Raw genomic sequence first — 57,671 nt, 5'->3', positions numbered from 1 at the left:
CCAATTCAACAGGCAATACATTTATATCTCTCGACAAGCCACAGACAACACCTTCTGTAACAACAACTGTCAGCAATACAAGCACTACAACAACTACAACCACTACCACCACAACTGTTACAACAGTGGTAACAACAGTTGTCGCAGCAGATACTGAATGTGTATTTATTGCAATCAGGGATGCAGCAACAGCAATTGCTGATTCATTTGAAATGTTAAACGTAAATAATGTAGCATACTTTGATCAGCAGACAGCTGACTCTGACGGAAATGTTTCATTCTCATATATTCCTGACGAAGAGGAAAAGTGGACATTTATATTTGTTGGTGAAGCTGTTAATAATGTAGTAACAAGGACAGTCGGTATACTTGATGGTATGAAAAAAACAAGGTATTATGACAACGAACCTATAATAAATGGCGATGCAAACGGTGACGGTGAGGTAGATATGTCAGATATCGTACTTATCATGCAGGCACTTGCAAATCCAAACAAATATGGTGTAGATGGAACAGATCCTTCTCATCTTACTAATAAGGGTTCCGTATTTGCAGACGCTGATGAAAATGGTCTGACAGTCAATGATGCACTTCGTATACAGCTTTATCTCTTAAATAAGATCAGCTCATTAGACTAATATTAAAAAACTCCGACCATATGGTCGGAGTTTTGGCATATAACGGCGTATTCTCTCATATAATTCATTGACTAAATATCGCAGAAGCGGAAGGAGAGACTGAAATGAGAAAAGCACACAGAAAGATAGTCAGCAGATCGCTTGTTATGCCTTTGATTTGTATGTTGCACAAACTTTAGGATCACAAGTTGACGATAACAGATATTCGGCAGTTTTTAACGTTTTTGATCAAACGCCCTTGAGGATAAACTCAAGCTAGAAAAGCGCAAGGATAATGCAGACTAATGAATTGAGGCTCTCCGTCACGGAGAGCCTTATTTTTTTATTATGTGATTGCTTCAGCATTTGCTGTTACAATATGCGTTTCTTGATACACGTAACGGAAATCTTAACGGAAATATTGTGTTTTCTGCCGCTTGCAGCATAATGATCTAAAAATAAAGCCTATGTTTTTGGCTAAACATAGGCTTTTTCATTTGGTGGAGCATAGGTAATTCGCCCCCTGCCCCCCACACCGCCGGAATAGAATGATTTGATTTCATTATTTTGCATACAGTTCACAAGTCCCGATATTTAGCCATTTTCAAATATCAACCATTCCATGTTTTGTATCAAATTCATATCTGTTTTTGTGGCAATAACGGAAACGTTTTACACAAACAAAACACCTAAACTCACTTGTTCCTCCTCAGATATTATTTCAGTACATTAAGCCGCCCATAGGGCGGTCATCATTTTTTTGCAGCTTTCAATAATAGTAGAAGTATCGCAAGCAATTCATCAATTAGCATTGAATCACAGAAACTGATATGATATAATATGTACAATCAAAAGAAAGGAAAACCAGATGAAAACAGACGCAATAATATCATTCTGATAATATAGATATCACTTCTCAAAAAAATTTTTTAAAGGGGTGCGACATTCATGATGTTCCGTACGTCTAATTATCAAAGGAAATATTTCCTGTCGAAAGGAGAATAACAATGAGTGACGGTTCAGGTAGCTACAGCCGTTTTCTCTCAGGTGACAGGGACGCAATTGATGAAGTCATAAAAGACTATAAAGATGGCCTTATATATTACATCTACAGTATTATCGGAGATATGGAGCTGTCCGAGGAAGCCGCGATCGATGTGTTCATAAAGCTTTATGTAGATAAACCTGTTTTCAACGGAAATTCCGCATTCAAGACATGGTTATATACTATAGGAAGGAACAAAGCCTTTGACATCCAGCGGAAACGCTCAAGGATACCGGAAATATCTCTCGATGGCGCTTATTCCGTCCCGACCGGGGAAAATATCGAACAGAATTACTTGCAGCAGGAGAAATGTTCAATGCTGAGACTTGCTGTGAGCAAACTGAAGCCCGAATACAGCCAGATTCTTTGTCTTATCTACTTCGAGAATTTCGATAATACCGAAGCAGGCAAGATAATGAAAAAAAGCAGCAAGCAGATACGTGATCTGCTTTACAGAGCGAAAAATGCTCTGAAAAGAGAACTCGAAAAGGAGGATGCTGAATATGATGGACTATAAGGAAATGGCCGCTATCGTCAAGGAAAGAGGCGATGCTATTATCGCTGAAAAAGCTGAACATACACGCCGTATCCGAAAAGTATCAGTCGCTGTTTCAGGTATTGCAGCATCAGCCGCAGCCGCATTCTGTATCTGGCATCTCAAGGATTCAGCCAAATTCATTAACACGTTCCCTGATAACAGTAACATCATCGAAGCTATTACAGAACCTGTTACTTCTCCGACTGCCGAAAAGGCAGCTGCTGTCTTATCAACGACAGCAAGCCATTCATCCGCGGCAGCTTCCGTAACGAAAGCAGGGTCAACAGCTGTTTCTTCAGCAGATGTATCATCATCAAAAACTGAAAAATCATCTGTTAAAGCATCTGCGTCTTCCGCTGCTGTTGACAGGATTATTTCGTCAGCAGCCGTACAGACAGAATTTGTTCCTGTGGAAACTACAGAAACTGTTACAACATATGATCATGAACAACCATTATACGAAGGGAGAATTATTATGAAACGATTTGCCGCACTTTCAACCGCCTTGCTCATGCTTCCGAATGTATCAGCTGCAAATGCTGCAGCTGCAGAGCCGTTAAAGTATACACGTACAGACAAGTATCCTGATTATATCCAGAATTTGATAACCTGCATTGAAGATTATGATCTGGATATTGACATAAACGGCGACGGTAAATTTGACATCTTTGACGCCTATGCAGTTGAACGCAATTGTTCTGACGAACTTCCTGAATATATCGTCAATAATATAAACGCCTGCGAAGAAAAGATAAATGAATTCAAGCAGGCTACAGGCTTGAATGCGAATATCTGTGATATTACGGAATACTATGTACGTACTCAGCCGGTAAAGCTTGAATACTTTGACCCTAATTACTATATTGACAACTGTCCTGATACATATAATGAACCTGTTCCGCTTGAATATATCAGGCATGATGACGGCGATTTCGATATAATTGATTTCTACGATACAATGTTCTACGAAGAGTCGGACGGTAAGTTTAAAAGACTGAAATACCACGGCAGCGATTCCGCAGACAAGTTAATGTCGCCTATACATTATTTTATAGAATATTATCTCAAATCAGCTATGTGCTATACCAATGCATCATATAATGTAATGGCTGAGCTTATGGATAATGGCTTAGTTGATGCTGATATCGATTCAGACGGTGAGATCGGTTTTGATGACATCATGCTGCTGTATAACTTCCGGGACAAATTCTATGATGATTATTATGAGACCTGTTATGGTTACTGGGACGAAAATGATGAATATCACAGTCTGGAACCGGGGCAGGTACATGAAAGAAAGAGAACATATGACGGCTTCCTTGAGGACTATGAAGAATATATTTCTTTCCTGAAGGAAATGCCCCATTATGATGAAAAAACCGAATACACTACCAATCATCCGCTTTCAGAGAGAGAATGGGAAAAGGCAACAAAATTCTATGATACCGCTTCTCAGTATTCGCTCCATTGCTTCGCTGATATTGAGCAGACGCTGTTTATATATTATATAACCAACTATACGAATTTCAGCCCTGAGATCTTTGACAGCAGTTATTATAACAGCGAGGAAAACCATTTCATCAGCTGGGATATATGGGGATATCTCTATAAATACAAGAATATTTACGAAACATACGGCGTAAACGCTGTCAGAAGCCCCGAAGACAAGCCTCTTGATCCGCGGTTCGCAAAATATGACATAGAAAAGATGTTCCCTGAGTATTATGATGCTGTCAAGAAAGGTGAGATCCCTGAGCCTGACATAAACAAGGACGGAAAGACCGACATTCAGGATTATGCATTTTTCAAGGATCTTTTTACTGAGATACCGGCGCCTGAAGCTCCTTCATACTTTATCTATGCGAAAATAGATGCACCGCTGGAAGTACGTGACGCTTTCAACAACGATTACGACTTTAACAATAACGGTGTCAGCTGTGATATCGGAGAACTTGAGTGCATAGAGCTTTACATTGCAAAGGCTGTAGGAGCTTCGGATTATAATGACATACTCGATATGCTTGACAAGTATTATGCAGAAAATCCGTCCCTTGATCCTGTTGCAATAATAAATGAAGAAATTAAAAAAATGAATGATCCGCAGACAGAAGCAGAAAAAAGCCATGAGGTAGAAAGCAAAATAATCAGCTATATGAGCTCCCTTGACCTGTTCAAAACTGTAACAGGTGATTCCAATATCGACGGAAACGTGGATATGTCCGATGTGGTATTAATAATGCAGTCTCTTTCCAATCCTGATAAATACAAACTGACTCCTCAGGGAAGAAAGAATGCCGATCACGATGACAACGGCGTTACCACCGCAGATGCACTTGCTGTACAGAAAGAACTTCTCGGCTTATAAAAACTTTTCCGTGTTCACATATTACAGCTGATCAGTGTAGACAAAGCAAAGATACTGACAAAAGAAGATATACTTGATAGAATCCTAAATGTTGAATTTTCAAGCTTTATTGAGCTGCATTCCGAGACAAGAGGCGACATTATTTATATCCCGGAACTGGAAATGAAAATCAAACCATATGTCTGGGAAGTAAAGGAAAGAATAGTAAACATCAGCTTTGATATGTACAGTGATGTATTGAAAACGCGCTTTTTTGAGTTTAGTACAGGTTTGGGCCTGCTTTTTCTGGCTTGCGCGGAATTGCAGTGTGATCCCTTTGCAGAATTATTTGTCCAACCGCAGGAGAAGTGTAGGAAAAATAAAGTTGAGAATAACTATATCTTTTGTTGGAGCATGAGCCATGATTTTTGTTTTTGTCGGTTATGCTGCATTTTGAATATGATGTGTCCGGAACAACAATGGGAATTTTGGCGAAATGACGTAAAATCAATGGGGCATAAGAGAGTGCTTACATATTCAATGCAGGTGGGAATATAACAAGGTTAATGATTATAAAGGGACGGCGTGAAGCCGTCCCATAAGTTTTTGAAATATTTATTCTTGTAAGAATTTCTCTATAACGGTCATTATTTCCTCAAGGCGCATACCGCCGATACCTTTGATCTTGCTTAGCTCTGCTTCAAGAGCAGAATGATCAATCGTTTTGCCCTGTTCTCCGAGGAGTTCATCCCCGTACTTGAGAATGAACTTTGTAAGCTCCTCACGGTTCATCTTCTTGATCTTCTTATAGAAAGATGTTATCAACAGGCAAAATATACACTTCGCGGAACTTCAGATTTACGTGATATGAGTGTTCGGACGAGGACGATTAACAGAAATGGCTCAGAGCATTTTTCGGCTCTGAGCCATTGTCATATCTGTGAAGTCACAGTTTCATTTATTTCTCCTATCTTAGCGGAACGAGAGGGAGTTCAATAGGTTCATCGCTGCTATTGGAGCGAGTATTGCTCGTTGTGATAACGTCCTCAGTATCAAACTCCACAACCTCTATTCTTGGCGTGATATATTCTTCTTTCATTCGGGGTTCTCCTTATGTCACTATCTCAGGGGTACTAAAGGCAGCTCTATTGGTTTATCGCTGGCGGTTGTGTCGGACGGCGTATCCTGCACCGCCTGTGTGGTTGTCTGCTGAACAGGCTTTGATGTGGCTGCCGCGGACTCAGAGCCGTCCTGCTGTGCCTTTGTAGTTGTTGCAGGCTCGGCAGAGCTGTTTGCTTGGGTTGTGGCGGCTTCATTGCCTTGCTCGTTCACAGCTTTTGTTGTAGTGGCAGATGAATCCGCCGATGTTTCAGTATTCTTCGCAGTTGAAGTGTTTTGTCCCGTAGGGGATTCGTTATCATCGGCACTCTTTACGGTCTGCTTCGAGGAGGAATCGCTCACCGTAGCAGTTGTTGTACTTTCCATAGCAGTGTCCTCCGCTGATGAACTGTCTCCATTGTGGCAGCCTGTCAGCAGAAGCGCCGACAAAAGAAGAATGGGTAATACTCTTTTCATAAATGCTCCTTGTATAGCAACAGGCAGTCGCATGGACTGCCTGTTGTGTTCCGATTACTGCTGTTCAAGCTCATTGCTTGTGGTAATTACGTCCTCGTTATCGAACTCCACGATCTCCATTTCGGGAGCGATGTACTTTTCTTTTTCCATTTATAACACCTCCTGTTTTAGGGTATATCCTTTCAATTCAGAAAGAGCAGGATTTGTAGATTTAAAATTTAAGATTTAAAGCGGGACGGACACCATACTCGAAATCCACATTGTCACCATCCGTAATGACGCCGCCGTACTCATCGACGTACGCCGCATATTTAGATAATTCGCCGGGCGACCGCAGCCACCACCCAGAGCCGCTGTTTCTTATGCTGTCGCCAAGATCATTTGCCTCGGCAATACTGAGCAGGTAAATGTAATCATCGGTTTTATTTCCGCCGCTTGTGTTATAGCCAAGATTGTCAGGATTGCTGTTTTGCGTTGATACGATCTTTGCCTTATCTTCATCACTAAAGTTGTTGTAGAATGTTTCGTTCAAATATGTTCGCAGTGAGCAGGTTGCCCATGTTACGTTTGCATAGCTATCGTTGTACGCTTTGTCCATAAGATTATTTTGCATCAGAAGCGTAACGCCATTATCGCTCTTGCCGATGATATACCAGTCATAGTTTCCGAATGTTACTACGTCACCTAAGCTTTTATCTGCATAGGGGTTGGCGGGTGCAATATAATTCTTCGCCGCCTCATAATAAGCCATGATAGCCTTCGCCATGTTGATATTCTTCTGGCTTGCACTGCCGTTCGTCAGTACACGGCTGCACCATGAGAGTGCGGAGAACTTGTAATCCGTACCGCCGACATTGATAGTCTGCTCGTCAGCAAGGTTCTGCGGGAGCAGTCCCGTAACCTCATGATAGGTCGGATAATCTGCCTTTGTAGAGTTGATCGTGCTTTCTGTTCCTGATTCATCTCCCTTGACATACAGACGAGCCGCCGTCTTTGAATCAAGCACAAGTGAGAGCTTGGCAGCATCGCTGTCAAATGTTGCTGCATAGGCAGAAGTGTCGGGATCATAGCTTTCAAATCCGTCTGAATAGCCTGAACCTGTGCCATAGAAATACTCGGAAGACGCATTGCCGAAGTCTTTTGTTGCAGTGATGAGGGCAGATGTTTTTTCATCAGCTCCGCTTTCTGCTGCTGTCAGATACTGTGAGATCGAGTAATTTTCTAAAGTATCCACTGTATCGTTGCCCTTGCAAAGTGTCGCAGTAATATCCTTGTCGATGTCCTTTGCGTAAACGTGCGTTGTTGCGTAGTATTTGCCCACAGCTGCATTGTATGTGAGTGCCGAGGATTCATCTACACAAGCACCTGTGAAGTTCACTGTGTATTCAGCCGCAGCCGTATCATCTGCGATACCGTCAACGTAGAAATTCAGGGCGAGATCGTCACCGAGAGTAACGCTTGCATTGGAGAATGCAATAGCTTCAAACACTGCATTTACAGTTACAGCGTTGTCAGGCATGTTAAACGAATAAGTACCGTCCAGATTATCTGTAACATCAACATTACCGTCATTTACATTTATGCTTTTGAAATTGTATCCAACAGCAGATGAGGGTGTCAGCGTAACATTCGCTCCTGCAACCATTTTATTAGGCAGTTTTCCGCTGTATATCTCCGAACCGCCACGGCTGGCAGTTGCAGAAACAGTACCGCCGTTTGTCGGCGTGATATTGGTGCTGATGTCATATCTTTGCTCTAAGATATATGGATCGTCTTCAGTTCCAGAACCACCCACTATCATACTTCTCATGGTTGTTTCGTCAAGATAGAACATAGGTCTGATGTAGCGTCCGCCGTATGTTGCGCCGCTGTAGCCTGCGGAAACAGTATTCATACTTGAACGTACAACTCTTGCACTGCCAGAGTCTCTCATAGTTCTTAGCCAATAAATACTTGCTATCGAGCTGGGATTACTGATAACACCAGCTTTTGTGTAATATAAACTTCTTAATCCGTCAAGTCCGTCTAAAGTCGGGATAGTAAATTGATCTGTTCCGTCACCGTATGTAGATGAGCTGTCGATTGTTTTAGCAAGAGCTAATTCACTTGCTGTCAGACCTAGATCAGTAGCAAAAGTACCACCCGAATCAATATCAAGCCAACTATGAATATCGCTTGTGCTATATGTTCCATTAGCTCCGAATCTTGAAGCTTTAAGAACATACTTGCTCATCATCATTGAGCCATTGGTGTTGGTTTTTACGCAAAACCAGTCAACATCATATCCGTTGTATGAACCCATACGGACATAGAAAGTCCATTTTGCATAATAGGTCTTATCGCCTGTATCCTCTGCGGATATTTCGGTTACGGGCAAGCCGGTGAAATTGGCATTCGTAAACCAACCCTCGAACGCATAGCCTTCCTTTGTTACATCAGTCGGAAGAATTGCGCCTGTACCCTCTGAATAACTTGTTATGTTACCGCTATTGATTGTTCCGCCATTGGTATTGAGCGTAACTGTGCTGCTTGCAGCGTGTGCGACAATACCTGTTTGTCCGAAAAATCCTCCTGTCCCAACGTTCGCAGGCGCAATGCCCACTACAAGAACTGTGGCAAGCACGAATGCCGCCGCTTTCTTCCATGTGTGTTTCATTTACTCATTCCTCCTTATTGAAATATGTGGTGATAACACAAAAAGCGCACCCCACAGGAAACACTTATCCCATGTGATACGCTTGTATTACCATATTAATTTGTAAAAGGGCATAGTTAGCCGTTGATGTGCTGTGCTGTGCTGTGCTGTGCTGTGCTGTGCTGTGCTGTGCTGTCGCATTGTAACACGGTATGGCATAACTGTCAACCCTTCCCCCCCTAAAATTCACAGAAAGTTTACATATCGTAATAAACCATCTGTGTATATTATTATTATATCACATCATATAAAAAATGCAAGTGCTTGCTCAAAATTTTTGACCTAATATTGAAAATTGGTGAATATATTGCTGATTATACGAATCGTAAATGCCAAATATAGAAAAGGAGCTGTTCGACTTATCGGGAACAGCTCTGGCTATTACAGCAAATTATTGATATATTGCATTTATCATCGAATTTGGTTCGGCTTGTCATTTTGGGGTTGCTTTGTGGTTATTTGACATTACATAAATAAGCACTGCCCCAATGCGGGGCAGTGGCTGTCATAACTATATCATTTTATTCTGTCTATCAGCTTTTCAATTTCCTTTACGAATTCTTCCGGTTTCTGGTCGGATATGTCATGACTTGCGGGGATATTCACTTCTTCGCAGTTGCCGAGGCTCTTACAGTATTCACTTATTTTTTTCCTGTGTTCTTTATGCTCTTCACTTTGGCTTTCTTCAAAAAGCTCCTGCGCAAGTTCTTCATCGACCTCGCCGTAGAGGAACATCAGGTATTCTCTTGCATCTTCAAGTGTTTCATAATCGTTTGTTATGTACACCTTCGGGATGTCATTTTCCTTTATGGAATCCCACGCTGTTCTCATATTGACGTTGTAGTTCCTTACTTCTCCGTAATTGGGGACAGATGCCTTCTCGAATGCCAGAGCGTCTTTTGAGTATTCGCCGTACTCGTCATATTCTTCTGCAAATAAAGCATTCTTCACTGTCGTCCAGCCCGTATTGTTCGCAAACGTGCCGATTGTAACGGCTGCATCCCGCATGAATTTCGGAAGGCCTTCTTCAGGCATTTCTTCATTAGCAGAGCTGATGCTGTTATTAAATATAACTCCCGATACTTCTTCGGGATATTTGTTCTCCCAGTATGTCACATATGGGCCGCTCATGGAATGAGCCATAAGTATGTACGGTGCTTCGACACCTGCGTTTTTCAATGCGGTACGTGTGCTTTCAACTATATACTCTGTTGTGACATCTTTTTTTGTCTCGCCCGATACGCCGTATCCTGGACGGGTCACAGCAACAATAGATATATCATCATCGAGATACCCGGATAGTTTCTTCATTTCAATAGGTAAGGTGGCATCCCAGCTTCCAGGCATTGAAATGATCTTATACTTCCCGTCACCGAAGATATTTACGTTCATGTCGAAGTCGCCTGCGGAAACAAGATTAACGAAGCCGTCCGCTTTAAGAATATCCATATTCTTTTGACGCAATGACTTTTTCATGAAGGCGAAGATGATCGTTAAAATAACAAAGAGAGTCAGCAGAACAAGGAACATCCGGCCGATCACCTTAAAGACCTTTTTTATTACTTTTTTCATAATAATCTCCTTTTATGAATTATCAAATGATTTCTGAGCCAATGACTCTGTGAAACTAAGAATTATCTGGAATAAACGGAATCAAAGTCTTCGCCTTTGTTCAGTTTATCGAGTAATTCCAGCAAGCCTTTCTGCTGATGCGTATCCATCCAAACGCTTACCTCATGTTTCGCATTCAGATAACGGAAACGCCTGTCCTCTAAAGGATCTGCATAAAATTCAGAACCTGTATCCATATCTTCAAGGGGAACCGTGTTTTTTCCGTTATCAGTCTGTTCAATCCACGCCTTCAGCCCATATTGCTCACGATAATCATTTTGCGTGGCAAGTCCCTCATCAAACCATGTGGGAATACTTTTCAGTGCTTTCACATTAAGACGAGTGTGCAGCTCTGCATGAGTGAGTTCATGTGCTATTATGTCGATATTAAGGTATTCATCTGAAACAGAAATGTAGTTTTTCTTCGTATATGAGGTTTTCGTATCATGATCTCCGTCAAGCTTTGAAAGCAGCTTATCATCATCGCAGAAAATTATAATCGTTGTATCGGTACATTGTAATTCTCCGAAAAATGCTCTGTCCCGTTCCAATGCTTCTTCCGTGAGCTGAATAGCTTCTTTGATATTACCGGAATAATTTTTGTTGACATAAATATTATCTGCTACTTTTTCAAAGGAACTGCGGTACGGAACTGACATTCGATATCCTAACCCCGTAAATTGAAAAATATAGACAGCCGCCAATAACAACAGCAGTATCAAAGAAATGCAACAGCATAATATGATTTTCTTTTTCTTTGATTTTATTTTCATATTTATTTCGTCTCCTTTTGTTTACAGTATCGTCGTGAGTTTTGCAGACTCCGTTTATGTTTTTCAGCTCTGCTACATTCATCAGAACATATTCAGCAGAAAATCCCATATCATGTGCAGAGCCACGGGAATGAGAATATTTCTGCTTTTCAAAAAAGTTATACTGAATATGATACTCAGAATGATGATATAAACAAAACCGAAGTGAAGAAAAGCATCTCCCAGTATGCCTTGCATGGTCCATGTCGGGATATGTATTGCCACGAACATCAGCGAATTCAGCAGTATCGCCTTCCACTGATTCTTTTTGTTCTTGCCGACCATAGCATTTAGCAGCCAGCCGCGGAATACCATTTCTTCTGTGATGCCGACAAATGAAAAATCTATGACCTGTTCTGCACCAAAATCGCTGCTTAGAGATAATGAACCTTTCATACGATACGCACTGACAAGAGGATAGAGCACAAAGAGCAAGAATACGGGCAGATAATGCAGCCATTTCACCTTTGTCGTAAACATCTCTTTGAGCCCGATATAGACATCGTCTTTGTAATGATGTACAAGAAGTGCTGCCGGAAGTATCCATACAAGATTTTTGATAACAACCTCTTTTACGATCTCTGAACTGACTATTCCAGGAATAAGGTCATTTATGACAGGTTTTCCGAAAAATTCATATAGTGCCCATATTGTGTAAAAAGCAATGATATAAATGATGAGTGCTTTGTTTTTTGATATATTTTTTTCAATAGTTCCCATATTGATTTCTTATCCTTCCGGTTTATGCAACTATTATATCACTTGACATAACGTCAATGTCAAGCATGTATTTTTAAAATATAATATTTGGGCTATTTATACAGATGTACTCATGAGGGTTTGTCAAAAATGCTGTATGACGTTACATTGATTGACATTCACGGTATTTCTGTTTCAATTATACAGCAAAAGATATTAAGAAGTACTTAAGAGATATGAGGACTGCTCAAATACCATATTTGACAGTGCTTTTTCAACTATAATGCCAGGATCTCCGTCAGGGCGTATCCATTCCTTGACGTTCTCCTTATCCAGTATAAGTGGCATACGATCATGGATATCTTTTACAGTACCTGCAGATTCTCTGGTGAGAACAGAAAACATAGGCACCTGCATATCACAATGTTCCTCATAACGGTAAAGCCCTGCAATATAAGTGATATCTGAACCTTCTGTCTGAATAGCGAACTTAATCTTTTTTGTATTACGATGATCTATCATGTTGCGGCTATCGTCCTCATATACAGGGTATCCCCACTCATAATACCATGATGCAGGGATAACACACCTTCTCCTGTACCATGAATCTTTCCACAGTACCTTTGTATCAGCAGTCTCTACGCGGCAGTTGGCAAGAGGCTTAGGCGCAGCCTTATACGTAAATCCCCATGCCATAGGAAATATAGCCATTTGCCCATATTTGTTCGGTGCAAGAACTGGTGCTATATCTGACGGATACAAGTCACCAGACATGAATAGGCTCTTTCCAAGCTTTATTGACATTTCCTGAGTCAAAGCCATTTTCCGTACCTTTATGAGTACCTCGGCCATTTCCTTTGGTTCTATTCTCAGAGACATACACATGAAAATCACCTCCAAGCACAAGCAGAATATATGTTCTATTATTAGTATATCACATAAAATGAAATTAGTCAAGATAAAAAGAAAACCGCCCGTGAAGGGCGGTAATCATATTAGGAAATTTCTTAATTCTTTTTAATGAATTCTTCCATTGACATAGGAGTTTCTTTTGTAGTCGATACATATGCGTAGTACGCAAGAATATTCGATGCATCAACGGCATTAATCATTCCGTCATGATTTACATCTGCTGCAAGCATTTGCTCTTCATTATATCCGCCTTCTTGATTGGTCGAAATACGAGCATAGTATGCAAGGACAGAAGAAGCGTCAACTGCATTAATATACTCATCAGAGTTAACGTCTCCAAGCTGAGCTAATGTTTTGAATGTATAGTTATACTTTTGAGCATATTTCTCAGCAGTAGAACCTTTATATCCCTTAATTACTCCACTGAACTTATCGTTTTCATTGGTAAAGGTATTGGCTCTGTCATATATTTTAGCGTCAGGATTTAGGATAAACACCTCAGAAAGAGCAGTACACTTGATAAACGCCTGCATACCGATACTCTCCACGGAGCTTGGTATAGTTACAGATTTCAATTGTTCACACCCATTGAATGCATTATGACCTATCTCAGTAATGGTTTCGGGAATGGTCAGCGAGGTTATCTCTGAACAGCCCCATGCTGCCTGATCGCATATTTTATTCACGGTCGATGGGATAACAACGTCTCCCGAAAGCTTATAGAACACATTAATGAGCAAACCGTTTATTATTACGAACGGAGTATCAATGCTTCTCTGAGCTTCAAACCATGGCGTCCCAGAAAACGCTAGTGCACTTATATTCGTCACGGATGCGGGTATAGTAACATTGCTAAGCTTTTTACAGCTCGAAAAAGCACTCGTACCAATATTGGTTACTCCGTTCGGAATGACTACTGATTCAAGAGATTTGCAGCTCGAAAACGAATATGCGCTAATAGTCTTCAGCGTATCCGGAAGCGATAATGAGGTAAGGTTATTGCAGTTATCAAACATACCCATACCTATACTTGTAACTCCAGTGCCGATAATAACATTCTTTATCTCGTCACTGTATTCCTTCCATGGACACGGATTTGAATCTAAATCTTCATTCATATCTCCTGTACCGCTTACGGTCAGAGTACCGCTGCTGTCAAGCTTCCATGTTAAATTCTTTCCGCAAGTTCCGCTGTTAACTACTGATGCTGCCTCTGCTGATAAGACAGTAGGTGTACCAACCGGACTAATGGCTATTCCCAACGGTATTACAGCACACATCAACGCTACTACTATTCTTTTACAATTCATAATATACCCCCTATTCTACATCCAAGAATTTCTCTATAACGACCATTATCTCCTCAAGGCGCTTACCGCCGATACCTTTGATCTTGCTGAGTTCTGCCTCAAGAGCCGGGAGATCAATGGTCTTGCCTTGTTCTCCGAGTAACTGATCCCCGTACTGGAGAATGAACTTTGTAAGCTCCTCTCGGTTCATTTTCTTGATCTTCTTATAGGTATCTCTGTCAATAATCTCTTGATTTGTCATATATAGCTCCTTTATTTTTTCTCTTATTCCCAATTATAGCACATCGCCGATAATATGTAAACACATAAATCAGAACCGCCCATGAAGGGCGGCTGTCATTATCACAATAGTTTTCTTAACTAATGACCTTCGGGACCACAAGCCTATCTTAGAGGATATTCCGCGGTTTCGCTCATGCTTATAAAGTATCACTTTTCTCCGATTTTACGATGTATTTTAGTTCTGACTCGACGACCACCTTTTGAGAAATTTTTTCAGTACTGTAGGAAAATAATGTTTAGTATGAATTAAATGTTTAGGTTATTGTATATAAAAGAACCGTCTGTTGTTAGCTGTCATTAGCTTTCGTCAGACGGTTCATATTTTATTATATCCTCGACATTGCAATTCAGTATTTTGCAAAGATCGTCAATCAACTGAGTAGTTACACCTTGATTATGTCGCAAACGGTGTATGGTACTGCTGCTGATGTTATATTTATTGATAAGCGTATAGGTAGAGACGCCTTTTTCCTTCATTGTATACCATAATGGCTTATAAGAAATCATAATAATATCACCAATATTATTATAATTTATGCTCGACTACTTGAAAATAGTCGTATTTTAGACTATAATAATATATAGTCATATTTATGATTATAATTGTGTTTTTTACAATAAAACAGCCGTAAATCTAAATAATTTACGGCTTAAGAAATTATATCTTTATATATACGATTTTAACATAATTCGGATGATTATTCAATATATTTCATTTATTATTCACTAGAAAGAAATAATTATTGGCATTATTGACAATCAAAGAACATTTGATTTGGTGCATTTAACAATAATTGTCCGTCAGTAATATGGTCTGGGAGGAATTTTATGGCTAGGAGAGGAGAAAACATCTACAAGAGAAAAGATGGGAGATGGGAAGGAAGGTACAAAGTTGGATATAAAGAATCTGGAAAAGTTAAGTATCGTTCTGTATACGGCCGCTCATATGCTGAAGTAAAAGATACACTTTCAACCTTGAAAGCATCTTTGTATTTCCCGCAGGATAAATGCCATTTCACAGTTAAAGAGCTCTTCATCGAATGGATGTCGGCTGTGAAACTTCGCGTAAAGCCCTCAACTTATTCCAATTATCAAATGAAAATAGATAAGCATATACTTCCAGCGTTTGGTGGTATGCGATACGATATGCTGACGGTGCAAATGCTTAATCTGTATATTCAAGATAAGCTTGATACAGGACTATCTGCAAAATACGTTTCAGATATAATGATCGTATTTAAAACAATGACTAAATATATAGCAAAAATCCATTCTTTCCATAATATAATGACTGATGTAGCTTTGCCGAAGGTACATAAACAAGAGCGCCGATTTCTTACGAAAAATCAGCAGTTATTACTATGCAAATATCTATTGAGTAATCCTAGTCCAACTACACTATGCATTCTGTTAAGCTTGTATACCGGACTTCGTATTGGAGAAGTTTGCGGTTTAATGTGGGAAGATATTGATTTTGATAAAAGTATTATTACCGTCAGACGGACTGTACAAAGAATCCATATAGGGAATCATAATACGAAAATTATAGCTGATACGCCTAAAAGTCGTTCATCACAAAGGTCTATCCCTATACCAGAATTTATTATGAAAATGCTACGGGTATCCCGCAGCAATAATAATTATTATATACTTTCTGAGTCTGATACGATAATAGAGCCGCGTACATTACAGAGAAGATTTAAATCAATATCGAAAAGATCAGGTGTGCCTTCAGTTAATTACCATTGCTTGCGACATATTTTCGCTACGAATTGCCTGCAATTAGGTTTTGATGTGAAAACTCTTTCGGAAATACTAGGCCATGCTAATGTAGAAACTACTTTGAATATGTACGTTCATACGTCCATGGAACGTAAGAGAATGTGCATGTCCATGCTTATAGAACAGGCTATTTCAAGTGGTTTAAAGGTGCTCGGTTTCTCAGATCATTGCCCTTGGGTATATGACAATGATTATGAATCTCCTAAGCATGTTAGCTATACTACTTGTAGCACTGACAAGTTGTCCCATGATAAAACGAGAAGTATATTTGTTTTTATCAGTATATTTACTTCTTATGATAGCTGCTGCCGCTGCAACATTAGGCGCAGCCATAGATGTACCGCTCCAACATGCATACCTATCACCAGGTAGCGTACTGTATATATTCACGCCAGGAGCAGCCAGCTCATATTCGCAGTTTTCTCCAATTATAAAGTCCCAATTTGAAAACTTAGCCAGATTACCACTGTTATCTGCTGCCATTACACCGATAACATAGTTATATCCAGCTGGATAAATATCGATTCCGCCACCGTCTGCTGTAGGTGCACTGTCATTACCAGCCGCAGCAACAAGAACACAATCGTGCGAAGCATCTATAAGTGCTTCCTCAACCAAATAGGATTTACTTATACCACCAAATGACATATTTATTACATCTGCGCCATTATCAGCGGCATATTTAACCGCCTTGGCAATATCAGAAGAAGCAAAAGAACCTGTTGACTGACCTGCCTTGATAGCCATAATCTTCGCACCATAAGCAAGACCGACGCCACCACCATTATTAGGAGACATTCCGATTATTCCTGCAACATGAGTGCCATGGCCATGGTCATTGCCAGCTCCGTACGGAGATGGTTTTCTTATATTTAATGTATTTCTTAAGAAAATGCGTTTAATTATTTAAAAAGCACACGAATAGAGCAGGCTAGAAGCACCACTCCAAATGTTAATATTTTACAAATATTTTCAATATTGCTTGCGCGAAACAGTTTATCATGCTATAATACTCGTAGAGATCATTATCTCTAATAAAACAACGAGGTGTTTTAATATGAATGATTCTATTGAAAGCAAGGCAAATGGCACCATTTCTCCTAAGAAAAACAGCAATAAAAGGAAACTTTATGATCATCAAAGAATGGCTATGAAAAATCTTGATGTTATGAATCGTCAAAGCTCATACAGCACTCTCGTTGTTCTTCCAACAGGTGGTGGCAAGACATATACCGCAGCAGTTTGGCTTCTCAGAAATGCCATTGACAAAAAGCATAAAGTATTATGAATAGCTCATAGACAAACTCTGCTTGATCAGGCAGCCCACACTTTTCAAGAGTATCCTTTTTCTGAGTATATTCCCAATATTTCATCTTTCACATATAGAATTATTTCCGGAGAAACTAAGCACGACAGAACTATAGATATTGAGAAAAAGGATGATATTCTTTTTGTTAGTAAAGATAGCTTGGGGCGTAATCTTTCAGCTTTAGATTTGTGGTTGAAGGGCGAAAAAGAACTGTACTTAATTGTCGATGAAGCCCATCATTCAACAGCTAAGACATATCGTAGAGTAATTGATTATGTCAAGAAGAAAGTCCCAAATGTAAAACTGATTGGTCTTACTGCTACACCATTCCGTACCGCTGAAAGCGAACAGGGATTACTTGAAAAAATATATACTGATGGAATTGAGCATGGAGTATATATTCATAACGGTAAGAGTATTGCCTATGAAATTTCTCTGAAAGAGCTTATTAACAAACAGATTCTTTCTCATCCAACGATTGAAAGCCATAATACCGGTGAAGATTATAGCTCCTTCGTCGGTGCTAAAGATCTTGAAACAATTCAGCATTTTGATATTATCCCTGATGATCTTGCAGATGAAATGGTTAAAAGTAAGGATCGTCGCAAGTTTATTGTCGAAAAATATGTAAAAAACAAGGATAAATACGGTCAAACTATTGTATTCGCTGTAAATCAGCTTCACGCAATTGCTTTAGCCGCAACTTTCAAAGAGTACGGAATTAAAGCGGATTATGTTATTTCGTCTGTACGAGATATGGTTACCGGTGTCACAAGAAGTCAAGAGGACAATGCTTCTGCTATTGAGGCATATAAAAATGGAGAATTACAAGTACTTGTTAATGTTAATATACTAACTGAAGGTGTCGACTTACCAAAAACGCAAACAGTATTTCTCACAAGACCAACCGTTTCAAAAATACTTATGACCCAGATGGTTGGAAGAGCCTTAAGGGGTAAAGAGGCAGACGGCACAGAAGAAGCCTATATTGTTTCTTTTGTTGATAACGGACTTGACAAGATTGCATGGACCACACCAGAAATGATTTTCGAAGGAAACAATGATTTTGCTGATTCCAAAACAGAGTATGAAAAACGTGATATTCGCCTTATTGCTATATCTAAGATAGAAGAATTCGCCAAGATGCTGAATGATTCAGCAGATACCAGAGAACTTGAAAAAGCTCCATTCACACAGCGTATTCCTATCGGTATGTACGCATTCACCTATCTCGAAGATAATGGTGTTGATATTTCTTATCAAGTCATGATTTATGACAGCACAAGAAAAGCATACGAACAGCTAATGGTTAATCTGCCCGCTTTATTTAATGAATATGGTAATGATGAAGAATACCTCTCAGATGAGATACTTGCAGAAATGGCAGAACAATGCCGAGACGCATTTTTCTTAGGTGAAATGGTTCCGCCTTATGATGAGAAAGACATCATTAATATACTGAAGTATTATGCTCAGTATGATTCTGCACCGGCATTCTATTCGTTTGATGAACTTGATAAAAACAAGATTGACGTTTGTGCTATCGCTAAATACATTGTTGAGCAAAAGATTGATCCAGTTACTCAATCCGCATATGTGCAGCAACTCTGGGAGAACGGAGATGATAATGTACTTAGATTGTTCTTCGGAAGGCAAAAATACTTCTATAATCAGCTCAACAGAGAAATTCTACGTATCACCTCGCCTTTTCTATTTGAAGATGATGAAGATAATGTTACTTATGGTAAACGCTATTTTGAAAAAATGACGCTTCATGAAATAGGCAAGATCAATCCAAAATATGAAGATGAACTTCGTTCAAATGCTTTTAAAAAAGCACTACTTCCGAATGGACAATATAAATGTGCAGGATGTCAAAAATCATTTCCAGATCGTGTACTGCTTCATGTTGACCATATTATTCCATTAAATAAAAAAGAAGGTAAGACAGTTCCGGAAAACCTACAAATACTCTGCCGTTCATGCAATGCAAAGAAGAGTGATAAATATGATGAATAGTTATTTGTATTCACCCTATGAATTAGCGCTTATAATCCAATATCATCAAATGGATTGTAAGCAATATATTGAACTTCTGCAAAACATTCATCGCTATGACAATATATTTATCCAGCCAGAATATCGTTCGGATAAGAAAATGTTTATCCTTGCCGTTATGGATAAGCTCAATTATATCAGTGACCCCGAAACATACATTTCCGAGCAGAATGATATAGAAAAGGATCTGAATGACTATGGATTGATTAACAACAGCAAATCAGACGACACTGAGCACACATTTTCGCACTTGATTTTTAAGGAATTAAGGATAAGAATACTATACATAAACAAAAAAGGCTTTTCAAAGATGAAGCTCCGCACATTACTTTCCGAACTGGGATACAAAAGACGTTCGTCAAGCGTTATTGGGTATATTTATGATTGCCTTCTATTCTATCATATTGAAACAACGCTTAAAGGAAACGTGCCTTGCAGAATAGATGAGATTGATATTGATGATATTGTAGTTTTCAGGACATTATAAGATTAATATTGAGCCAAAACTCATCATTCAAATCGATAATTCAACACAAACAAAAAGACAATCTGAGATGCAGCCAATGGGCTGCATCTTCATTTTATGTATAGTTAAAATCTGTTCCGATAATATAATGCTTTGTGAATGACTTCATCTGAAATAACAATAGCTGTTTCAAGTATTGCATTTATAAACAAAATGAGTTATAATATATCTATACAGCAATATACTATAAGGCATTTGTTTTCTTTTGTTTAATTACATACGAGCATATTTTACTTGAATTGCATCTTATGTATTATTTACTAAATAATTATATCGGGTGATAATATGAACTTAATTAAATACCCTTCTGATGAAGCAGTAAATAAAGCTATGGCAGCAGATGAACCGCTTCTTATTCTAATTTCTTTTGATGGAAAAACAGCTATTATGAGTCAGGTAGATGAAGCTGTTGAACATCATATTCTTCTTATGGATGTAGGCTATAAAGATACAGATATTGATAAGTTTTTCCGTATTGTTCTGGATCGAAGCGGAGCTGACTGGACATTTGTTTGTCCTCCTGATTATAAAAATATTCCATTTAAGGATAAGCGAATAGAAGCTTTCTACAAAGACGGATTTTCTGTAATATCAGACTTTTTACATTCTATCGGATATCTTGTTGGTATTAATATTCCTAAACGTTACAGTCGCCATTTGAATACTCTTGGAGATAACAGCGACATCGTCTGACAGATGCTTATAAAAAATATGTTTTCATCATACCGCAGCCATATGGCTGCGGTATATTTATAGATTATATATTGATAGTGCTCAATAATAAGCTTTCTTCAAAGTGCAATAATTGCACTTTGAAACTTTGACATTTGCACTTTGGACTTAATCCATAGAGAAAAATCACTAACAATCCACTTAAACAGCCATTTTTAAGATATAAAAAAGCACCTGTCTGTTTGGACAAGTGCTTAGTTTTTATTAAGTTTTTTGCAATACAATTATTATCTGGGACGGCAGTAATGATAATTGAGCATAAACTCAAACTCATATCCCTGCGGATTGCTTTTAAACTCTTCTCTTTTCTTGAGATCGGTGATAAACTTCTCTGCAATTCCGGCATCTTCATTTCGATTTTCAATATATTCAAGAGACCACAAGAAATCTTTCAGTTCTTCTGCTTTGGCTTGGTTTGTAACCTCGTAACCTTCCCACCACGAACAGCTTCTTTCCTCAGTCAGTTCAGAATCTGGCACACAGCTTCTGCTAAATATATAGGAACATATTTCGCGCAGAGCAACTCTCGGTACAGAGGTATAGGCATTTCCTTCTGCTCCTTCTTCAAGCAGATACTGTTTTCCCATATATTTTCCGCATATTCTGAAAATAGCCGGTGGAAGATCAAGGAACAGACTGCTGGCCCACCAGCAGATTTCTTCATAGCCAGCATAATCACTTGCAGGCGCAGGGATCACTTTCGGACCGGAGATGATGTCACCGGTTCGCTTGTCCTTGATGCGTAGGCTGATATCAAAATCAAAACTCAACTTCAACACCTCCTGTGCTTCCTTTATACCGGAATTATAGCACAACAGGAAGAAAAAGTCAATCAGAAGAAGTACAAGCTTAATCTATCTAACTATTATATTCGTAAATACTCAAACTTCACGGATGAACTTTTTCTTTTATATATAAAGCTTTTTGTGGACACTTGGACACTCTGCTGAATATAGCCGTTTCAGAGGCATAAAAAGCACCTGCTTTTCAACAAGTGCTTACGTTAAACAATATTGCAATATAAGTAAAGAACTATTTTGTCAGTGAATACATACATTCGCCATCATCAGTATGGACTATCACATACTCATATTTTTTTGAAACAACATAAAAATCATCAAGCCAGCCATCGGTCTCCTTTAATACGGCTATAATTTCAGGAATATACCCTTCATAAACCCAGCCCTGACTCAGTATCAGATAGTGCATATTATTGAGATACTCATCCGGTATTAATGATGCTATACTACCGATATATTCATTATAATCCTTTCCCCAGTGAATCAATGGAGATCGTTTCAGATTCTTTTGAAAAATCAGCCATAGATAACTTAACTCTGTGAAATCAGGTTTTCTTTTATCTTCATAATCAATAAAACTGTAATAAAACTTATTGATTATAGACTGATAATTATTTTTTGAGGCTTCATAAAAACGTTTTCTGTCTATGTTTTCTTCTTTGATTATTTCTTCGATTTCATCACGTATCCAGTATCTGAAAGGTTTGCGGAATGCTTTATCCCGCCATTCGGTACTTTTCCAATCATCACTCATAAAATCACCCGATATTTATGATATTGTATATAGATCTCGGTAGCTGTTCAACATCTGAATTATAGCACAGCAGGGAGAAAAAGTCAATCAGAAGAAGTACAAGCTTCTTCAACCTAACCATTATATTCGTAAATACTCAAACTTCACGGATGAACTTTTTCGTTTATATATAAAGCTTTTTGCGGACACTTGGACACTCCGCTAAATACAGCCATTTATAAGGTATAAAAAAGCACCTGCCGCAGCAAGTGCTTCGTGTATATTCAGTTAATTGATTACTATAGTTTTATTCCGCAGCTTTCGTTATCTTCAACATATTGGTTGATGATATATTCCGCTGCTTTTTGTCCGCTTTCAAAATCCCACCTTATAGGAAATCCTTCTCGCTCACGCCGATGTGAGTAGGTCAGATGATAAATTCGCCATAGCTCAGTTCCGTCCTTCCTTACCGACTGAAACAGCATGTCATCATTGGCATCACATTTGTATATCGCATACACCCGACCGTCAAAAAACGGATCGTCCTCACCGAGTTCAAGCTTCAGTTCGGGAACAAAGGGAGCCTCGCGTTTCTCCTTTGGCAGCATCCACCAGTTGAAATCATCTCCGAATTTCTCCTCACAACGCTCCATGATATCTTCCATTGACATATCGTCTGTGATATTGATTTTGTTTTGTTCACGCAGGGAATCCGAAGCTCCTTTGCCGAAATATCGGTCAAAATAATCATCGAACAGCAGTATTCCGGAACGTCGTACAATGACAGGACTGTCGCCGTTAGGCTGATAGAGCAGATCGCAGTTCAGCATTCGCACCAACTGTTTCATCACATATATAAGCTCGTTCGCAGAATTGCAGTCGGAGAAAGAGAAATACTGAAAGGAAAGGCAATGATTCACATTAACACCATAGTCCTCTTTCATCCACTGAATCTCTCTTTCACTAAGCGAATAAACATATACATTGATATGATCGTTGAGGAAACATCTCTCTTCATTAGTTTCATTCGGGCTTGATGGATATAGTTTCTGCATTAGCTCGATCAACTCTGAATGACTATCTGCATAAAGGTCAATATAATTTTCGACTGACATATTAATCCCCCCTGTTATAACTGTTTAATGAATCCATTTTTCACCGAACTGTTTATCATAAAACTGCCGCAGATCATCTATGTCATAATTACGGTTCAGGTATATTATTTCATCTGCAATATGGTTTATAAATTCATCACTTCCGGCAGGAAGTATAACAAGTGCACCGTTCTTTGTAAGTTCTCTTAATGCCTTCATTAAGCAGGACTGGCACATCTTATAGTAAAAGCTGCTTGTTTTATACGGAGCGAAATAGATCCTTTTATTCTGAGCATAGCCAAATGCAGCAGCTGCCCTCCAGCGTTCACCACTTAGATGGATGAATTTCCTATCATATCTTTCAGGTGTCAAAAGAAATTTATCAGCTATCAATGAAAAATCACATTTAGCTGAGCTTTTTAAAAGAGCACTTTCTATTGACTTTTTCACTTGCTTTTTCCCATAGGGTTCACAAGAGGGTTCTAAATTCAATGAAACATCATTAAGGTCATTATGGGAAATCAAGCTGCCATTACAGTAAACCTTAATATTCTCAAACTGGACTCTACCCCCAAGTAAATATGACAGATACTCACAACCCTGACCATATTCACTTACTATACCATATATTTTTCCGCTCTCAAATACTTGATCGCTATAGCACCAAGTATCATTTAAGTTTAAATCACGGCCAGCAATTAATGATTTGCAAGCTGAAGTATCAATTCTTATTGAAAAATCATTATAAAATTCTTTTATTATGTTATTCATAAATATATCCCCTATTTAAAACAGATCTACTGTATTTCTCCTTTTGTTTGAGGTATAGACTGATATTCTTTGCCGTAAGGCTTTGAAAAAATTCCATATCTTTCCTCCTTGTATTTTCCATAATTATACCATAGGACACTGTATTTTTCAAGATATTGCATACATCGAGAAAATATAATAAAATAACAAGAAGCTTCTTCTCCACAAAGACAAATACCCATATAGAATTTGCCCCTGAGTGTTACAAAGTGCTCAGGGGCATTGTGCTTTTTTATTTTGCTAAGATAAATCAGATTTTGCCGTTATTATAAAATGAGATTATTTGCTTTTTATCTCATTATATTCTTGAATTAACATTTCTGAAAAATCAACTGTTTTTTCAATTTTCGTATAGCAAATACAATACACGCTCCGATCAAAACACCGCTTGTATTTAATATCACGTCATCAACATCTGTATGCCTTTCGAGACATAGCAACTGGGATAGTTCAATAAAAAGAATAAAACTAATTCCAGCAATCAAAGTTTTTTTGATATTATCAAGCTTGCGAAAACAGATAGGCCATACTATTCCTACAGGTATAAACATTGCTATATTTCCGATAATATTGATAATCCAGCCATCATATCTGTCAAAGAGAAAATAAAACGGGATAAAGCTTACCATATCGGACATTGTTTCCGAAAAACCAATCTTAAGTGTATCTATTCCCCCATCAACATGATGTAACGGAAAGTATACAAATCTCGCAATAACTACAATGCATATGTATATAAGAAGCATCTGTAGTTCGCGTTTTACAGAAAAAGTCTTGGATCTGATCGCAATTATGAATCGTACAAGTATCCAGATGAGAGTTATAAAAATAAACATCTGCATATAGGAAATCTCAATCATAGTCACTGCCGCCTCCGTCCTTTAGCAGATAGCTTTATAAATTCCAATTTATCATAATTACCTGCTTACTATCCATATTATACACTGCAATATCACCAAAAGTCAAGAATGCATATATGAACGAAGAATTCCCCTCGCGGAGACTTTCTGTATCATTTTTAATTATAGTTTTGGAGCAAATAATCAATAGCATATTCAAGTTCATAGTCATTTTCTGAATCACTAAAAATCATCATAAACTCAGTAAACTTCAAGACTGGAAAAATATTCAAGCAGTCAAAAAAGGATATGAATCGCTTCAAGGTGCACTGCAATCACATACTGCATGACCACAAGATTGATCAGATACAAATGAGCGTTGAGGATATGCTGGATATGACTCCGCATGAGCTCAGCGAGGGCTTCGAGATCTTTGAGATCTTCGATGAAGTCATGGCTGATAATGCAACGGTGTTCGAGGATCTGTTCGATGAAAAAAGTTCATCGGATGATGAATATTACTCTACATATGACCTCACTAATCTGGGCATGACAACATGCCCTTCCACAGTATATACCCCGTATACGCAGGAAGATTATACCACATCAGAGTCAGAAATGACACTTCAGGAGGAAAATACAATGGATTATACAGTTGAAAAAAAGGAAGTCCCTGCGATAAAGACTTCAGACCTCCCGGGCGAGGTTTTAGAAAATACGTGTCTTGTTATAGATGCTAGCAAGAACGTCAATCTTACCGTTCCCAGTAACTGCGATGCAGATAAGCTGAAGGACATAATAAACAGCGTTGAGCCCATACCCGAACAGGACAGAGCGACTAACGCAAAATTAGGCTTAGCATCAATAGCCGAGCTTCAGAAACGCGGCATTGACCTTCCGGTGTATGTTGATACTTCGACAAATATCAACATAGAATTTGAAGATGTGATGTCCTCAAATATATTTGATACAACATTCACCGAAAAATGACTCTTGAGCACCCCCTCGTGGGGTGCTTTTCCTTTACTTATATTATATACCGCTTATCATATACCGTCAAGCAAAAAGCAATTGATTTTTAGATCAGAATAATGTATAATGGGCTCAGAGGGCATATTTCTTCAGAAGTACATATCATAAACCCAAACATATGCTGATACAAGGAGGAAAATATGGAAGACAAGTATCTTCTGATTGAAAAGTATCACTTACAGCACGAAAACAACGCCTGGTACTCAGACAGGGAGAACTCACATAAACACCTTATATTCAAGGACGCTTTCTTTGAACGTACAGACGTTATCGGTCTGCTGTTCAGGATCAATAAACTCTGCATGGCTAAGGTAAAGTATTTCCGTGCTAACATAGATAAGTTTGAACCATTAAAGTATCATTATAAGGACGGATTTATTTCTGTACCTCTTTGGGATGCAGACTTCCTGAGGCACAGAGCTTCAGGTTACATTCTTGATTTTCGTTATCTGCAAACAATAACTGTATATGATGATTTTATTGCACTTTGTCAAGAGTTGGAAGCTTTTGAGAACAACTGAAAATGATAATAAAGAGCAAAAAGGAGTGAGAAAATGAAACCTGAATATGCAGAAGAGTTGATAGTCGGAATAATCAATGAAGGAAGCTTTAACTGGTATATCCTTCATAATGATATTTGTATTATGAATCTTGATATTAATGAATCAGCATATCGAAAAAAAGGCTATAATTTTACTATTGATGAAAAATACAGATTCGGTATAAGGGTTGTCAATGAAAAAACAAAGGACGATTTTCTGGAAAAAATAAAACCATATATGATATCTGCGGATGAACTAAGAGAAATGATGTCCATGGAGAGCGATCCTGATGAGCTCCTATCATATAATCCTTCAATTCTTATTGATTTCGATAAAAAAACTTTGTTATCATACTATCCTGAGTATATGTCTTTTGAGGATTTTGTACCTGAAGGCTGGACAGGAAAATATCAGTTCTTTAAAGATATTATACCGGAACGATACAGGTTCTGGGATAATGCCAAAGGGTGATAAAAAATGAAAGAAAAAGAAATACGAGCTGTTTATGACCAGAATACTATAAGAGTATATCAGGCATATCCGGATATGATCGCAGATGAAGCAATTAAACTCGGAACATTCGGAAGTCATTTCAGCCTGAACAGAATGACCTGGATAAAACCCTCTTTCTTATGGATGATGTATCGCTGCGGATGGGCAGAAAAAGAAAATCAGGAAAGGGTTCTGGCTATAGATATAAAGAGAGAAGCTTTTGATAAGATCGTGAAAAATGCGATCCCCTCCACCTACACGGATGATATGGATACTTCAAAGGAAGAATGGCAGAAGCTTGTGAAAAGTTCTGATGTAAGGATTCAATGGGATCCTGAAAAAGACATTGAAGGAAGAAATTTGTCATATCGATCTATCCAATTAGGAATAAGAAATAATGCCGTAAAGGAATATGTAAATGATTGGATCATGCAAATTGAAGATATAACCCCATATGTCAAAGAACTTAATCTATCAAGAAGAAAGGGAATTGATATAACACCTTTTCTTCCAAATGAACAGGTTTATCCTTTGCTATAACCTTTAAGAAACCGAATACAATCAAAGCCCCACGAAGGGGCTTTTCTTATAGCTATCTATTTTCATAACAACAAACCTTGTTTTTGTTAACCTCGGTTAACAAAATCCGCAATATTCTTCAAAAACTCTAAAAAACACTCAGTGATTCTCAGCGATATTTCGAGGGAAAATAAACGCGTTGCTGCACGGTTGCTGCAATTGGATAAAAAAGGGCATAAAAATAAGCACTTCCGAATGCTCGAAAGTGCCGATATTACGTTGGTTGCGGCGGCTGGATTTGAACCAACGACCTTCGGGTTATGAGGTGACTATCCTATGTTTTACAGAGAATCACCTAGAGGCATACAGCGCGTAAAATAGCCGTTTGTTCAAAAGCTTCAACGAAGCTTCGCAGAGCATTTTTGCTCTGGGTTGATGTACGCGTTGATGTACAACACTGAAAAAAACATTGTCTTGAGAACAAAGGAGCAATATTGTTTGAAAAGCCAAACCTAATTTGTATTATATTGCTCTACAGCAATTCTATTATTCGAAAGCAACATTGTCCTATTCAATAAATTGTAACTTTATTACATCACATTTAACACCTTTTATCTAGACATTAATCGTATTAACTATATCGAATATACTAATTTCCAGCCTCCATGTGAAGGAGGCTTTTTCATTTTCATCAATAGCTTTCATTTGCTTATAAAAAATAATTCTTATTTAATACACAAATAGAGATAATATACATATTACTATCGAAATAACTATACTCCTTCTTTTCTTTATAATCTTTCATAATATAATTAAAATTCTACATTTGACTCAGGTACTAATAATTGAATCGCTTCAATAAAATCAGAACATGATGTATATCGTTTTTCTATATCACTTGAAAGACTCTTATTTATTATTTCATCTAACTCAACAGGTACATTTGGATTAATCTTATGAAGAGTTTCAATAATATCACTACCACAAGGTTCTCTACCACAAAGCATGAAGTACATAATAGCTCCAACCGAATAAATATCTGAACGAATATCCCGCAGCTTTGGATTACTTGTAAGCAGTGGGTCAATACAATGTCCACCGGCAATAGTCTCACCAGTACGTGTCAACTTAGTATATTCCTCTGATTCCATAAATGCACTTATGCCAAAATCTATTATCTTATATCTATACTTTTCACTTAAACTATCATCTTCAATTGGGATGATCATAATATTTGAAGGCTTTAAATCTCTATGAATAATTTTGGCTATGTGTGCACAGTTTAAACCATTTAAAATTTGAATTATAGCTTTCTTTACAAAATTAGTATCTTGGAATCCATTCTCATTAATATAATCTTTCAACGATTCCCCCTTAATAAACTCCATCCTTATAAAAGGTTTTCCATCTGTTCGTCCTGCATCATAGATCCTAACTATATTTTCGTTATTAAGTGAAAATAACATTTTTGCTTCTCTAAAGAAGCGTTTTTCTCCCTCTACCATCTCTTCCTCTGACTTAAATAATGGGCTATAAATCTTTACAGCAAAATCCATATCCAAACATTCATTATGATATCTAAAAACCTCACCAAATCCACCATTTCCAATACTCTCGCATTTTTTGTACTGTTTAATTCCAGAAAAAGGATCTTCCACCGATTCAAATTCAATAAATGCTGAAAGCTTACTCATTTCATCATTTATTATTTTTATCCTTCCTTTATAGGTACCACTTTGACCTTGCATATACCGAAAAAAACTACTTGCATTTCGATTTGAAATAATGAATTGCGGTATATGATCTTTTATTTCAGGAATAGCAATAAGAGCTTCACGCATTGGTTTATAGTCTTTATCTGATTGTCCATATTCATCAGTTGCTTGCGAAATTAATACACTTCTAAAATTATCGATAAGAGATAATACTTCTTCTTTATTCATGCATTCTCACTCCTGTTCAAAACAATACTAATATTTTTTGATAATAATTCTTCATTCTTTTCTTAAGCTCTATTATATCATATCAGTGATACAATGTAAATACATAAAATAGAAAGCTCCTCCGAAAGGAGGAGCTATGGTAATAAGTATTATTCGCTTGAATCAAAGCTGTGATCATACAACATCAATTGTGACTATCCTATGTTTTACAGAGAATCACCTAGAGGCATACAGCGCGTAAAATAGCCGTTTGTTCAAAAGCTTCAACGAAGCTTCGCAGAGCATTTTTGCTTTGGGTTGATGTACGCGTTGATGTACTGTAACAACTTTCAGCTAATAAGGATTTAATAAGCTATATAGTTTTAAAATCTGAAGTCATTTAAAAATCAGTATAACCACTTTAACCATTCTCTATTAATTTTGCTTTCATCAACAAAAACTATACATTTTTTCAATATGTCTTTTAGATCCTCTACTTTATATTTATATCCGTTAAATATGCTATTGTGTCCATTTATGATATTATCCATATCACTTTTTTCTTGAATATAACTCGATAACTGTCGTTTTATTAACGGAATTAAGACATCGTTCATCCAATAAATATCATTCAGAACAATGTCTCCCACTGAATAAAGAATGCATAAATATAACTCTATGAGATTATTTAAATCTGCTTTCTCAGTAGCAATTACATAACAAACCGCCTTTAAGTACTCATTATTTGTTGCTTTAGCATTAGCCAGAATTATTATGTTTTCATCATTTCCATTTTGATTTAATAATTCAAATGCAGTGATAAAATTTTGAATATAGGGATTAGCGGATAATATATCATTATTCTTAAAGCTTATTAAAACGGAATTGATTATTTCGTAATGTTGAAGAAGATGAAATGAACATTTCAAAAGTATATATCTAACTCTATTTTGGTTTTTTCTCACTTCAAGCTCTTCTATTACTTTAGCTAACAAATATGAAGCATAACTATATTCACCTATTTCCCATAATTTATATATATAATATGCTCGATGTATTGCCATAATAGTAATCTGGGAAGTTATCATGGTATAATTATTCTTATCTCTTAAGTATTTAACACAATCATTAGCTTTTACATTGTAACCATAATAATCAAATATCAATGCCAGCAAATATAATAAACTGTTATATCTCAAATCAATATCTGATAAATGAAATTTATTCGAATTGCATACATTCCAAAGCAATCCCATATATGGTGCAGTATACTCTTCATTTTCATTTAATACTTTTGGGGGATCATGCTCTATCAAGTCCTCGGCTATATATACTAAACAATGAAGTGAAATAACAATTAGATGTTCATTATCGTTTATCCCATTATTGATAAAGTAGTGACATATATAATCAATAGAATTAATGGCATCGAACATATCTCCAGAAGTATAATATGCAATAACTCTTTCAAAATGTAGCTTAAATAACAATTCTTCTGTAAAAACATTCTTAGTATAACTATTTGCTTTTTCAAAGGCTTGATCTATAACAATCTTTGCTATATCATATTTCATATTATGAAAATACGTAATTGCACAGTTAACCAAACAAAAAACCTTATCGAAATCACCCAAATACGCTAATGTTGAAGTTGATTTATTATAACACTCTTCAGCGAATATATAATCTTTATTATCTGAAGCGAGTAATCCCATCTTGTAACATAAATGTGCTAATGCAATAGGTTCCGTGTTTTCTTCAAGCTGTTTACTATAAATTTTTTTCGCAGTCTCATAATCATGTCTATTGATTCCATTCAAATGAATTATCTTAATTAGACATCCGATATGCAAACTCTTCCAAGAATGCTCTATTGCAAAATAATCCATTTCATCAATTAATGTTTCCATCAATTCAATTTCTTCACAATTGATCTTGTCTCTAACCATATCAAAAGCATGAATAAAGAAATCCGTATATTCATAATCATCAATTTGAGATAACCATTTGTCATCTACTTGCTTTTTAATCCATTTAAACCACCTATCAATATCCGAAACGCAAGTACATTTGTACATTGACATCACAATTAAGCCCACAAAAAGTTCAGCATCAAAATAAGTTCTAATAGAAACAAAATCAACTGTTTCAAGTAAGCTTAAAGCAATATCAAAAGAATCCATTATAATCATTCCACTAGCCAAAACTATTAATTCTTTTATTTGACTATTCTCTTTAGAAATACTATTTAATTCGTCTATTGCAAAAGTGTTTTTTCTTCCGTTTTGAGCATCATAAAATATTTGATATAGACGTATACCGGCTTTGCTGAAATTGCTCATTTCTTTTGGTAAATGAGTTTCATTCCACATTTTCACAAATAATAACGAATCATTATATTCAATATGATCAGAGCATAAACTTTGCATAGCAATCATATAAACTTGTCCTGCTTCCTCGAAGCGTTCAGCAGTTATTAAATTACCTACTAATCTTATTATGTCTATCTGATTTAGTTCTTTATTTACTAATATTGAATCAGCGATAATACTGCCTATATTCTTTTTCATATCAGTTGATAAGTTTTCATGTGCAGCATTTTTGAGTAGTCCATTCACTAATACAGCATTATCCTCTGTTAACCATACTCCTTTCATTTCGTTTAGGCGTTCCCCAACTAAAGATATCTTAGGCTCAATATTTGCAATCTTATCTATATCCTCTTTTTTAACTTCAAAACCAACATATGCTATCCGATACAATAAATCCCTTGTCTCACTATCTTGAATCGTTTTATGAAGAATATAATCAATTTGATTGTTTAATTCGTCAATATCCAACTTCAATAAACGTGTGAGAACTTCAGATGATAAATTCCAATTATCTGATTTCAAATAATTCAGAATAATAATAATCGCCGCGGGCTTTTTTCCACATAATTCTTTAATAAACCCAGAGGTTTTACTCTGAAGAAGATACGTTGGTGCATCAAACGCAGACATTAGTTTCAAGGTATCATCATCAGAAAAATCCTTTATATGACAACTGAAATAATCTTTGACATTTAGATACGAAATAAAATCGTTATTCTCATAACACCCAAAAGAAACAATCTTTATGCTAAGGTCGATCATCTTATTTATTAAAGTAATCAATCTTTTTGAGTATGAATCGGATATTAACAATTTAGGGAAATTATCAATAATAACTATTTTATTATCTAGCCCATTAATTGCTGGATTAAGCACCTCTTTTTCAAGAATGCTAATAGTATTGAGACTTTTTCCTATGGACAAATCTAACCATACACTATTTGTACATTGCTTTTTTAAAAGTAAAGAAACATAAGTTTTACCCGACCACACACTTCCAACTATATGATACCAACCACAAGAATCAAGTTTTTTAATAATATCTGAAATATAATCGTTCCTATCGCATATGAATTTATCATTCAATTCTGGTGGCGTAAATGCAATATTAGTGATAATAGGAATATATTCCACATTGTGCTTTATATCCTTAAATACAATACTCTCAAATTTATCCTCCAATAAATCTGTTTTTTCTTGTATTGCCGTAATACTGCTTTTTAAATCATCAAATGATACATCCAAATGTTTTTTAATCGAATTAACAGCAGTAACAATTTCCATATCTTCAATTTCAAAGATTTGATGTAATACTGTTTTAACAATAAAATCTAGACAATCGTATATACTCTTTTCATCTACTGAATGCTCTGGATATTCTTTAAAAAAAATATCAAGACGTTTTTGGCAATATGCTCTAATACTTTCATCATTCCAAATTGCATCTGAAGATAAGCAGTTTGATAAAAAATTATTGACAAACCTATTTGTATGAATATAACCATCTAGGTGTAAGAAGTATTTTTCTGATTCGTATTTTTTACATACCGATTCTCTGATATTTTCAGATGTCCTTTTTATCTTCCTTTTTAACTGAAATTTTTTAAAAATACCTATTCCTTTTTCTAAAAATATTGAAAGTAATTCATCATACAGCCATTCCATAAATAAATCTCCTTAAGGGTAATGATATCGCTTAAGCCGCCTTATGGCGGCTTAACATTAAACATCTTGTTATTATGATATCCAATATTTGCTTTATAGCATAATGGACATAGCTTCCTATTTTATGTTTCGCCGAGTATCACTTAGAGTCATACAGTACGTAAAAAAGGAATTTCTTTCTCAGTGTCAACAGAGCTCATAGAAATATTTGGTGATTCGGTTGCTGCACACACCGAAAACAGAATCTTGAATACACAGGATCAATATTATCCAAAGCAATAAGCAGAAGTAGTATTATTATACCACATTTAATATCTTTGTCTTATCTGTTACAATTACGCCAACAGCTACAAAGTGAATTAGAACAAAACAGTCCCAAGTTATAGTAACGACTGGAGATTTATAATGTCAAGGAATACTCCAAACGTGTGATTCAATTATTTTTGCCATTGTCTATTTTTCCCTTAGGGGTGTAGTTTTGATTCTTTTTATGCTTGTTGATGCTGCTTTTTTCTCGGAAAACAAAGTATATCACAAAAACGATGATAAATACAACAATTAAGATTAACATATTCCATCCTCCTCAGATTTATCTTGCTTTGCTTCTTTACGGTTGTTTTCTCTAATGGCAGCATTCATAGCTTTCTTTCTTGTTAAAGCCTCGCGTCCTTTATGTATAATTTCTCCTAAACCTACGGCACCTACTGCGGTGATCAAAAAATTACGCGCTGGCTTGATTAAAGGCTTAACAATATTTTTTAAGTTTTTTTCATTCATTCAGTTGCCACCTCTTTTCCAATCTTATCGTAGTTCCTATTGACATCTTTTCTTGCTTTATAAACAGAATTCATTTCCTGAAAAGTAAGTTTCAAAAAAGCAAGTGATAATATAGGATTCAGCTTTCCACCAGCAGTCATTTTTGGGGTTCCTTTTTTCCCAATGTGGAGTTCTTTGCTTAATGCAATAACTGCCATTTGCATGGATATGCAAGTCCCCATTGCAATCAATTTCATATCTCGTTTTGATGAAACATCCATATTATTAGCTTTACAATAAATTGCCAAAAATGTCTCAATCAGGAAAAAAGCCGCAAAATCACTTGCTTTCATCTTGATGCCCATATTGTCAAGTTTTTGCATAAGCGAGTTTTTATACATTATACCATGTGCATTAAGATTCTCATAGTATTTATACTTTTCAAATAAAGTTGTAAGAGGTAATGGTAAGCCTGCTGGTGTAAGAAGGTCCTTTGCAAAATGAACAATCGTATGTTTTAGACAATTCACAACACCGGAAATTTTGTTGTCATTATTCCCGTAAAACTTCCAAATCAAATCCCACATTGAAACCTTCCCATCTGTTCCAACTCCAAGAAATTCGCCAATTTTAATAACTGATCGTTTACCATCTTCTATTTTAACTTTAATTGGCATATCAGCAGGAATGTTTTTTAATCCAAACAATGCAGGATCATGCCCGAATATTCTGTGACCTAGTCCTTCTTTAACGTCAAATGGATTATTTGTATCATATCCTTTGGGTAGAACTCTATCGATAGCTTTTTCAAGATCCGTTCCATGTTCATCTACTTCTCTTGAAACTGCAAATGCAAGTATCCCGATTAAAACAGCAATTGTCGATTCATTTCCGGTAAGAATATGAAAGTAATCTCCTTGTTCTTGAACATTTTCCTCAAAATCCTGTTTCTCTACCACTTTTAACGCTTCTTCATATAGTTCTTCATAAGAAGATACTTCTTTTCTGTCTTGCTCTGGTACGAGGTCAAAGTACTCTTTGATCGTAGCTTCCTTGTCAAAGAAATTTTTATCAGAACCAAACAGGTTCTGTACTGTTTTAAAGAATCGCATTATAGTCCCCTCCTCCATGAGGCTTTTAATAAATTATCATACCAACTCCGAAAAGCAAAGTGGACAGTCATGTTTTTATGCGCTTATTCTTGAAAATGTCATCGATGACGGGTGGATATGACCGCCACATTATAGTTAATATTCCACACTTGATGACTTTCTCCACAAATTCTCTCAAAACGTTTATCAAAATATAGGACTAATAATCAACCTTAGTCCCACACTTAGAGCAATAATTTGCCTTTTCTGGGAGCTTCATACCGCAATTCATACAGTATTTGAATCCTTTCATTACTCCGTGAGCACTTGAATCAAAAGTCGGTTGCGCTTCTTGCAATACGTTTTCTTTTGGCAGTATTTCGCAATTTGTGTCAATTAATCCTTCAAAAGAATGGCTTTCATCTTTTACACCACTTTTAAATATGGAATCAACATTATACTCCAAACGTAAATTATCTAGCACTGCATCCAGGTTAGCAGAATCAGGATATTGCCATTCTCTTGACCTAAAGTCCATATTATGCTCTCTATATCCATTTACGTGTAAAAGTTCATGAAAAATCAGATATTTAATTACCTCCCTACCTATTCTTGGCGATGAAAGGATCTTGTTTACATGAATCTGGTAGTACTTGTTATCCTTCGTCCATTCTGTCAGAGCAAAGTAGTCTTGAACTACTTCTTTTGTCCATGCAGTCTTGACCAGCTGCTTGGTACTTAACAAAGGATACATTTCCATAACTTCTTTCAGCAATTCATTCAAATGATGATAATTCTCAATTATTTCATAACTTTTAAGTTCTTCTTGAATAGTTTTCAAAACGGGATCTGTCTGCTCTTTCATCGAATCAAACACAGTCTTTTTGAAAGCAAAAAAAGTATGATATATGTTTTGTAGAACATCATGAGAATCAAATAGCTTTTTCAGCCATTCTTCTTTGTCTTCTTCCTTTGTAAATAACTCATTAGCTTTTTCACCAATTTTCTTGGGGTCGAGTGCATCTCTCTGTTCAAAGGCAAAATACATAGGCATACTGTCTGTTTCTTCAATATAATCCAGAATATACTGAAGTTCTTCATCATTGGGGATAGCATCCAAACCGCCAAAATAGATTTCTCGTAAATCATCAACAGTAATTTTACCCTTGATAAGATCAATACTGTTTTCTATATCGTTATAGACCTTTATTTGGCTCTTGAATACAAGAACAGATACATCATTACCATCATTATCCAAAACAGAATACCATCCAACAGGATATTCCAAATTCTTCCTTTCTGAAGTCAAAGAAGCGTGCATCAAGTGATATAACTTCAGATACAATTCGCTTGATGAAATAGAGGAACCATTTGTGATATCGCTCATCTCTTCAGGTTGAGTTATTTCGCCGCTTCCAGGTTGAGTTAAATAGTCAAGATAAGCATAATCCGGCTCAATTGGCTTTTCTTCCTGAATATCTGTTTCTTCTTCCATTACTTCTTCATTTTCTTCTACATCAAAAATACCGATATCGCGTGGATCAAGAAATGTCAAGAATCTATTCCATACATCATGGAAAGAAACAATAAATGCATCTTTGGTTCCGTGAGCTTTTTCACCTCGCAGCCCACGACCAATCATTTGCATTAGTCGAGAGTCACTATTGGTTTGGCAAGTTAAGAATACTGTTTGAACATCGGGCACATCGCTTCCCTCAGTCATCATTAGTACATTGATCAGGACTTTGAATTTATTATCTTTAAAACCACGTATTGTTTCCTGAGCATTAGGTTTTGAAGCTATCACATATTCACATGATATATTTGCTTTTTTAAAATCATCATACAATGTTTTTGCATGGTCTTGATTTACTGCAAATATCAGGGTTTTACCATATTTTTCTTGATTCTTCAAGTATTCATCGAGAATTATCTTGTTACGAACAGCAGAGCGTGCTATATTTGCTTTCAGTTTTTCAGATAGCTCATGATATTCGGCGAAAAAAGCTTCATCTTCTGGAGTCATCTGAAATTCGATCTCACCATTGATATTTGTTTCTACCAACACATAGTGAGGATTAGATAAGAATTTGCTCTTAATGAGTTCAGGGAGCGTAATCTCATAAACATATCCCTTTCTTCCTATTCCGTTTTTAATATTAGTATCAACATTAAACATTCTATCAAGAATACGCTTTTCTGATTCCTGCATTCTGGTTGGTGTTGCAGTCAACCCGAGAAGAATTCGGGATGGATTCAATGCGGTCATTCGCTTTATTACTTTTTGATATCCAGCAGCAGGTGCATGATGAGCTTCATCTATAACTATAATTAATTTACGTTTTCCTGCAGCTCCGACCATTCTTTCAATAAATCTATATCCATACTTATTTGCCACTGATGCAATGCTACACACATAAATATCTGCCTTATATGCATTCACCATTCGTATATGTTGTGATTCGCCTGAAATTGGGTATATTTTAATTTTTTCAATCCCACTTCCTTTCAGAATAGGTGCTTGTCTCCTGAATTCTCGATACGTCTGTTCAACAAGTTCCTGTCTATGAACAAGCCAAATAATACGGTATCCATTCGCAACACCTTGGGACAGAAGCCAATTAACTGCAGTAAAGGTCTTCCCACTTCCTGTAGGCATTACAACAAGACCATTTCTATTTGTTGTGTCGATATTAGTTTGGAAATAGGATGTCATAGCATCAACAGCAGCTTGTTGATGTGGTAAAATCAGACTTCTGGAATCAGCTTTTGATTCTTCTATCAGGATTGGTTCAAAACACTCTTTCAGCATAACTTCTCTCCTTTTTACTTTGAATTTGAATGGCGGAAAGCTATAATAGATCATCAGATATCATAGGTAGCCCCATTATAACATTATTAATCAATTAGCAATCACTGTACTTCTTATTATACTTTCATCTTTTTCTGAGACACACTCCTTTTCAATTAGTATTATTCGCCAGCAATATCAATATATGTATAATTTTATTAACTATTCCGTGTGCATATTATAACATTTATTATGAACAATGTCAATGAATGCAAAATGAACAATATATATTTTATTAAATTTGCGCCAATTCACGCTGTTTATAATTATTACTGTATTATCTGTTTTTAAGAAAAGCCGCCATAAAGGCGGCCTTATTATTCCTATGCTGTAATAAACTCCGTTGGAGATCTATGATACTCAACTGCCTTCTCAAAGACCATATTTGTCAGTGCCATCTCAGTAATACTGAAAGGATCTCCGTCAGGACGTATCCAGTCCTGTAGACTATTCTTATCAAGTATGACAGGCATGCGGTCGTGTATATCCTTTATAATGCCTGCTGCTTCTCTGGTGAGAATAGAAAACATAGGCACTTTCATATCTCCATGATCCTCATAACGGTACAGCCCAGCAATATAAGTGATGTCAGAGCCTTCGGTCTGAATAGCATACTTGATCTTTTTAGTATTTCTATGCTCAAGCATACTGCGACTGTCTTCTTCATATACAGGATATCCCCATTCATAGTACCATGAAGCAGGGAGAATACACCTTCTCCTGTACTATGAATCTTTCCACAGTACCTTTGTATCAGCAGTCTCTCGCAGCAGTTGGCAATGTGCTTATTAGTAGCCTTATGTGTAAATCCCCATACCATTGGGAATATAACCATTTGTCCGTGTTTGTTCGGTGCCAAAACAGGGGCAATATCTGACGGGTACAAGTCACCAGACATGGATAGGCTCTTTCCAAGCTTTATCGACATTTCCAGAGCAAAAGCCATTTTACGTACTTTTATGAGTACCTCGGCCATTTCTCTTAGTTCTATACGCAGTGACATACACATAAAAATCACCTCCCAGTATTTGAACAGAATGTATGTTCTGTTTTATTATACCACCAGAGATACGCTTTGTCAAGCTATAAGAAAAACCGCCCATAATTAATAGGGCGGTAGATTGCTAATTGTATATATCATATTTCATCAGGCTTATATTTATGACGGTTTAGGCCACAACACTGGATATACAATCCATATTGTCCGAGCTTTGCTTCGAGTGAAGTATCACATTTATTACATTTGCATCTTGCAACAAGTACTTTACTACCATCAGGTTTTGGTACATATAGATATTCTTCAACCAAATCTACTGAAAGGAAACTTGTTTGTGTACATGCTGGATAACCTGTACACGACAAAAAGAACTTTCCACTTTTACTTTTCTTCATCTGCATAGGTTTATTGCATATAGGACATTTTTCATGTTTTAAAATGTACTGGGCTAAAGTATTTGGTTCTTCCTCATCTAGTAATTCTACTGATTCATCTGTGGTTTTATTCATTTCAAGTAATCCATATATCTTCCTTGAAGCTTTTCTGCCAGCAAATCTGATTATTGGATGAAATTTAGTTTGAATAGAACCATTTTCCGTTTTAAAAACTGCTTCTGACCATGGCATACCATACCATGTAACAGACTTATCGATTACTGCCACAGGATTCATTGAGAAGCTATGTTCTATTGCAATAGAGCGTATGCTTAAAGGCAGTGAAGAACGTTTTTCCGCACGAATAACTACTTTAACATTGTTTTTCTTTTTCTCGTCTATTATCCGTATCAATTTCTCATAAAAGGCAGTATCGTTCATCGGTTTATCTGGAATATCAATATAAACTAATTTATTTGCTGCCGATATATCATCAAGAAAAGCATCCCCTGCATTAGCCTGTCTGTAAAACTTAAGGCAGGAATCAACATCTGTTTTGAAATATTCAAGTGAATATCCATCAACACCACTTTCAACTCTTGATTTTGATATGAGTTGCCCAAACATCAGATTTGTTTTAACACCTTTATCTATCATATACTTTGCATTTGTAACGGCTACAAATTTACCCCTTGCTCTTGTCATGGCAACATTAAATAGCTTGTTGGCATAATTGTCCTTTGTGCTTGTCAGTAGTATTCCTGGATAAGTCTGCCTGTAGCAATCGGTTGCATCATAAACAATAACGTCCTGCTCTGAGCCCTGAAACTGATGTACTGTTGCACAAGGGATAGTTCTTTTTTCACCAATCTTTTCCGCCATATCAAGTGCCATGCTGTTCAACAATCCTGCCTGAGATGTATATGGAGCAATTATACCGACGTTAAAACCGTTATTATATGCTCTTTCAGCTAAAGCAAAAGAAATAAACGCACTTAATATATTTACTCTCGAATGGTCTTTCATAGGAATACAAGTTGACATCATATAGCTTAAATCAGCTATACCATAAGCCTTCTTCAATTCTGGAACGGCTTCTTGTATTTCATCACGTTTTTCTTTTATTCCACTTGCAGTTTTTAAAAGTCCATGGTACATTGTTACACTAGCAAAATTGGCAATTTCAGGATGCATTCTATATTGAATATCTAGCATACATAGCCATTTATGTCCACAGTTTCGTTCAACAGCATCACTTATACCGCAATATCTAAAAATATCAACAGAGAGACTTTCAGAACGATCTCCTTGAACTATGGGAGGGAGCTGACAATAATCACCCATACAAACGAAATGCTTTTTTGCAAGGCTTGCACCGAAAATGATTTGAGGAATATATGACATACTTGCCTCATCGAATATTACAACATCAAATGGTATCTCGGTGAGCTTTTTATCAACAACAGCTTTGGAAACGGTTGTTGCAACAAATCTAGCTTTTTTTATGGAATCAATTTCTTTTTCAGCAAGCGCCTCTCTTATTTCGCGAATTTTCTTACTTATTTCTTTACGCTTAGGATCCGTCTTACCATACTTTTTACTTTCATTCATTAAATCCTTACGTTTTTTCACAAGTTCCGGGCATAAATAAAGAGCAAAGTTGAAAGATGATTTGAATTGACTTTCATTAATATCATTATCCTTCGGATAACCATATCTCAGGATATCACCGAGATTTGATTGAGGAAATAATTTAAACACTCTTTGTATAGCTGCATCTACAGATACATTGCTGTACGAAAGCATTAGTATTTTATTTCCTTTTTTTATGTGCTGAATTGCAATTTTAGCAAGGGTCTCGGTTTTTCCACTTCCAGGAGGTCCCCAAATGAAAGTAATTGGTTGTTTTAATGTCATATCAACCGCTGTTTCTTGACCGGTAGATAATTTAGCACCATATTCAATTTGATTGAAACCCTGAGTTACTAATGCATCAGCGATATAATTATTCTTATTCCGCAGTAAAACAAGCCTTTCGTTTAGAGTATTTAACAAACGCCAACTCTCAACAGAAAATTCCAAGCTTGATATTTCTGTGTCTTCAGAATGTCCAAGATCAGCGTCTGTTGAAATAATAACTGTAAATTCACTACAATTTTCAAGTATTCCTTTTACTTCCACTTCTCCTTGAACTGAGTCTTTTTTTAATGAGACATATAAAGTTATCTGAGTGCCATCTGGATAGTTTAATTCTGTATCTGTATCGAATTCATAAGAAAAACGAAGACCTTGTCGGCTTAAATATCGTCCATCATAGACTGTTATTCGTTTGCCACCGTTTCGACGTAAAAAGGCAACTTCTGATGCAATCTTTTGAGAATAATGATCACAAAATTCATTATACGATTTAAACCTTATAACAGGTGTATCTTTTACTACGCTTCCTTTTGTTTTTGAACGATTCATTTCACTTATTATACGATTATTTTCTCTTTGAATTCGCTCGTTTTCTTTTTTTATTTTTTCTTGTTCTATTTTGGAAGCCGTATCAAATTTGACCTTTTCAATTGCATTTGAGTTCTCAAGGGTTAAGTATGTTTTAAAGCAATCCGGATAAAGGAATTTCATTTCATTTCCATTCTCTTTAAACTTGACTATGATGATATTGCCTTGATGCCCTGTAATAACTCCGTTTTTAAAAGTTTTATGTACAACTTTCAGACCTATAAGTTCCATATCCCCATGTCCTCTCATAAGTTTTATATAAAGATAATAATGACAAGCTCGCCCTTAATAGGCGAGCTTAAGATTCATTCAATATATTGGCTAATACTTTATTACATTAACATTATATTTTCCAGCATTATATTCTTTATCCCTGCATAAATTACGGAAATGTCTTGGGTTTCCACCCTTGGTCAAACTGTTAATATGTATTAATCTCATTTTCTTTTCTTTAGCTTTATTCAATATTATGGCAACCTGTTCCTTAAAATCATGATTTTTTAATATATAATCTCCCCACGATAAAAGAAGATCGCCTCCTTTACAATGTTCAAATACCGAAGATATATACTTTAAATTAGCTTCACATATTTTTCTGTCAAATTCTATCGGTAATTTTGAAGGGCTGTTACATATTAATGGATAAGGATTAATCATTATGCACCCATCATAACCTTGTTGACGTGAAAACTTGATTAAATCATTCATAGTATTATCTGATGTATCTGCGTCGGCAGTATTAGGATTTATCGCCACACATACCAATGTCTTTTTTCCATAATTCCCTAAAACAAAACGTAAATTATTCGTTCTATCATATTCATATATAGTTGGTTTATAATCGACATATCTTCTGTTTGACATATAATTATCCTCCGTTAAGATATTTAAATACATGAGATCATATTGATTGGTATCCCAAAACGATGTCAACATTAATGTCTAATTTTAATAATCTGCTTTAAACTATTTAATATTTCTGAAATATCGCCTTCGTTACATTGTTTTCCAATGGAAACTCGAATGGTTCCCAAAGCAAATTCTTCCTTTAAATTGATTGCTTGTAGCACATGTGAAATCTCATCATTGTCACCATTACAAGCAGCCCCAGTGGATATAGCAATACCTTTAAGATCAAGCCTATGTAACATGGTCTCGCCGCTCTGATTCATAAACGATAAGCTCAACAAACCAGGAAGTATAGTATTTCCACCGTTACGAACATACTGAACTCCTGATTCGTTCATAGCTGTAATAAGCTGATTTTCTAACTCATGAATATGTTCTATATTTTCGTTTAAATGGTCACAGTTTTCCTTTAAAGCAGTTGCCATACCAACAATAGCGGCAACATTCTCAGTTCCGGCACGCAAAGCATTTTCCTGTGAGCCACCGTCCATAAACGACACAATGGATGTTCCTTGACGAATATACAAAAAACCAATGCCTTTAGGCCCATTAAACTTATGTGCTGAAGCAGACAGAAGATCTACGCCTAATTCTTGAACATCAATTGGAATATGTCCTACAGCCTGAACAGCATCAGTATGAAATATGGTTCCATGCTTATGCGCAATTCTAACAAGATCCTTTATAGGCTGAATTGTGCCAATCTCATTATTTGCAAACATAACCGACACAAGGCGAGTATTATCTGTTATATTTTGCTCTAGTGTTTCAGGTAAAACTGTTCCATCTTTATTTACAGGCAAATATATAACAGGATAGCCTAACCGTTCAATAGCTTCACAAGAGCGTAGCACTGCATGATGCTCAATCTGAGATGTGATCATCGCCCTATGCTCAGTATCAGCAAATGCCGCCCCCTTAATCGCCCAATTATCGCTTTCCGTACCTCCTGACGTGAAGAATATCTCTTCAGGTTCAGCATTAATACACCTTGCAATTAAACTCCTTGCTTCTGCAATAGCTTTTTTGGCTGATCTAGCGAACGAATATGGCTGCGAAGCATTAGCGTATTCCTCTTTCAACCATGGTAACATAGCCTCATATGCAACAGGATCCAACTTAGTTGTTGCTGCATTATCAGCGTAAATAAACTGTTTCATTTAATCACCTACGAAAACAATTTGCAACCGTCATTTATGAAGTCCTCGATTTTAGCTTGCAATTCTTCTACAGTCACATCCAGTTCTTCAGCTAAACAAGAAATACAGTAAAACGACTTTGCCTTCTGATTGATCAATTTCTTTGTCAATCCTATTTCGTTTTTGGAAAGCGGTTCCTTACCGCAAACATAGCATATTTTCTGGTTCATATCACATTGTATCCATTCCCATTATTTTGAAAGATGGCAGATCCTTACCCGCATACTCACTATCGAGCAATCCCAATTGATATTTGATCGTATCACGCATTCTTCTAGCTCGATCAAAACAATAGCGTTTAAACTCTCTTGGTGAGATATCAGAAACACTCTGAGCATTAGGAAACAAGAGTTTCAGATATGCAGTTGCTATACGTTTTACAGCTTCTGTATCTCGTGTATCTGCTCCTTCAGGAACTATAATAAACTCGTCCACAATGCTTCTATAAGTCATATCATCACGAAGCTCATGCATGATTGAGCAGAAGTATTCAGAGTTGAGAGCCCATCCGTTTACTTTAAGATCATCCTTCATTCTAGGGATATTCCAGCCCTTAATGAATCCGTGAAAACGTTCAATCAATGCAGATTCATGAAACACTTCGGGAAGCTCCGTAAACATATTGCTGTATCCATCAGCATCCATAATCTCTTTTCTGATATTTCCACAGAGAATCATACCGGCATTAGCGACGCCCTTATAATCTCCAACTGTGAAATATCCTTGTTCCAGGTAACCTTTAAGAGCTGCTCGCATCTCGTCAGTATCAGTAAATGAGATTGTTTGAACTTCATCCAATGTGACAAAATCACTTCCTGCAACTAATCCTTCACGTCGCTTTGTCTGATCGTAAAACATCTTCGCTCTACTCATTACTCCACCACTGGACAGCCAACCATAGCGACTTACATTACCAAAAAGATATGATTTTCCAGTTCCTTTCGGTGCAAGCTCTATCAGATTCAAACGCTTTTCTACAAAAGGAAGAAGCCTTGTAAGCATTGTGAGTTTCTGTTCTTCTGTTTCGTAACCAGCTGCGTTATAATCAACTGCGCCAAGAATCACATTCATCCACTCGTCAATCGTAAACTCTTTTCTTGCATCTTTATAATCTTCTAGGTCAATATTATATGGGCAGAAGTTCTTAAACGAAAGAAGTTTGATTTTTCCTTCCTTTGAACTCTTGGCTTTTGATGACTTCCGTTCATATTCAAATGAAATATCGAAATCATCAGGAGAACGATATCCAAGCTCAACCATTCCCCATATATCTCGGCCTTTTACCAAATCATCCTTGCAATCATCCCAGACATCATTCTCAATGATAGTTTCTTTGAAACTGAGTCCAAAATCTGGTAACGAAAATGATACTTCACTTGTTTTAATATCAATATTGACTGAGATCTTAGCAAGAAACTTCACTTTTTTTCCTTCGATAATGATATCATTCTTGATTGCATTCCAATCATCCTTGCGCGGAATGAATTTCTTCACAAATCTTGCAAGATCTTCTTTATCGAAATTACCATCTTCGTCTTCAAACTTTTTTAAAAGCCAGTCACGCATAAATGCTGGCAGACTTAGCGTCGAGAAAAAGTTGGTTTTCTTAAGGTCTTTAAAAACGACCATTTCATCAAAATTATCTCGCAATTTCTCTGACAATTCCATTGATTCTCTCCTTATCAAAACAGACTATCAAAGTCATCATTTACTGTTGCCGTCTTGCCTTTAACCGTAAACTTAATTGTACCAATTAGATTTTCAGAATCATAGACATCAACAGTATAGTCTTTTGCACGTTTGATATCTGTCATATCAAATGTAAAATGCTGACCATTAATAGTACTTCCAGCATATCTTTTATCATCTAAAACAACAGATATATTGTTTGAAGACGTTTCAGAAATATAAAGCGTTAAAGACACGCCTTTCCTTCTATCGAGTATTATATTATCAGGCTGAACAACTTTTATCTGAACAGATACGTTCTTCTTCAGTGTAAGTGTAATTACAGGAACAACGACTTCTTCGAGTGTTGCGCCTCCATGAACCTCTACATTTGCAGCCCTACTCTTTTTAAAACGGCCATAGTCTGACAAAACAATATAGTTGTTCTCGACAACTTTATACGGAACATCACAGCCTTCAAAGTATGCACAGCATCTACCGGAATGCTCTCCTTTTGTATCTGTCTCGTATGGAATCTCCTGTTTTTTTAATACAGCAAGGCGTGAAGCACCGTGGTCACTTGCAATTATAAATGAACGGCATTTTCGCATTGTCAATTCAATAGCCGCTGTATTGATTGCACGTTCAATAACTGACAATTCAGCTGGGATATGAATCGGATCCTCATCATTTGTAAATAAGTATCCGCCTTCCTGCTTGTGTTTTATATCATCAAGCATCTGTTCCTTGTATTTCATTTCACCCGGCCAGTTATCGAAGAACTGTTTATTGAGCTTTGTAATCGTTGGAAGATCTGAACGAGTAATATCAATATGAATGGATAATCCTTTTTTCTTAGCTAATGCCTCAATATATGACAAGTACTCAACACCAAGTGCATCTATCCAATACAAATATGCATTTTTCTTATCTTGAATAGATTGAATCACACTGTCTCTAGTCGGAAGTTGAGCATATAGGTAACTAGAGGCATAGTCTTCAACAGTCTTCACAAACTCAGTATTGAGCTTATTTGAAACTTTTTGGAACTTATACGCATAGACGTATTCTGTGAGTTCCTTGGATAATACCGGGCAAGTAAAGGTGTATTTCTTCAAGTACGCAGCCAGAGCCGGATAAACATATTCTATAGCATCAGATATTCCATGATGCGCCACCCACTTGACAACAGCCTTACGTTCATAAGAAGTGTTATCAGTATAACGATATATGCTTTCTTCTGGATCGACCTCGTTTGCCTTAAGGAAAACTGCAATATCCTCTTCAGGGAATTCACGTACTAATCGCTTGCGACAGTCATACATTTTGCGGAATTCAGGATCAGTATGAACAAATGAAACGATCATGGTCAGTATATTATCCTTAAAATCTTCGTAATTTACCGTTTTTTCGACCACATATCTAAGGTAGGAGTTAGCTATCTTAGACTGGTGGTACTTGCAGTAAATAAAGGCAAGCCAGTTCTTGAATTCAATACCTGTAATAGCTTCATGTAGATTATCAAAGACGCTATCATCGATATAGTATCTATCAAACAACGCATCTAAGTTTCTGCCTGCATCATTCGCTTCTTTCAGAAGACGTGACCACTGCTCGTTTGTTCCTATCTCATTTTTCAGATTAAAACCTTTGATTGTAGTATTCAATATCGCATACGCATCAAATAAACTTGTAACTGGAAACAATGATTCTTTCATATTCAATGATGTAGCAACATTAACAGTCTCACATGCACCATCCTCAAGCTTGCGGAGAAGGTATTTAATTCCTACATCCTTAACCAGCCCCGCTTCCGGGGCTATGTTCATTATTCTAGCATTAGTAATGATATTATCAGAAATATAGGCTCTATTCTGTGATCTCATCCTACTGTCATCTTCAATTATCCGACAGGCTTGTTCTGATACACCACGAAGAAGAAGAATTACTCTTGCAGTCCCGAGTGTAGTACTTTTCAGGCGACGAAGTTCCTTGTCAGCAAACATAGCTCCTTTAATTGCAAGAAATTCACCTAACCCAATCACGACAAACTTGTTGTCACGATAATCTATATCAGATGTTCTGAAATTGTCAATCAACTCATCTATACTCGGAAACTTGTCGTCTTTAAAACAGAAATCGCTCATCCGTACAACAGAAACACCTTTCTGTTTCAATTCGTCCAGAACGGAAGCATAGTCTTCGTCGCCGACAACATAAAAAAAAGGGACGCCCTTTGCAGAAGAGATATAATTCAAAACTTCATTGCAAAGCATACTACTTACCCCTTTCTGTTATTGATAATCTTTACTCCTAAGCCCATATCCTTCTTAACAATCTCTGTCAGCCATGTACGTAATTCAGAGTCATCCATATCAGCGATTTCTTTAACCACATGATCACTTCCGCCTGCATTGTACTCTTTATGTGCCAAAGCTGTAATTTGATCACGTACACGCGGATTGTCATTCCATTCATAAGCGCTTATGGCGAGATCTTCAAGATTATCTCTTACAGCGTTAAGATCTGTTAACAAGCAGCTGAAATCACCAACTATTGCCTGTGAAAATCTTTGATCTCTGAAAGAAGCATCTGCAATATCAGTAAAGAAATTCGCATTCTGTATAAACTCAAGCGCAAACTTGATATCCGACTCACTTGAGGTATTACTATTTAAGATTGAAAATGCCTTTTTCGCATCTGAATAATCAGCAGAATTCACACAAATCAGTATCGGTGTACGGAAATGCTCTGACCAAGAGCGCGGATTCTTTGTACCGCCGGCTTTTTCTTTCCAAAGAGCAAACAACTGTGCCTTCAACTGATTCTTTCTGAAATCTTCTGCCGCTTTTTTGACAATTGCATTGCTTGAAGTTGCGGTTTCAATAAACAACTCGGATTTTATTGAATGCTTGATCTCTTCGCATTCCGATTCTGTGAATCCCTCAAGATACGGTGCGTAAACATCCATGAATACTGTGAGAGAATGATTGAGAATTTCTCTGATCTCAGCACTATGATTTGTCATCTCCGTAAATATGGTTTTCATATCGTCCGGAAGAATGTCATCATAATTAGCAATTTTACGGAGTTGATTGAAGAATGATGTTAATTCCGGATACTTTGCACAGATAGACTCGCAAGAGAAACCTATAAATTTAAGAGTATCTCTCCATGCACTGAAAGCACCATTTTTTGAATGCTCGTGAACATTAAGCATGACGTTTGTCATCTTAATCACTTCATACTCAGTTGTCAGTTTTCTAAGCTCGTCCTCACCGGTATTACCGTTCCATATTGCGGAATACTCTACACTGAAAAGGTTTTTGATATCAGTAAAAACAACATCCTGAGCACCGATCTCTTCTGTTAGAGAAAGCAGCTTATTATTTTCGAACCGCTTCAGGAATAGCTCCATGCCCTTCTTGCAGTTGTCTGTTGTCAGAAGTTCCTTCAGATTCTGTGCAGAAGACTGACGCTGAATAGCAATCTTGCCTATTCTATTTGCAATGTCATGCGCATCGTCACCCTTGCTTTGAACAAGTTCCATGTACATCTTAACAAGATCATATACACCCTGAGTATCGACATCTTCCAGACACCAAACCGGGTATGAAAGTGTTCTCATTTTCTGAAGCACCATAGAACTTGCATGACTGGGAGAAGAACACGAATTAGGCTCAATGCTCCATGCTGACTCGGTCAGTTCATAGAACGCTTTTTCCTCTTCTGTAAGACTAACAATATAGCTTTGCTTCTTTTTTGCACCGAAATTGTTGCCTATCATTTCAGATAACTTATCAGGCGTCATTGAATCCCGATGTCCTTCGGCATCCATACAGCGATATGGTTCGGAACTATACTCCTTCAGAAGGAATCCAGTAAGAAAACATGAAAGATTGCATTCAGAGAAACCAAATGTTGATTCTAGGCAGTCATAAATTGAACCGATAGAGATTTTTCCGCTCTCTTTAAAACTGTCTGCAATCATCTTATTGATTGCTTTCTTAATAATAACTATAGGTTCGTCTGAAAGTGAATCTTCACTCCAATAATCTGGGCGCTCCCAAACTTTACCAAGAACGCTTTTTTCGCAGCCAGCTATTAAGCCTTTGACATCAATACCGCCAATACCATAACGTGCTATCTTTGTTGGGGTAGAGAGTTTGAGCTGCGATTCACTCAAGCCTTTAGTGAAATCCTGAACATATCTGTATTTATTAAGAACAATTGTCTGAAGGATAGTATGTACAGCAGCTGCACCAACAGCTTTTTCACCATCCTGATTAGCATGAGTATAGACAATAAAATGTCCATCATGAATCCTGTCTTTCCATGTCTGCTCCAATACATCTTTTGCCTGTTTATTCTGTTTCTTTGACTCTTGGTTGTTGTTGCCGCTGTAATACAGAGACATGGCTGAAAACTCCACATATTTTTCATACAATTCCATTGTAAGCGGAGTTGATAGTGCATCAATAACTACAATGTTCTGATAAACAGGATCACTGATTGTACTCTTGATAAGAGAGCGAAAACTCATTGCTTCATCTTCATTCTTTGCTACGGCAAGAACTGCAAAGAAGTGCCAACTTGAATCCTTGTTTTTTAGAGCATCCATCTGCTTCTTAAAATCGGCTATTGTTACAACAGGCAGCTTACCTGATTCAACATCTACTGCATAGCGAAGCTTCAGTGGAGGTGTAAGATTGAGTGCAGAAGCCAGGGCAGGTCCCTCATAAACCAGCTTTGCAGTTGTACCTTGAGATGTACGTATCTCTTTCTTGTAGTTTTCAATTTTGACACTATCTCCTGCAAGAACAGCAGCTGAGTATGCTTTCTTATTATCAGCTATAGGGTTCTCAATCAAGATTCCCTTTGTTACAAGCCCTTTGGCAAGGCCCTTACATTCGTTTTGTAGCTCTTCGTCTCCATCAAAAACATAGCTGATATTCTGATCAGTTGGTTTAAGTATAGGCAATGCTCCGCCAAGGCGAAGATCTATCGATTGAAGAATCAGAATAGCTTTCAAGACGATTTCTTCTTTCTCTGTAAGCTGTTTCTGCTGAGAGAATGTATCAAGGATCAATCTGATATCTGATGTCAGATAGTCTCGTCCTTTCTCGTAGAAGAAGTCCCATAGCATATCAACAGTCAAAAAAGGTCTGTCGTCATAAGGACTTGTATTCTGAATAAACCATTGAAAAGCTTTTACTTCCAGATTCTTTGGAGTTTTTATAAAATCGAACATACTACGCTGATTCGACTGAAAAGCAGATGCGATATTTTTCAGTACAAGCGCAGCCATCGGATGAAGCGGAAGTATTTCCCGCATAACAGTTTCACTCTTTATACTTGCTGCTTTAACAACCGCTGAACGTGCATTATTATCATATGAATTAAGCTCGTCTGTCATAGCCTTCCAATTATCCATAGCAGCAGGCTTAACTTCAAACGCATGACCGATAAGGTCGAATGCTATATTATCAGGTAAAGTAATTTCAACCTTATCAAATCGCTGCTGCACAACTGTCCAGGGATTCGTTTTATCATTAACAGATCCATACTTCTGAGTCAAAGAAGAAAGCGGATGAGTTACAATCATAAGATAGAACGGTGCTTCCTGGCAGATAGAAACGAGTTTCTGGAATTCACCAAGTGAATCACCATTCTGGCGGAAATAATCGCTGAATTCATCCCATATAAAAACTATCTTGATATTGTTTTGCTGAATAATATCAATTATCCAGTTACGAAGCGAATCAGATGTCAGATTCAGGGCTGTGATACCCTCAGTTGCAGCAAGATCAAATATATTGCTCATAAGAGAAGATACATCTGAACTTTTTTTCAAGCTATTTACAATTTCTTCCGCAGTTGACTGTGAAAAGGTCGACTCCCACTTAGGCCTTTTAAGTAGAGCATCAACAAGATTTGCATGAATATCGTCTTCAAGCCAGGCTATAACACTTTCTTTCAGAGAATTCTCACCCTTATAAGCACAATCACTTGCATTCAGTGCATTCTTAATACTTTCCTGAACTGCAAGGAACAGCTGTTGTGGTGTTGTGATACTACCTGAAGCATAACGATACGCTGTCAGAATACCTTGCTTCTTTTGACCAATAATCTTTTCAAGCAAAGCTGGTTCCTTTTTAAGAGGCTCGTATTTTCCCCAATATGCTCTAACTTCCTCTTCCGATACTTCTAAAAGCTTTTTAAGAGCAAAAGCACACTGAGACTTACCGGTACCATATGCACCATGAATCCAGATTGAACGGTTAGTGCTACCGCCAAGCATAGCTTCAGTATTTTTTAAAAGCGAAATAAAAGTATCATGAGGGTACGTAGTATCCCATTTTGCACCGCTGTTGATAGCGGATTCGTCAATACATGGGAAATAATCTTCATCAATATCAAAGTATTCGCAATACTTCATATACTTTGTAGCCATGGTTTAGTCCTCCCGGAAGAGATTTAATACGTCATCTGATGTTTTATCACGAAGAGTAATTGTCTTCAGATCATTTGTAAATGTTGCATTGATATATTCCGGATAAGCTGAAGACAGACCGAGCAGAATAGATTTCAACTCTTCCTCGTCATAAAGGCCGAATATCCTAATTGGACTTACGCCATCCCTATCGATGGTATCATCCATAAGGTATGACACATGGAACTCCTTATCCATATTGCATTTTTCAGCAAACTTATATAGAGCATAAAGAATTACACGATTGTCACTTACTGAACACTTCGCGCGTACCATGTCATCATCATCGGTAACATAACCAAAATTCAAGCTGGTACCGAATGGAGTGTCAGTTATTCTTTTATACGCTTTAACAATTGATTTTGCATCCTTAGGTTTAACATCTAAAGCGATAAGACGTTCTTCTATCTGATTTCGCTCATAGAAGTATCCAATATCCATATTATTGATATACCAAGCTATCTGTGGATTCTCCATTGCTAAGTTTACAAGCATTAGTCCCAGTGCTGTATCGGATTCCCAGCCAATCTCGCTTATCAGTTCAGCAAATGGTGTAAAATGATTCTTTTCATTTAACCCAGCATCTCTCAAAAAGCGTCTAAACATGTCATACATCATCGGTCCAAGCGTATGCTCTGTAAAGAAATCTTCCTTTAAATCAAAGAATGCAACAAGCCAATCACGCTTAGGTGCATGGTCGGCAAAAGAATTGAGACTTTTCATAGCTCTTCCTCCTCCTTGTGGATGACGCAGCGAATGGAATAACAAACATCCACTGTCAATCATATGGCACTGATAACAATGAATGCAATCTGTAATGGTCAGTTTTCCATCAGTAAACTTTATACAACCATTTCTACAGTTTGTTTCACAAACCTGACAAGCTGCGCAATATGCAGATTTTCTGAAAACCTGCTTGAACATCTTTGAAAACTTTGGCTTTTCAACTACGATTGAATCAGGGATTGATACAACATACCCATTTTTTGTTTCTTTAACTTGAAAATGGATTGTATCCCCCTCAAAACGAATAGAATAATCTTCTTCATTTACACTAAGCATTCCAAGTGTTTTAATCCATTCTTTCCAGTCTGTAGAAGGATTAGTAACAGTAATTGTCAAAATATGCTTTGTTGTGCTTTCAACACAACGAAATTTATTATCGCGAAGGTCTCTTCCGTTTTTACGCGCGCTCCACCCGCCATTTGTAATATATGATTCTACCTGCTTCGGATCAGTTGAATTGTATGAATCTTTTATATACGAAATGTATCTATCAATTTCTTTTTCATAGGAACAATGACGAAAATAATCACTTGCACCTCCACCCATAGGGCAAAACAAACAGCCAGCACGAGCATTTCCTTTACGGTATGTATTATTAATATAAATCTTGTTATAAAACATATAAAGCCATATTTCAGCTGATGTCCATTCAAGAATCGGATTAAAGCTGTATTGACCTTTTTGTTTTTTTCCAAAATTTTCAAACTCGTATTTGCTTCTGGCAAGGCTTTCATGTGCGCGTACTCCGACAAAATCCATTCCGATATAATCGTCTTTGCCTGTTATCTCGCGCATTTTCAATGTTTGCGGTGTACTTTTATGAACACTACAGCACCAGCGAAGAACCCTTGCAGGCGGACCGAAGATTCTCCATGAATCATGTGGATCAAAATGAGATCGTGCTGTATAAAATGGTGTTCCATCATCCGCACATTGTTGCTTTGTATATTCTACCGCTGCATATGTATCAGGAAATTCCATACCGGTATCTCCGAAGATGACGATAAAACTGCCTTTAGGTAATGCTTTCTTAACCAAATCGAGTAAAACGGCACTATCTTTTCCTCCGGAAAAAGCAACATGAAAGATATCAAGTTTCTTATTGAATTTTTCATATTCTTTAACGATCATCTTAACCGTTGAATCTTCGATGACAGTGAGCAAGTCTTTGTTTTTTTCACACATTGCTTCGATGTCAATCGGTCGAAGAATATTTCCCTTTTCACGACTATATGGAATACTGCCATCCTCTTCTATCACCGGCTGTAATTCTGGTGCATTATATAAGTCACCACCTTTTATTCTTGCAATTAAAGTGCCACGATACCAATACGCAGTAGACTCTGCCCAAAGATAAGGGATTTCTTCTTGAGGATCAAAATCCCAGTAGTTACGAAAACCAAGCAGTTCCATTTCCGGGCTGTATACCGGTCTGGGTTCTTTTGAAAAATTTGTTGGGGTTGAATTAAGTAAAATTCCTCCTGTTTGTGTATCAAAGGAATATGAATACATGAATCAAAGATCCTTTCTAAGTGTTTTCGCCATTGCCGCAACCTCATCCAGTTGCCCGAACTTACTTTTGGCGGCATATCCATTCTGAAACAGATAAGCACCTATTGTTTCGGGAGTCAATTCCAGATCTGTCTTTGCAGCAGCAATTGCAAGCATTTCTATATAGCTTTTCCCGAAATCTTTTTCGGAAATAATACCTGCATTCTTATCATTAAAATTTATCAGACATAAAGAATATCGCTTGCTATACAGATAGCAATAGCTCTCAAGCAAGTAATGGTTCCAACTTTGTCCACACATCGGGAACAATGCAAATGAAGTGATCTCCTTTATTGCACAGAAATGATCAGTAATCAGCCCCGAAAGAACCCTATCTATCTCCTCTATCGGAAACTCAACATAGCCCGGAGCTACAAACTGGTCAACATCAATTCGCACCATACTCTCATACAATGCCTGAAACACGTTCTTTCTATTTGGAACACCTGTAAGTTCAATATTCTTCTCTGATAGTTCATCAAATGTACAGCTCTCTTTTTTAGCAAGGTATTGTTTAAGCAATACTATTGAATTCAGCTCAGAGTTCTCCTTTGTTAGGATTCTTCCGTTAAGATTGTACTTTGAAGACAGTAGTCTTCCATATATTGCTGATTGGATTGTAGAAAGAGGGATCTCATAATTAGTTTCTTCCACGCTATCAATAGGTAGATCGCCCAATGACGCAAATCCCTCCTCTTCATAAGCCTTATCAACATATTCAATTATTGCGCTACATTCTTCCTCTGTCATGATCAGTTTATCATTGAGAAAATACAAGCCTTCTGATACTCTCGTAAAATTCAAACTACCAGAAATAGCTCGCCATATATTCTCAGTAGGAATATACGGTAGATTCTCACCGAGGCTATCTACTGTTCGAGTGACTGAATCTCCCCAGATTCTCTTTAATTCTGATGAAACGCATTCTTTTTCCGTTTGCTTTTTCCCATTTATCATGAAGCGCTTTGCATGATAGCATTCAGGAAATTGTTTTTGCAACAGTTCTTTCAGCATTTCTTCTGAAAGAATATGCTGCTTATTCATCCATTCTGAATGATGCTCTAACAGAGCTTCATAATAGACTACAGCATTTCCATCATTAAAGATATCCTGTACTATTTTCTGGAGCTCAACAGACAGATCTTTATTTTCTGCAAACAATTTGTCATTTATAAACGTGCCAGCAGAAAGAATCAATAATCTTAATTCATCATCTTTCTCTGGTATGCTACCAATATCCTCTTCTTCTGCAAATTTTCTAAAGCGTATCAAATCACGCATTGAATCAATTTTGAAACCGTATGAAAAACGCTTGTCAAGAAGAGCGCGAATACTGTTTAAAATGTCATCGGAACAATCTTTGACAGTCTGACTTTCTTCAGCATGATTATCAATACTGGTATCAGCATGATTATCCGTTCCATTATTTCTTTGAAACGAATCATCAAACATTGTTTTAGCTGTACCAAGAATTCTCTGATACTTCTCCTGATTATGCTGATAATAATTTATCATAATACGGAAAAGTTTTGAGGTGTTCTTTATTCCAGTTTTACCTCCAGTAAACAAATATCGTAATTCTTCAAAACGCATGCTGATGCCATTCTCATTGCGATAGGTATCATCAATATCGATTCCTTGGTTGACAGCATACTGACGAAACATTGATGATATATCATAAACAGCTTGTTTCTTTGTGATTTGGCCGTTCTCTATACGCCAATATGCATCAATCAAAAGAGCAACTTCAAATGAGCTCCAAATAGGTTGTCGCATACTATCATTCCCTTCAAGCTAGAATCCTGTCATTTGCTAATATGTTAGCGCAAAAGCACCCTATATTTTAACACAAATCCGCAAAAAAGTCAACGAAATAGCCTGTTTAACATTTTTAATTCCCGCTGTTTTCATGCCATTTCTAAATCGACAACTGCTTTAAATAGAAAAGCCAAACGCAAAGAATTATCTTATTCTAACAAGACGAGATTATATGCAAAATACAGCAAAAAAATTTAAAATCAATTGACTTTTTTGTGACTCTTAATTGAATTATATCACACGACAAATCATATTTCTATGTTAAATTGTAAATAATTAGTTTTGATGGTAAAAAAGAAGAGCCGCACGAAGGCGGCACATTCATTATGAATCTTCAAAAAGTTTATCTGCCGCATCAAAGTCAAGAAGATAATACTTCCTGCCTTTTTGACGATTCTCAATGAGCAGGTTTTCAGGTATAAGCTTCAGCCTGCTCCGTAATGTATTCTCTGAGAGTTAAAAAGATAAGAATGTGTGTTCACAAAAAGTTTACGATTTCAGCCGCACATTTTACTAATCTCATACGTTAAAGCCTATATAGACTAAAGTACAATTATCTCTTGCATTTGGCGAGATATCGCTGTATAATGAAATAAAGCAGTTATATACTGTAAATCAGAAGAATGGCAGGTGAATATTATGAAATTCAAGAAGATAGCTGCTGCAATTGCCGCTGCTGCAACCGCAATTATCCCTTTTTCTGCAGATAATGCAGATGTGAGCAATACATCAAAAGTATATGCAGAAGAATTCATGACAGAAAGTTCTATTCCTGACTGGATACCCACAACCTTTGAGGAAGCTGTCAGCTTCCGCAATAAGTACGGTGCAACTCACATCGGTTCGGGAAATGAAAGCAATCTGATCTGTCTTGTTTTCAAAGAGCAGTATCGCGGCCAAGCAAGGTATGAGATAAAAACTTCAGGAGCATTGGTAACCGAATACTGCCATGATGTATTTGTTAATGAAGACATCGATGTTGCATATGAAGTTGTGGTATATAAAA

44 protein-coding genes and 2 pseudogenes (1 of these 46 running past the window's edge) are annotated in these 57,671 nt (G+C 36.9%); 14 read left to right on the top strand and 32 right to left on the bottom strand.

Annotated elements, in window-relative coordinates:
- The 4 genes from BLW60_RS12265 to BLW60_RS12250 all read left to right on the top strand — a co-directional run.
- Positions 1 to 638: the end of a leucine-rich repeat protein gene (locus BLW60_RS12265; protein ID WP_074717799.1), read on the top strand. Its footprint begins 3,193 nt before the window's first position; 638 of the gene's 3,831 nt are visible here — the last part of the coding sequence; its start codon lies off the left edge, out of view; the stop codon is at positions 636 to 638.
- A 986-nt stretch (positions 639 to 1,624) separates the two neighbouring features.
- Positions 1,625 to 2,179: an RNA polymerase sigma factor gene (locus BLW60_RS12260; RefSeq protein ID WP_074717796.1), complete on the top strand. Its 555-nt coding sequence runs from the start codon at positions 1,625 to 1,627 to the stop codon at positions 2,177 to 2,179.
- On the top strand, positions 2,166 to 4,565 hold the full coding sequence (locus BLW60_RS16870) for a hypothetical protein (RefSeq protein WP_074717793.1): 2,400 nt from the start codon (positions 2,166 to 2,168) through the stop codon (positions 4,563 to 4,565). The genes BLW60_RS12260 and BLW60_RS16870 overlap by 14 nt, the downstream gene beginning before the upstream one ends.
- Positions 4,566 to 4,727: 162 nt before the next feature.
- Entirely contained in the window at positions 4,728 to 5,102 is a 375-nt protein-coding gene (locus tag BLW60_RS12250) for a hypothetical protein (protein WP_074717789.1), read from the top strand.
- Positions 5,103 to 5,159: 57 nt separating this feature from the next.
- On the opposite strand, the gene BLW60_RS16530 is transcribed toward BLW60_RS12250, so the two are convergent.
- The 11 genes from BLW60_RS16530 to BLW60_RS12205 form a co-directional block, all read right to left on the bottom strand.
- Complete coding sequence (locus BLW60_RS16530) at positions 5,160 to 5,369, bottom strand: hypothetical protein (protein ID WP_139283415.1); 210 nt, start codon at positions 5,367 to 5,369, stop codon at positions 5,160 to 5,162.
- A gap of 142 nt (positions 5,370 to 5,511) precedes the next feature.
- Positions 5,512 to 5,643 (bottom strand): hypothetical protein, encoded by a 132-nt coding sequence (locus BLW60_RS17290; protein WP_278244735.1) that lies wholly within the window; start codon positions 5,641 to 5,643, stop codon positions 5,512 to 5,514.
- Between the two features lie 20 nt (positions 5,644 to 5,663).
- Positions 5,664 to 6,119, bottom strand: a complete 456-nt coding sequence (locus tag BLW60_RS12245; RefSeq protein ID WP_074717786.1) for a hypothetical protein — start codon at positions 6,117 to 6,119, stop codon at positions 5,664 to 5,666.
- A 211-nt stretch (positions 6,120 to 6,330) separates the two neighbouring features.
- Positions 6,331 to 8,775: a DUF6273 domain-containing protein gene (locus BLW60_RS12240; protein WP_074717783.1), complete on the bottom strand. Its 2,445-nt coding sequence runs from the start codon at positions 8,773 to 8,775 to the stop codon at positions 6,331 to 6,333.
- Positions 8,776 to 9,330: 555 nt separating this feature from the next.
- Positions 9,331 to 10,386 carry an alpha/beta fold hydrolase gene (locus BLW60_RS12235; RefSeq protein WP_074717780.1) on the bottom strand — a complete coding sequence of 352 codons (1,056 nt, stop codon included), beginning with the start codon at positions 10,384 to 10,386 and terminating at the stop codon, positions 9,331 to 9,333.
- Positions 10,387 to 10,448: 62 nt separating this feature from the next.
- Entirely contained in the window at positions 10,449 to 11,198 is a 750-nt protein-coding gene (locus BLW60_RS12230) for a gluzincin family metallopeptidase (protein WP_026052982.1), read from the bottom strand.
- An 81-nt stretch (positions 11,199 to 11,279) separates the two neighbouring features.
- Positions 11,280 to 11,957: a CPBP family intramembrane glutamic endopeptidase gene (locus tag BLW60_RS12225; RefSeq protein WP_074717778.1), complete on the bottom strand. Its 678-nt coding sequence runs from the start codon at positions 11,955 to 11,957 to the stop codon at positions 11,280 to 11,282.
- 195 nt (positions 11,958 to 12,152) lie between these two features.
- Positions 12,153 to 12,821 (bottom strand): SOS response-associated peptidase, encoded by a 669-nt coding sequence (locus BLW60_RS12220; protein ID WP_074717775.1) that lies wholly within the window; start codon positions 12,819 to 12,821, stop codon positions 12,153 to 12,155.
- A 122-nt stretch (positions 12,822 to 12,943) separates the two neighbouring features.
- Positions 12,944 to 14,158, bottom strand: a complete 1,215-nt coding sequence (locus BLW60_RS12215; protein ID WP_074717772.1) for a leucine-rich repeat protein — start codon at positions 14,156 to 14,158, stop codon at positions 12,944 to 12,946.
- 10 nt (positions 14,159 to 14,168) lie between these two features.
- Positions 14,169 to 14,399, bottom strand: a complete 231-nt coding sequence (locus BLW60_RS12210) for a hypothetical protein (protein WP_074717769.1) — start codon at positions 14,397 to 14,399, stop codon at positions 14,169 to 14,171.
- Between the two features lie 338 nt (positions 14,400 to 14,737).
- On the bottom strand, positions 14,738 to 14,917 hold the full coding sequence (locus tag BLW60_RS12205; protein ID WP_347496602.1) for a helix-turn-helix domain-containing protein: 180 nt from the start codon (positions 14,915 to 14,917) through the stop codon (positions 14,738 to 14,740).
- A gap of 351 nt (positions 14,918 to 15,268) precedes the next feature.
- Here BLW60_RS12205 and BLW60_RS17425 point away from each other — a divergent pair.
- Positions 15,269 to 16,300 (top strand): annotated as a pseudogene (locus BLW60_RS17425) (tyrosine-type recombinase/integrase); the annotation flags it as partial.
- Positions 16,301 to 16,381: 81 nt separating this feature from the next.
- On the opposite strand, the gene BLW60_RS17210 reads toward BLW60_RS17425, so the two are convergent.
- A complete protein-coding gene (locus tag BLW60_RS17210) occupies positions 16,382 to 17,092 on the bottom strand; it encodes a S8 family serine peptidase (RefSeq protein WP_278289920.1) in 711 nt (236 codons plus the stop codon).
- A 79-nt stretch (positions 17,093 to 17,171) separates the two neighbouring features.
- Between BLW60_RS17210 and BLW60_RS17355 the strand changes: the two are divergent.
- From BLW60_RS17355 to BLW60_RS12180, 4 genes and pseudogenes are all read left to right on the top strand, one after another.
- A pseudogene (locus BLW60_RS17355) lies at positions 17,172 to 17,852 on the top strand (DEAD/DEAH box helicase family protein); the annotation flags it as partial.
- 261 nt (positions 17,853 to 18,113) lie between these two features.
- Complete coding sequence (locus BLW60_RS12190; RefSeq protein ID WP_347496600.1) at positions 18,114 to 19,550, top strand: HNH endonuclease; 1,437 nt, start codon at positions 18,114 to 18,116, stop codon at positions 19,548 to 19,550.
- Positions 19,551 to 19,599: 49 nt separating this feature from the next.
- Complete coding sequence (locus BLW60_RS12185; protein ID WP_207645941.1) at positions 19,600 to 20,076, top strand: hypothetical protein; 477 nt, start codon at positions 19,600 to 19,602, stop codon at positions 20,074 to 20,076.
- A 324-nt stretch (positions 20,077 to 20,400) separates the two neighbouring features.
- A complete protein-coding gene (locus tag BLW60_RS12180; protein WP_074717756.1) occupies positions 20,401 to 20,808 on the top strand; it encodes a hypothetical protein in 408 nt (135 codons plus the stop codon).
- A gap of 266 nt (positions 20,809 to 21,074) precedes the next feature.
- On the opposite strand, the gene BLW60_RS12175 is transcribed toward BLW60_RS12180, so the two are convergent.
- The 6 genes from BLW60_RS12175 to BLW60_RS12155 form a co-directional block, all read right to left on the bottom strand.
- Positions 21,075 to 21,626, bottom strand: a complete 552-nt coding sequence (locus tag BLW60_RS12175) for a hypothetical protein (protein WP_242872884.1) — start codon at positions 21,624 to 21,626, stop codon at positions 21,075 to 21,077.
- A gap of 253 nt (positions 21,627 to 21,879) precedes the next feature.
- A complete protein-coding gene (locus BLW60_RS12170; RefSeq protein WP_074717750.1) occupies positions 21,880 to 22,401 on the bottom strand; it encodes a DUF6756 family protein in 522 nt (173 codons plus the stop codon).
- Positions 22,402 to 22,679: 278 nt separating this feature from the next.
- Complete coding sequence (locus BLW60_RS12165; protein WP_074717747.1) at positions 22,680 to 23,495, bottom strand: hypothetical protein; 816 nt, start codon at positions 23,493 to 23,495, stop codon at positions 22,680 to 22,682.
- 24 nt (positions 23,496 to 23,519) lie between these two features.
- A complete protein-coding gene (locus BLW60_RS12160; protein WP_074717744.1) occupies positions 23,520 to 24,245 on the bottom strand; it encodes a hypothetical protein in 726 nt (241 codons plus the stop codon).
- A gap of 26 nt (positions 24,246 to 24,271) precedes the next feature.
- On the bottom strand, positions 24,272 to 24,406 hold the full coding sequence (locus BLW60_RS17285; RefSeq protein ID WP_278289917.1) for a hypothetical protein: 135 nt from the start codon (positions 24,404 to 24,406) through the stop codon (positions 24,272 to 24,274).
- Between the two features lie 189 nt (positions 24,407 to 24,595).
- On the bottom strand, positions 24,596 to 25,030 hold the full coding sequence (locus BLW60_RS12155; protein WP_242872883.1) for a VanZ family protein: 435 nt from the start codon (positions 25,028 to 25,030) through the stop codon (positions 24,596 to 24,598).
- Between the two features lie 402 nt (positions 25,031 to 25,432).
- Here BLW60_RS12155 and BLW60_RS12150 point away from each other — a divergent pair, with 402 nt between their 5' ends.
- From BLW60_RS12150 to BLW60_RS12135, 4 genes are all read left to right on the top strand, one after another.
- Entirely contained in the window at positions 25,433 to 26,113 is a 681-nt protein-coding gene (locus tag BLW60_RS12150; protein ID WP_074717739.1) for a hypothetical protein, read from the top strand.
- Between the two features lie 182 nt (positions 26,114 to 26,295).
- On the top strand, positions 26,296 to 26,676 hold the full coding sequence (locus tag BLW60_RS12145) for a hypothetical protein (RefSeq protein WP_074717736.1): 381 nt from the start codon (positions 26,296 to 26,298) through the stop codon (positions 26,674 to 26,676).
- Between the two features lie 33 nt (positions 26,677 to 26,709).
- Positions 26,710 to 27,168 (top strand): hypothetical protein, encoded by a 459-nt coding sequence (locus tag BLW60_RS12140; RefSeq protein ID WP_074717733.1) that lies wholly within the window; start codon positions 26,710 to 26,712, stop codon positions 27,166 to 27,168.
- A gap of 6 nt (positions 27,169 to 27,174) precedes the next feature.
- Entirely contained in the window at positions 27,175 to 27,729 is a 555-nt protein-coding gene (locus BLW60_RS12135; RefSeq protein ID WP_074717730.1) for a DUF4291 domain-containing protein, read from the top strand.
- Positions 27,730 to 28,520: 791 nt separating this feature from the next.
- On the opposite strand, the gene BLW60_RS12130 is transcribed toward BLW60_RS12135, so the two are convergent.
- The 14 genes from BLW60_RS12130 to BLW60_RS12060 all read right to left on the bottom strand — a co-directional run bounded on the left by BLW60_RS12130 (position 28,521) and on the right by BLW60_RS12060 (position 56,623).
- A complete protein-coding gene (locus BLW60_RS12130) occupies positions 28,521 to 29,651 on the bottom strand; it encodes a serine/threonine-protein kinase (protein ID WP_074717728.1) in 1,131 nt (376 codons plus the stop codon).
- A gap of 386 nt (positions 29,652 to 30,037) precedes the next feature.
- Complete coding sequence (locus tag BLW60_RS12125; protein ID WP_074717726.1) at positions 30,038 to 33,667, bottom strand: hypothetical protein; 3,630 nt, start codon at positions 33,665 to 33,667, stop codon at positions 30,038 to 30,040.
- Between the two features lie 564 nt (positions 33,668 to 34,231).
- Positions 34,232 to 34,444, bottom strand: coding sequence for a hypothetical protein (locus BLW60_RS12120; RefSeq protein ID WP_074717723.1), 213 nt, complete (start codon positions 34,442 to 34,444; stop codon positions 34,232 to 34,234).
- Entirely contained in the window at positions 34,441 to 35,535 is a 1,095-nt protein-coding gene (locus BLW60_RS12115) for a hypothetical protein (RefSeq protein WP_074717720.1), read from the bottom strand. Before BLW60_RS12115 ends, BLW60_RS12120 begins: the two co-directional genes overlap by 4 nt.
- A 199-nt stretch (positions 35,536 to 35,734) precedes the next feature.
- Positions 35,735 to 38,326 carry a DEAD/DEAH box helicase family protein gene (locus BLW60_RS12110; protein WP_074717718.1) on the bottom strand — a complete coding sequence of 864 codons (2,592 nt, stop codon included), beginning with the start codon at positions 38,324 to 38,326 and terminating at the stop codon, positions 35,735 to 35,737.
- Positions 38,327 to 38,688: 362 nt separating this feature from the next.
- On the bottom strand, positions 38,689 to 39,075 hold the full coding sequence (locus BLW60_RS17200; protein WP_242872882.1) for an SOS response-associated peptidase family protein: 387 nt from the start codon (positions 39,073 to 39,075) through the stop codon (positions 38,689 to 38,691).
- Between the two features lie 427 nt (positions 39,076 to 39,502).
- Positions 39,503 to 42,472, bottom strand: a complete 2,970-nt coding sequence (locus BLW60_RS12100) for an AAA domain-containing protein (protein ID WP_074717715.1) — start codon at positions 42,470 to 42,472, stop codon at positions 39,503 to 39,505.
- A gap of 90 nt (positions 42,473 to 42,562) precedes the next feature.
- The gene (locus tag BLW60_RS12095; protein WP_074717713.1) at positions 42,563 to 43,105 is read right to left on the bottom strand and encodes a DUF1643 domain-containing protein; all 543 of its coding nucleotides are present in this window, start codon (positions 43,103 to 43,105) and stop codon (positions 42,563 to 42,565) included.
- Positions 43,106 to 43,176: 71 nt separating this feature from the next.
- Positions 43,177 to 44,310, bottom strand: coding sequence for a cysteine desulfurase family protein (locus BLW60_RS12090; protein WP_072949686.1), 1,134 nt, complete (start codon positions 44,308 to 44,310; stop codon positions 43,177 to 43,179).
- A 210-nt stretch (positions 44,311 to 44,520) separates the two neighbouring features.
- Positions 44,521 to 46,017, bottom strand: coding sequence for a BREX system Lon protease-like protein BrxL (gene brxL / locus BLW60_RS12080; RefSeq protein WP_074717710.1), 1,497 nt, complete (start codon positions 46,015 to 46,017; stop codon positions 44,521 to 44,523).
- A gap of 14 nt (positions 46,018 to 46,031) precedes the next feature.
- Positions 46,032 to 48,293: a BREX-4 system phosphatase PglZ gene (pglZ, locus tag BLW60_RS12075; protein WP_074717707.1), complete on the bottom strand. Its 2,262-nt coding sequence runs from the start codon at positions 48,291 to 48,293 to the stop codon at positions 46,032 to 46,034.
- Positions 48,294 to 48,298: 5 nt separating this feature from the next.
- Positions 48,299 to 52,471: a hypothetical protein gene (locus BLW60_RS12070; RefSeq protein WP_072949693.1), complete on the bottom strand. Its 4,173-nt coding sequence runs from the start codon at positions 52,469 to 52,471 to the stop codon at positions 48,299 to 48,301.
- 3 nt (positions 52,472 to 52,474) lie between these two features.
- Complete coding sequence (locus tag BLW60_RS12065) at positions 52,475 to 54,709, bottom strand: phosphoadenosine phosphosulfate reductase domain-containing protein (protein ID WP_207645940.1); 2,235 nt, start codon at positions 54,707 to 54,709, stop codon at positions 52,475 to 52,477.
- Between the two features lie 102 nt (positions 54,710 to 54,811).
- Positions 54,812 to 56,623, bottom strand: a complete 1,812-nt coding sequence (locus BLW60_RS12060) for a hypothetical protein (protein WP_072949697.1) — start codon at positions 56,621 to 56,623, stop codon at positions 54,812 to 54,814.
- 681 nt (positions 56,624 to 57,304) lie between these two features.
- Between BLW60_RS12060 and BLW60_RS12055 the strand changes: the two genes are divergently transcribed.
- A partial coding sequence (locus BLW60_RS12055; protein ID WP_139283414.1) for a hypothetical protein occupies positions 57,305 to 57,671 on the top strand: 367 nt, incomplete at its 3' end.

This window comes from Ruminococcus flavefaciens (assembly GCF_900108555.1).
Lineage (GTDB): Bacteria > Bacillota > Clostridia > Oscillospirales > Ruminococcaceae > Ruminococcus > Ruminococcus flavefaciens_P.
The sequence above is the reverse complement of the archived record's forward strand: the minus strand, read 5'-3'. Positions and strand labels throughout refer to the sequence as shown.

Coding starts and splice junctions, on each gene's coding strand:
- BLW60_RS12260 (WP_074717796.1), top strand. CDS start 1,625: ATGAGTGACGGTTCAGGTAGCTACAGCCGTTTTCTCTCAGGTGACAGG.
- BLW60_RS16870 (WP_074717793.1), top strand. CDS start 2,166: ATGATGGACTATAAGGAAATGGCCGCTATCGTCAAGGAAAGAGGCGAT.
- BLW60_RS12250 (WP_074717789.1), top strand. CDS start 4,728: ATGAAAATCAAACCATATGTCTGGGAAGTAAAGGAAAGAATAGTAAAC.
- BLW60_RS17290 (WP_278244735.1), bottom strand. CDS start 5,643: ATGAAAGAAGAATATATCACGCCAAGAATAGAGGTTGTGGAGTTTGAT.
- BLW60_RS12245 (WP_074717786.1), bottom strand. CDS start 6,119: ATGAAAAGAGTATTACCCATTCTTCTTTTGTCGGCGCTTCTGCTGACA.
- BLW60_RS12240 (WP_074717783.1), bottom strand. CDS start 8,775: ATGAAACACACATGGAAGAAAGCGGCGGCATTCGTGCTTGCCACAGTT.
- BLW60_RS12235 (WP_074717780.1), bottom strand. CDS start 10,386: ATGAAAAAAGTAATAAAAAAGGTCTTTAAGGTGATCGGCCGGATGTTC.
- BLW60_RS12230 (WP_026052982.1), bottom strand. CDS start 11,198: ATGAAAATAAAATCAAAGAAAAAGAAAATCATATTATGCTGTTGCATT.
- BLW60_RS12225 (WP_074717778.1), bottom strand. CDS start 11,957: ATGGGAACTATTGAAAAAAATATATCAAAAAACAAAGCACTCATCATT.
- BLW60_RS12220 (WP_074717775.1), bottom strand. CDS start 12,821: ATGTGTATGTCTCTGAGAATAGAACCAAAGGAAATGGCCGAGGTACTC.
- BLW60_RS12215 (WP_074717772.1), bottom strand. CDS start 14,158: ATGAATTGTAAAAGAATAGTAGTAGCGTTGATGTGTGCTGTAATACCG.
- BLW60_RS12210 (WP_074717769.1), bottom strand. CDS start 14,399: ATGACAAATCAAGAGATTATTGACAGAGATACCTATAAGAAGATCAAG.
- BLW60_RS12205 (WP_347496602.1), bottom strand. CDS start 14,917: ATGAAGGAAAAAGGCGTCTCTACCTATACGCTTATCAATAAATATAAC.
- BLW60_RS12190 (WP_347496600.1), top strand. CDS start 18,114: ATGGTTAAAAGTAAGGATCGTCGCAAGTTTATTGTCGAAAAATATGTA.
- BLW60_RS12185 (WP_207645941.1), top strand. CDS start 19,600: ATGGATTGTAAGCAATATATTGAACTTCTGCAAAACATTCATCGCTAT.
- BLW60_RS12180 (WP_074717756.1), top strand. CDS start 20,401: ATGAACTTAATTAAATACCCTTCTGATGAAGCAGTAAATAAAGCTATG.
- BLW60_RS12170 (WP_074717750.1), bottom strand. CDS start 22,401: ATGAGTGATGATTGGAAAAGTACCGAATGGCGGGATAAAGCATTCCGC.
- BLW60_RS12165 (WP_074717747.1), bottom strand. CDS start 23,495: ATGTCAGTCGAAAATTATATTGACCTTTATGCAGATAGTCATTCAGAG.
- BLW60_RS12160 (WP_074717744.1), bottom strand. CDS start 24,245: ATGAATAACATAATAAAAGAATTTTATAATGATTTTTCAATAAGAATT.
- BLW60_RS17285 (WP_278289917.1), bottom strand. CDS start 24,406: ATGCAATATCTTGAAAAATACAGTGTCCTATGGTATAATTATGGAAAA.
- BLW60_RS12155 (WP_242872883.1), bottom strand. CDS start 25,030: ATGCTTCTTATATACATATGCATTGTAGTTATTGCGAGATTTGTATAC.
- BLW60_RS12150 (WP_074717739.1), top strand. CDS start 25,433: ATGAATCGCTTCAAGGTGCACTGCAATCACATACTGCATGACCACAAG.
- BLW60_RS12145 (WP_074717736.1), top strand. CDS start 26,296: ATGGAAGACAAGTATCTTCTGATTGAAAAGTATCACTTACAGCACGAA.
- BLW60_RS12140 (WP_074717733.1), top strand. CDS start 26,710: ATGAAACCTGAATATGCAGAAGAGTTGATAGTCGGAATAATCAATGAA.
- BLW60_RS12135 (WP_074717730.1), top strand. CDS start 27,175: ATGAAAGAAAAAGAAATACGAGCTGTTTATGACCAGAATACTATAAGA.
- BLW60_RS12130 (WP_074717728.1), bottom strand. CDS start 29,651: ATGAATAAAGAAGAAGTATTATCTCTTATCGATAATTTTAGAAGTGTA.
- BLW60_RS12125 (WP_074717726.1), bottom strand. CDS start 33,667: ATGGAATGGCTGTATGATGAATTACTTTCAATATTTTTAGAAAAAGGA.
- BLW60_RS12120 (WP_074717723.1), bottom strand. CDS start 34,444: ATGAATGAAAAAAACTTAAAAAATATTGTTAAGCCTTTAATCAAGCCA.
- BLW60_RS12115 (WP_074717720.1), bottom strand. CDS start 35,535: ATGCGATTCTTTAAAACAGTACAGAACCTGTTTGGTTCTGATAAAAAT.
- BLW60_RS12110 (WP_074717718.1), bottom strand. CDS start 38,326: ATGCTGAAAGAGTGTTTTGAACCAATCCTGATAGAAGAATCAAAAGCT.
- BLW60_RS12100 (WP_074717715.1), bottom strand. CDS start 42,472: ATGGAACTTATAGGTCTGAAAGTTGTACATAAAACTTTTAAAAACGGA.
- BLW60_RS12095 (WP_074717713.1), bottom strand. CDS start 43,105: ATGTCAAACAGAAGATATGTCGATTATAAACCAACTATATATGAATAT.
- BLW60_RS12090 (WP_072949686.1), bottom strand. CDS start 44,310: ATGAAACAGTTTATTTACGCTGATAATGCAGCAACAACTAAGTTGGAT.
- brxL (WP_074717710.1), bottom strand. CDS start 46,017: ATGGAATTGTCAGAGAAATTGCGAGATAATTTTGATGAAATGGTCGTT.
- pglZ (WP_074717707.1), bottom strand. CDS start 48,293: ATGCTTTGCAATGAAGTTTTGAATTATATCTCTTCTGCAAAGGGCGTC.
- BLW60_RS12070 (WP_072949693.1), bottom strand. CDS start 52,471: ATGGCTACAAAGTATATGAAGTATTGCGAATACTTTGATATTGATGAA.
- BLW60_RS12065 (WP_207645940.1), bottom strand. CDS start 54,709: ATGGAACTGCTTGGTTTTCGTAACTACTGGGATTTTGATCCTCAAGAA.
- BLW60_RS12060 (WP_072949697.1), bottom strand. CDS start 56,623: ATGCGACAACCTATTTGGAGCTCATTTGAAGTTGCTCTTTTGATTGAT.